General features: G+C 73.1%; 44 protein-coding genes (1 of these 44 running past the window's edge). 31 read left to right on the top strand and 13 right to left on the bottom strand.

The genetic code is table 11. The features are described 5' to 3' along the window. From LV457_RS17135 to LV457_RS17105, 7 genes are all read left to right on the top strand, one after another. Positions 1–492 carry the 3' portion of a DUF58 domain-containing protein gene (locus LV457_RS17135; RefSeq protein ID WP_232172730.1) on the top strand. The gene continues 378 nt to the left of window position 1, outside the view, so the window shows 492 of its 870 coding nt (coding positions 379–870); its start codon lies off the left edge, out of view; the stop codon is at positions 490–492. Then, positions 482–955, top strand: a complete 474-nt coding sequence (locus tag LV457_RS17130; protein ID WP_232172729.1) for a hypothetical protein — start codon at positions 482–484, stop codon at positions 953–955. The genes LV457_RS17135 and LV457_RS17130 overlap by 11 nt, the downstream gene beginning before the upstream one ends. Then, complete coding sequence (locus LV457_RS17125; RefSeq protein ID WP_232172728.1) at positions 946–1,968, top strand: hypothetical protein; 1,023 nt, start codon at positions 946–948, stop codon at positions 1,966–1,968. The genes LV457_RS17130 and LV457_RS17125 overlap by 10 nt, the downstream gene beginning before the upstream one ends. After that, positions 1,965–2,948: a VWA domain-containing protein gene (locus LV457_RS17120; protein WP_232172727.1), complete on the top strand. Its 984-nt coding sequence runs from the start codon at positions 1,965–1,967 to the stop codon at positions 2,946–2,948. Before LV457_RS17125 ends, LV457_RS17120 begins: the two co-directional genes overlap by 4 nt. After that, positions 2,945–3,652 (top strand): hypothetical protein, encoded by a 708-nt coding sequence (locus LV457_RS17115; protein WP_232172726.1) that lies wholly within the window; start codon positions 2,945–2,947, stop codon positions 3,650–3,652. The genes LV457_RS17120 and LV457_RS17115 overlap by 4 nt, the downstream gene beginning before the upstream one ends. A gap of 82 nt (positions 3,653–3,734) precedes the next feature. Continuing rightward, positions 3,735–6,236 carry an ABC transporter ATP-binding protein/permease gene (locus LV457_RS17110; RefSeq protein ID WP_232172725.1) on the top strand — a complete coding sequence of 834 codons (2,502 nt, stop codon included), beginning with the start codon at positions 3,735–3,737 and terminating at the stop codon, positions 6,234–6,236. Next, the gene (locus tag LV457_RS17105) at positions 6,233–7,978 is read left to right on the top strand and encodes an ABC transporter ATP-binding protein (RefSeq protein ID WP_232172724.1); all 1,746 of its coding nucleotides are present in this window, start codon (positions 6,233–6,235) and stop codon (positions 7,976–7,978) included. The genes LV457_RS17110 and LV457_RS17105 overlap by 4 nt, the downstream gene beginning before the upstream one ends. Here LV457_RS17105 and LV457_RS17100 read toward each other — a convergent pair. After that, a complete protein-coding gene (locus LV457_RS17100) occupies positions 7,957–8,556 on the bottom strand; it encodes a TetR/AcrR family transcriptional regulator (protein WP_232172723.1) in 600 nt (199 codons plus the stop codon). The two genes, LV457_RS17105 and LV457_RS17100, sit on opposite strands and share 22 nt — an antisense overlap. A 65-nt stretch (positions 8,557–8,621) precedes the next feature. Here LV457_RS17100 and LV457_RS17095 point away from each other — a divergent pair, with 65 nt between their 5' ends. Both LV457_RS17095 and LV457_RS17090 read left to right on the top strand, forming a co-directional pair. After that, positions 8,622–9,458, top strand: coding sequence for a mycofactocin-coupled SDR family oxidoreductase (locus LV457_RS17095; RefSeq protein WP_232172722.1), 837 nt, complete (start codon positions 8,622–8,624; stop codon positions 9,456–9,458). Between the two features lie 7 nt (positions 9,459–9,465). After that, positions 9,466–10,659, top strand: a complete 1,194-nt coding sequence (locus LV457_RS17090; RefSeq protein ID WP_232172721.1) for a cytochrome P450 — start codon at positions 9,466–9,468, stop codon at positions 10,657–10,659. Here LV457_RS17090 and LV457_RS17085 read toward each other — a convergent pair. Beyond that, positions 10,615–11,349 (bottom strand): TetR/AcrR family transcriptional regulator, encoded by a 735-nt coding sequence (locus LV457_RS17085; RefSeq protein WP_232172720.1) that lies wholly within the window; start codon positions 11,347–11,349, stop codon positions 10,615–10,617. The two genes, LV457_RS17090 and LV457_RS17085, sit on opposite strands and share 45 nt — an antisense overlap. A 112-nt stretch (positions 11,350–11,461) precedes the next feature. Between LV457_RS17085 and LV457_RS17080 the strand changes: the two genes are divergently transcribed. The 3 genes from LV457_RS17080 (at position 11,462) to LV457_RS17070 (ending at position 14,089) form a co-directional block, all read left to right on the top strand. Further along, positions 11,462–12,184, top strand: coding sequence for an SDR family NAD(P)-dependent oxidoreductase (locus tag LV457_RS17080; protein ID WP_232172719.1), 723 nt, complete (start codon positions 11,462–11,464; stop codon positions 12,182–12,184). Continuing rightward, the gene (locus LV457_RS17075) at positions 12,177–13,604 is read left to right on the top strand and encodes an MFS transporter (RefSeq protein ID WP_239030961.1); all 1,428 of its coding nucleotides are present in this window, start codon (positions 12,177–12,179) and stop codon (positions 13,602–13,604) included. Before LV457_RS17080 ends, LV457_RS17075 begins: the two co-directional genes overlap by 8 nt. Before the next feature lie 158 nt (positions 13,605–13,762). Continuing rightward, on the top strand, positions 13,763–14,089 hold the full coding sequence (locus LV457_RS17070; protein ID WP_232172717.1) for a hypothetical protein: 327 nt from the start codon (positions 13,763–13,765) through the stop codon (positions 14,087–14,089). Between the two features lie 51 nt (positions 14,090–14,140). Here LV457_RS17070 and LV457_RS17065 read toward each other — a convergent pair whose 3' ends face one another. The 5 genes from LV457_RS17065 to LV457_RS17045 are packed head-to-tail and all read right to left on the bottom strand — an operon-like array spanning position 14,141 to position 19,082. After that, on the bottom strand, positions 14,141–14,761 hold the full coding sequence (locus LV457_RS17065) for a maleylpyruvate isomerase family mycothiol-dependent enzyme (RefSeq protein ID WP_232172716.1): 621 nt from the start codon (positions 14,759–14,761) through the stop codon (positions 14,141–14,143). A 9-nt stretch (positions 14,762–14,770) separates the two neighbouring features. After that, positions 14,771–15,979: a DUF1214 domain-containing protein gene (locus tag LV457_RS17060; RefSeq protein WP_232172715.1), complete on the bottom strand. Its 1,209-nt coding sequence runs from the start codon at positions 15,977–15,979 to the stop codon at positions 14,771–14,773. Further along, complete coding sequence (locus tag LV457_RS17055) at positions 15,966–16,778, bottom strand: sugar phosphate isomerase/epimerase (RefSeq protein ID WP_232172714.1); 813 nt, start codon at positions 16,776–16,778, stop codon at positions 15,966–15,968. The genes LV457_RS17060 and LV457_RS17055 overlap by 14 nt, the downstream gene beginning before the upstream one ends. Next, positions 16,771–17,940, bottom strand: coding sequence for a sulfotransferase (locus LV457_RS17050; protein WP_232172713.1), 1,170 nt, complete (start codon positions 17,938–17,940; stop codon positions 16,771–16,773). Before LV457_RS17050 ends, LV457_RS17055 begins: the two co-directional genes overlap by 8 nt. After that, positions 17,937–19,082: an LLM class flavin-dependent oxidoreductase gene (locus LV457_RS17045; protein ID WP_232172712.1), complete on the bottom strand. Its 1,146-nt coding sequence runs from the start codon at positions 19,080–19,082 to the stop codon at positions 17,937–17,939. Before LV457_RS17045 ends, LV457_RS17050 begins: the two co-directional genes overlap by 4 nt. 128 nt (positions 19,083–19,210) lie before the next feature. Here LV457_RS17045 and LV457_RS17040 point away from each other — a divergent pair, with 128 nt between their 5' ends. Beyond that, a complete protein-coding gene (locus LV457_RS17040; RefSeq protein WP_232172711.1) occupies positions 19,211–20,068 on the top strand; it encodes a rhomboid family intramembrane serine protease in 858 nt (285 codons plus the stop codon). A gap of 65 nt (positions 20,069–20,133) precedes the next feature. Further along, complete coding sequence (locus tag LV457_RS17035; protein WP_232172710.1) at positions 20,134–21,054, top strand: LLM class F420-dependent oxidoreductase; 921 nt, start codon at positions 20,134–20,136, stop codon at positions 21,052–21,054. A gap of 41 nt (positions 21,055–21,095) precedes the next feature. On the opposite strand, the gene LV457_RS17030 is transcribed toward LV457_RS17035, so the two are convergent. Beyond that, entirely contained in the window at positions 21,096–21,257 is a 162-nt protein-coding gene (locus tag LV457_RS17030; protein ID WP_232172709.1) for a hypothetical protein, read from the bottom strand. Here LV457_RS17030 and LV457_RS17025 point away from each other — a divergent pair. The 4 genes from LV457_RS17025 (at position 21,256) to LV457_RS17010 (ending at position 24,870) form a co-directional block, all read left to right on the top strand. Then, positions 21,256–22,113, top strand: a complete 858-nt coding sequence (locus LV457_RS17025; protein ID WP_232172707.1) for a hypothetical protein — start codon at positions 21,256–21,258, stop codon at positions 22,111–22,113. The two genes, LV457_RS17030 and LV457_RS17025, sit on opposite strands and share 2 nt — an antisense overlap. Before the next feature lie 210 nt (positions 22,114–22,323). Then, positions 22,324–22,710 carry an STAS domain-containing protein gene (locus tag LV457_RS17020; protein WP_232172704.1) on the top strand — a complete coding sequence of 129 codons (387 nt, stop codon included), beginning with the start codon at positions 22,324–22,326 and terminating at the stop codon, positions 22,708–22,710. Between the two features lie 69 nt (positions 22,711–22,779). Further along, a complete protein-coding gene (locus LV457_RS17015; protein ID WP_232172701.1) occupies positions 22,780–23,199 on the top strand; it encodes an ATP-binding protein in 420 nt (139 codons plus the stop codon). A gap of 93 nt (positions 23,200–23,292) precedes the next feature. Further along, a complete protein-coding gene (locus LV457_RS17010) occupies positions 23,293–24,870 on the top strand; it encodes a succinic semialdehyde dehydrogenase (RefSeq protein ID WP_232172698.1) in 1,578 nt (525 codons plus the stop codon). On the opposite strand, the gene LV457_RS17005 is transcribed toward LV457_RS17010, so the two are convergent. Both LV457_RS17005 and LV457_RS17000 read right to left on the bottom strand, forming a co-directional pair. Further along, positions 24,871–25,059 (bottom strand): ferredoxin, encoded by a 189-nt coding sequence (locus LV457_RS17005; RefSeq protein ID WP_232172695.1) that lies wholly within the window; start codon positions 25,057–25,059, stop codon positions 24,871–24,873. It abuts the gene before it with no gap. Between the two features lies 1 nt (position 25,060). Continuing rightward, entirely contained in the window at positions 25,061–26,371 is a 1,311-nt protein-coding gene (locus LV457_RS17000) for a cytochrome P450 (protein ID WP_232172692.1), read from the bottom strand. Positions 26,372–26,548: 177 nt separating this feature from the next. Between LV457_RS17000 and LV457_RS16995 the strand changes: the two genes are divergently transcribed. From LV457_RS16995 to LV457_RS16985, 3 genes are all read left to right on the top strand, one after another. Next, the gene (locus LV457_RS16995) at positions 26,549–27,133 is read left to right on the top strand and encodes a TetR/AcrR family transcriptional regulator (protein WP_232172689.1); all 585 of its coding nucleotides are present in this window, start codon (positions 26,549–26,551) and stop codon (positions 27,131–27,133) included. 82 nt (positions 27,134–27,215) lie between these two features. Then, complete coding sequence (locus LV457_RS16990) at positions 27,216–27,917, top strand: SDR family NAD(P)-dependent oxidoreductase (protein WP_232172686.1); 702 nt, start codon at positions 27,216–27,218, stop codon at positions 27,915–27,917. Between the two features lie 105 nt (positions 27,918–28,022). Beyond that, positions 28,023–28,904 (top strand): endonuclease domain-containing protein, encoded by an 882-nt coding sequence (locus LV457_RS16985; protein WP_232172684.1) that lies wholly within the window; start codon positions 28,023–28,025, stop codon positions 28,902–28,904. 42 nt (positions 28,905–28,946) lie between these two features. Here LV457_RS16985 and LV457_RS16980 read toward each other — a convergent pair whose 3' ends face one another. Continuing rightward, the gene (locus LV457_RS16980; RefSeq protein ID WP_232172683.1) at positions 28,947–30,125 is read right to left on the bottom strand and encodes an acyl-CoA dehydrogenase family protein; all 1,179 of its coding nucleotides are present in this window, start codon (positions 30,123–30,125) and stop codon (positions 28,947–28,949) included. A 251-nt stretch (positions 30,126–30,376) separates the two neighbouring features. On the opposite strand from LV457_RS16980, the gene LV457_RS16975 reads away from it, so the two are divergent. The 3 genes from LV457_RS16975 (at position 30,377) to LV457_RS16965 (ending at position 47,637) form a co-directional block, all read left to right on the top strand. Further along, positions 30,377–42,916 (top strand): type I polyketide synthase, encoded by a 12,540-nt coding sequence (locus LV457_RS16975; RefSeq protein ID WP_232172681.1) that lies wholly within the window; start codon positions 30,377–30,379, stop codon positions 42,914–42,916. Beyond that, positions 42,906–45,278, top strand: a complete 2,373-nt coding sequence (locus LV457_RS16970) for a PEP-utilizing enzyme (RefSeq protein WP_232172679.1) — start codon at positions 42,906–42,908, stop codon at positions 45,276–45,278. Before LV457_RS16975 ends, LV457_RS16970 begins: the two co-directional genes overlap by 11 nt. Before the next feature lie 112 nt (positions 45,279–45,390). Continuing rightward, entirely contained in the window at positions 45,391–47,637 is a 2,247-nt protein-coding gene (locus LV457_RS16965) for an MMPL family transporter (RefSeq protein WP_232172677.1), read from the top strand. Here the strand turns inward: LV457_RS16965 and LV457_RS16960 are convergent. Both LV457_RS16960 and LV457_RS16955 read right to left on the bottom strand, forming a co-directional pair. Then, positions 47,609–48,202, bottom strand: coding sequence for a helix-turn-helix domain-containing protein (locus tag LV457_RS16960; protein ID WP_232172676.1), 594 nt, complete (start codon positions 48,200–48,202; stop codon positions 47,609–47,611). The two genes, LV457_RS16965 and LV457_RS16960, sit on opposite strands and share 29 nt — an antisense overlap. Positions 48,203–48,207: 5 nt before the next feature. Continuing rightward, complete coding sequence (locus tag LV457_RS16955) at positions 48,208–49,695, bottom strand: pyruvate, phosphate dikinase (RefSeq protein WP_232172675.1); 1,488 nt, start codon at positions 49,693–49,695, stop codon at positions 48,208–48,210. 88 nt (positions 49,696–49,783) lie between these two features. Between LV457_RS16955 and fabG the strand changes: the two genes are divergently transcribed. The 7 genes from fabG to LV457_RS16920 form a co-directional block, all read left to right on the top strand. Then, positions 49,784–50,524, top strand: coding sequence for a 3-oxoacyl-ACP reductase FabG (gene fabG / locus LV457_RS16950; protein WP_232172673.1), 741 nt, complete (start codon positions 49,784–49,786; stop codon positions 50,522–50,524). Then, positions 50,521–51,735 (top strand): acetyl-CoA C-acetyltransferase, encoded by a 1,215-nt coding sequence (locus LV457_RS16945; protein ID WP_308192215.1) that lies wholly within the window; start codon positions 50,521–50,523, stop codon positions 51,733–51,735. The genes fabG and LV457_RS16945 overlap by 4 nt, the downstream gene beginning before the upstream one ends. Further along, entirely contained in the window at positions 51,732–52,925 is a 1,194-nt protein-coding gene (locus tag LV457_RS16940; RefSeq protein WP_232172670.1) for an acyl-CoA dehydrogenase family protein, read from the top strand. Before LV457_RS16945 ends, LV457_RS16940 begins: the two co-directional genes overlap by 4 nt. A gap of 116 nt (positions 52,926–53,041) precedes the next feature. Next, a complete protein-coding gene (locus LV457_RS16935; protein WP_232172668.1) occupies positions 53,042–54,217 on the top strand; it encodes a thiolase family protein in 1,176 nt (391 codons plus the stop codon). Positions 54,218–54,239: 22 nt separating this feature from the next. Continuing rightward, a complete protein-coding gene (locus LV457_RS16930) occupies positions 54,240–55,280 on the top strand; it encodes an acyl-CoA dehydrogenase (protein ID WP_232172666.1) in 1,041 nt (346 codons plus the stop codon). A 61-nt stretch (positions 55,281–55,341) separates the two neighbouring features. After that, positions 55,342–56,838, top strand: coding sequence for a carboxylesterase/lipase family protein (locus tag LV457_RS16925; protein WP_232172665.1), 1,497 nt, complete (start codon positions 55,342–55,344; stop codon positions 56,836–56,838). Between the two features lie 192 nt (positions 56,839–57,030). Beyond that, on the top strand, positions 57,031–57,671 hold a 641-nt coding region (locus LV457_RS16920; protein ID WP_232172663.1), incomplete at its 3' end, for an MCE family protein.

The raw sequence follows: 57,671 nt of genomic DNA, 5'->3' as shown, positions 1-57,671 counted from the left end.
GCGAACATCCGGCGCCGCCGCGGCGAGGTGCACATCGAGCACATGCTGCACCGCTTCTACGAGCACACCCTCGCCGCACCCGGACCCAGCGACATCGTCGGCCAGTTGGAGTATGTGGCCACCCACCATCGCGCGCCGATGCTGGTGTTCGTGGTGTCCGACGAACCCGATGTCGACGAGCGGCTCACCGAGGTGTTGACGGTGCTCGCCGGGCGCCACCAGGTGATGTGGGCGTTCGTGTCCGACATGCCGGCGGTTGGACCCGACGATGACGTCGACGGCTATGACGTCGGCACCGGTGCCTACGTGCTCAGCGCCGCCACGCTCGGCGCGAAAGTGGTGGCCGCCTACCGCAGGGCCGAGGAGGCGCGGGCCCGCCGGCTCACCGAACTGCTCACGACGCACGGCGTGCCGCACACCCGCATCGCCGGCAGCGACGAGCTGCGCACCAAGCTGATCGCACTGACCCAGGTGTTCAGCCGTGCCCGATGATCTGCTGCGCTTCGTCGGCGGGCCGCCGTCCTACGCCTCGCTGTGGCTGTGGCTCGGCATCGCGCTGCTCGTCGTCGTCGTGCTCTGGTACGCCGGGGTGCTGGTGTGGACCATGCCGTCGCGGCGGTTGCGCGCGCTGCCGGTGGTGCGGGACGCGCACGCGCGTGTGCTGCGGGAACGGTTCGCGCGCAGCGTCCGCGAGGCCGTCGAGCGCCACCGCGCCGGCGAGTGGTCGGCCGCGCGGGCGTCGGGCGCGATGAGCGCGGCCGTGCGGAACTTCCTGTACCAGCGCACCGGCGCCCCCGCGCCCTACCTGCAGCTCTCCGACCTGCCGCGAGCCGGTCTGGAAGCGGCGCAACCGGTGCTCAGCACGCTCGCCGACGGACAGTTCAACGACGCGTCGCGCATCAGCGTGGCCGACGCGGGCGCCGCGGCCGAGGAGTTGATCCGGACGTGGAACTGATCTGGTGGCCGGTCGCGCTCGTCGCGGCGCTCGTCCTCGCCGCGTGCATCGGCGTCGCGGGCTTCACCCGGCTGCGACGGGCCACGCAGCTGCGCCGGCTGGCGCACGCCGACCGGCTCACGACGCTGCCGGAGTACGCCCGGCTGGCGCTGCTGCGCTCGGTGGCGGCGATCGTCAGCATCGCGCTGCTGATCCTGGTGTTCGCCGCCGCGGCGGTGGTGGCAGCGCGGCCCGGGGGGCTGCCGGCCGGTGCGGGCGACGCACAGGCCGCGCCGCGCGAGGAGATCATGCTGTGCGTCGCCGAGCCCGCCACCGCACCCGTCACCGGCCGGTTCCTCGGCTACTTCGCCCGGCAGGCGACAACCCTGCGCTCCGAGGGGATCGGGCTGACCACCCCGACGCGCCGCGTCATCCCGCTCACCCGCGACTACCAGTTCGCGGGTAGCCGGCTCGGCGAGTACGCCGCGGTGGCCGACGATCCGGCGGCGCGCACGTCCCGGGAGCGGGCCGCCGCCTTCGCCCCCGACGTGCGCTACACCGACTACGCCGCCACCGTCGAGGACGTCGTCGCGATGTGCCTCACCGGATTCCCGCCCGCGGATCCCGCTGCGCCGCAACGCCGCTCGCTGGTCTACCTGGGCGCGGCCGCCCTGCGGGCGCCCGGCGACACCCGGCCCTCGCTGTTCACCACCGCCCAGGTCGCCGACCTCGCGACCCGCGCCGGCGTGCAGGTGAACGCGATCGCCCTCCCGTCGGCGGGCCGGTCCGACGCGCTGCAGAAGGTGGTCGACGACTCCGGGGGCCGGTTCGTGCGCTATCTGCCCGCCGATGACGCCGACGGCGCGCGGTTGACCGCGGAGCTCGACGCCGTACGGGCAGCCGCGCCCACGCCGGCCGGACCCGGCGCCGGGACGCTGTCGGGGACCCTGCGGGACGCCCCGGAACTTCCGCTGATCGTGGCGCTGGCGCTGGCCGGCGTGCTGAGCTTCGGGCTGGCGGTGATGCGCCGGTGACCTTCGCCCCCGTGATCCCGCCGATCGTGCTGCTGATGATCGGCGCGGCGCTGCTGCTGCTGCGGCTGCTGAGCCTGATGCGGGCGCGCCGCCGCACCCGCGCGACGCTGCTGCGGTGGGCCGCCCTGACGGCGGCGCTGCTGCTGCTCGTGCTCGCGGCGGCCCGGCCGGTGCTCGGCGCCGCGCCGCAGCAGGCGGCGGGTGGCGGCGAGACCAGCGACGTCAACGTGTTCCTCGTGGTCGACCGCTCGGTGGACACCACCGTCCCCGACGTCGACGGCGCGCCGCGGTTCGACGCCATCCGCGCCGACGTGGCCGCGCTGGTCCAGCGGTATCCGCGGGCGCGGATCGCGATCATCGGTTTCGCGTCCCGGCCGTCGCTGGACTGGCCGCTGTCGCAGGACGTCTGGAGCCTCGGCCCCGAGCTCGATGCGCTCGCGCCGTACCCGGCCGCACCCGACGCCGCCCAGCAGGTGAACGCCGCCGCGGCCGCCACCGTCCTGCGCTACCAGCTGATCGCCGCCGCCCAGCAGTACCCGGGCGCCCAGAACCTGGTGTTCTACCTGGGCTCGGGCGCGGGCGGCTCACAGGCACCGCAGGGCGAGTTCAGCGTCACCTCCGTCGACGGCGGGGCGGTGCTCGGCTACGGCACCGCGGCCGGGGCGCTCGTCGACCAGCCGGGCCCGTCGGTGGTGTCCGGGCGCAACGAACCGGCGCTGCGGGCGATCGCCGGCCAGCTCGGGGTGCCCTACGTGCAGCGCGACGGCGGCCCGCTGGCCGACGCGCTGCCGGGTGACGATCCGGGCGCGGCCGCGACGGGTCCGCAACAGCCCGCCGGCCTGGCACCCGAACCGGCCGAGTCCACCGAGCTGTACTGGCTGGCCGCGGCGCTGGCCGCGGCGCTGCTGCTCGTCGAGATCTTCCTGACCGTCCGCGAGTTCCGGCGCAGCCGGCTGGTGCGCAAGGAGGTCGAGCGGTGAGGCGGCGTGCGCTGCGGCGGAAACTGCTGCTGTACTCGGCGCCGATCGTGCTGCTGCTGGTGGTCGTCGCGGTGAAATTGCTGTCGGTGTCGGTCGTGGGCCGCTCGGCGCTCTCCGACGTCGCGGCCGGAAACGTCGCGGCGCTGCGCGAGGACGTCGACGTGTTGTCGACTCTCGACATCGTCGAGCCCGCGAAAACCGCGTTCGTCGCCGGCAACCTGGCGGTGTTGGAGAATCGGCTCGCCGACGCCGACGCCGCGTTCGGCGAGGCGCTGGCCGGCACCGACCCGGCGGCGAGCTGCCCGGTGCGCATCAACCTGGAGCTGGTCCGCGAGGTGCAGGGCGACGTGGCCGGCTGGGAGCGCGACGTCGAGGCCGCCCGCGAGCGCTACACCAGCGCGCTGACGATCGTCGGCGAGGCGCCGGCCGGCTGCTTTGCGGGCAACACCGACCCGGACCCGCAGCGCCGGGCCGTACGCGCCGACGCCGCCGAGCGGCTGCGCACCAAGCTCGCCGGGCTGGCCAATCCGCTGCCACCGCCACCGCCACCGCCCGCAGCCGTCCCGGCGGCACCGCCCCCGCCGCCGCCACCCGGCGCCGAGGCCGAGTCGCAGCCGCCGTCACCCGCGGAGCTCGGTCCCGGCGATCCGTTCGAGCGGCTCCGCAAGATCCTGCGCGACGGCGCCGCGGCCCGCGCGGGGTGACGGCCCAGCCGCCCGTCGGTAGGCCCACGACGCATTCCCGCGGCTAGTAAGGTCACCCTTAGTTGACGGGAAGGACCGCTGAATGGCGCGCGGAATCCAGGGCGCAATCCTCAAGGGCTACGGCGCCCGCGACCACCTCGCCACCGTGGTCGACAAGGTCCACGTCGCACCACACGTCGTGCGGGTGCGGATGCACTCGGACACCGTGTTCGACGACGTCGTCGCCGAGCCCGCCGCCTGGCTGCGCTTCTGGTTCCCCGACCCCGACGGGTTCACCACCGAGTTCCAGCGGGCTTACACGCTCACCGAAGCCGATCCCGCGACCGGCCGGTTCGCCGTCGACATGGTGCTGCACGAACCCGCCGGCCCGGCGTCGACCTGGGCAAAGACCGTCGAGCCGGGCGCCACGATCGCGGCGGTGTCGCTGATGGGTTCGGCCCGCTTCGACGCCCCCGACCCGCAGCCGGCCGGCTACCTGCTCATCGGCGACGCGGCGTCGGTACCGGGGATCAACGGCATCATCGGCGCCGTCCCGCCCGACGTGCCGATCGAGCTGTACCTCGAGCAGCACGACGAGCACGACCCGGCGATCCCCCTCGCCGAGCACCCGCGGCTCGCGGTGCACTGGGTCACCGGCGGCTCGCTGGCCGCGGCCCTCGAACAGCGCGACTGGTCGAACTGGTATGCCTGGGCGACGCCCGAAGCCCATGCGCTCAAACAGGTCCGCGCCCGGCTCAAGGAGTTCGGCTTCCCCAAGTCGGACGTCCACGCGCAGGCCTACTGGAACGCCGGCCGCGCGATGGGCACCGACCGCGAGCGGCCCACCGCCGAGCCCGAGCCCGCGGCCGTACCGCCGCGCGGCACCTGGCAATCGCAGGGTGCCAGCCGGCTGCTCGCGCCGCTGCGCCGGGCGCTGATCGTCGCCGGAGTGCTGCAGGCCGTCGTCACGCTGGTCCAGTTGGTGCCGTTCGTGCTGCTCGTCGAGCTGGCCCGGCGGATGCTCGCCGGCGCCCAGCAGCTCTGGCCGGTGGGCGTCGCGGCCGTCGTCGCGCTCGGCATCGGGACCACGCTGGCCGCGGCGCTGACGCTGTGGCTGCACGCCGTCGACGCCCGGTTCGCCGCCGACGTGCGGCGCCGGCTGCTCACCAAGCTGTCGCGGCTGCCGCTCGGCTGGTTCACCGCCCGCGGCTCGGGCTCGATCAAGCAGCTCGTCGGCGACGACACCCTGTCGCTGCACCACCTCATCACCCACGCGGTTCCCGACGCCGTCGCGGCCGTCGTCGCACCCGTCGCGGTGCTGGTCTACCTGTTCGCGGTCGACTGGCGGATCGCGCTCGTGCTGTTCCTGCCGGTGCTGTGCTGGCTCGTCGTGTCCTCGACCATGGCGGCGCAGTCCGGTCCGCGCATCCCGCAGGCCGCGCGCTGGGCAGCGCGGATGAACGACGAGGCCGCTGCCTACCTCGACGGGCAGCCGGTGATCCGGGTGTTCGGCGGCGCCGCGGCGTCCTCGTTCCGGCGGGCGCTCGATTCCTACGTCGGTTTCCTCGCCGCCTGGCAGCGCCCACTGGCCGGCAAGAAGGCGCTCACCGATCTGGTCACGCGGCCGGCCACCTTCCTGTGGCTCATCGCCGCCGCGGGCACGCTGCTGGTGGTCAACGGCGACCTCGATCCGGTCGACCTGCTGCCGTTCCTGTTCCTCGGCACCACCTTCGGCGCCCGGCTGCTCGGCATCGCCTACGGCATCGGCGGCGTCCGCACCGGCCTGCTCGCCGCCCGCCGCATCCAATCGGTGCTCGACGAGCCCGAACTCGACACCCAGCAGCACCCGCCGACCGGCGCCGCCCCCGGCACCGTTGAGTTCGACCGGGTGACCTTCGGGTACCGGCCCGGCGTACCCGTGGTCGACGACGTGTCGCTGACGCTGCGGCCCGGAACGGTCACCGCGCTGGTCGGCCCGTCCGGTTCGGGCAAGTCGACGCTCGCGTCGCTGCTGGCCCGCTTCCACGACGTCGGGTCCGGCGCCATCCGCGTCGACGGGCGTGACATCCGGTCGCTGTCCGCCGACGAGCTGTACCGGCGGGTCGGCTTCGTGCTGCAGGACGCGCAGCTCGTCGGTGGCACGGTGCGCGAGAACATCGCGCTCGCGGTGCCCGACGCCACCGACGAGCAGGTGCACGCCGCCGCCCGGGAGGCGCAACTCCACGACCGGATCCTGGCGCTGCCCGCCGGCTACGACACCGTGCTGGGCGCCGGCGGCGGGCTCTCCGGCGGCGAGCGGCAACGGCTCACCATCGCCCGTGCGCTCCTGGCCGACACGCCAGTGCTGATCCTCGACGAGGCCACCGCGTTCGCCGACCCGGAGTCGGAGTTCCTGGTGCAGCAGGCGATCAACCGGCTCACCCGGTGCAGGACGGTGCTCGTCATCGCCCACCGGCTCCACACCATCACCGCCGCCGACCAGATCGTCGTCCTCGACGGCGGACGCATCGCCGAACGCGGCACTCATGACGAACTGCTCGCCGCCGACGGGCGCTACCGCCGGCTCTGGGAGTCCGCCGGCACCGCAGCGCCGGTGACGCGGTGATCCGCACGCTGCGCGCGCTCATGCCGCGCGGCCAGCGCGTCGGGCGCTTCGTCGCGCTGGCCGTCGCATCGGTGATCCTGCGGGCGGTGGCGACGGTGCTGCTCGTGCCGCTCGTCGCGGCGCTGTTCAGCGGGGCGCCGGGCGACGCGCTCGGTTGGCTCGGCTGGCTGACGGCGGCGACCGCGGCCGGCTGGGCCGTCGACTGGTGCGTGTCGCGGCTCGGGTTCGAGCTCGGGTTCGCCCTGCTTGCGCGGGCGCAGCACGACGTCGCCGACCGGCTGCCCGGCATCGCGCTCACCTGGTTCACCGCGGAGCGCACCGCGACCGCGCGCCAAGCGATCGCCGCCACCGGCCCCGAGGTCGTCGGGCTGGTGGTCAACCTGCTGACACCGCTGCTCGGCGCGGTGCTGCTGCCCGCGGCGATCGGCGTCGCGCTGCTGTTCGTCTCCTGGCCGCTCGGGCTCGCCGCGCTCACCGGCGTCGTGGTGCTGGGCGGCGCGCTGTGGGCCGGCGGCCGGCTGACCCGCGCGGCGGATCAGGTTGCCGCGCAAACGAATTCGGCGTTCACCGAACGGCTGATCGAGTTCGCCCGCACCCAGCAGGCGCTGCGGGCCGCCCGCCGCGTCGAGCCCGCCCGCAGCGCGGTCGGCGAGGCGCTTGCCGCCCAGCACGGCGCCACGCTGCGGCTGCTGCGCCTGCAGGTGCCAGGCCAGATGTTGTTCGCGCTCGCCGGCCAGTTGGCGCTGATCCTGCTCGCCGGCGTCATCACGGCGCAGACGGTCAGCGGATCACTCGGGGTCGCCGAGGCCGTCGCGTTCATCGTGGTGACCGTCCGCTACCTCGAGCCCTTCACCACCGTCGCGGAGCTGTCGCCCGCCATCGAGAGCGCCCGCGCGACGCTCGACCGCATCTCGGCCGTACTCGCGGCGCCGAGCACCCCGGCCGGGACCGCGTCACTGCCGTCCGGCGCGCCGCCCCGCATCGCGTTCGAGGACGTCACGTTCCGCTACGGCCAGGACGGCCCTCCGGTGCTCGACGCCGTCAGCGTCGTCCTGGAACCCGGCACCACCACCGCGATCGTCGGGCCGTCGGGATCGGGCAAGAGCACCATCCTCGGGCTCATCGCGGGCCTGCACGAACCGACCGGCGGCCGCGTGCTGGTCGACGGCGTCGACACCGCCAGCCTCACCGCCGACGCTCGGCGGGGGCTGGCCGCCGTGGTGTTCCAGCATCCGTACCTGTTCGCCGGCAGCATCGCCGACAACATCCGCGCGGGCGATCCGGACGCGTCCGCCGAGCAGATCGCGGCGGTGATGCGCCTGGCCCGTGTCGACGAGCTCGTCGAACGGCTGCCCGACGGCGCCGCCACCGCGGTGGGCGAGGCCGGCGCGGCGCTCGCCGGCGGCGAGCGGCAGCGCATCAGCATCGCGCGGGCGCTGCTCAAGCCGGCGCCGATCCTGCTGGTCGACGAGGCGACCAGCGCGCTCGACAACGAGAACGAACGCGCGATCGTCGACGCGCTGACCGCCGACGTGCGCCCGCGGACCCGGATCATCGTGGCGCACCGGCTCGCGAGCATCGCCCGCGCCGACCGGGTGCTGTTCGTCGACGGCGGACGCATCGTCGAGGACGGCACCATCGGCGAGCTCCGCAGTGCCGGCGGCCGGTTCAGCGAATTCTGGCAGCAGCAGCACGACGCCGCGCGCTGGCGAGTGGGCGGCTACCGCTCCGGCAGCTCGTAGCGCCGCAGGAAGTCCTCGATGAACCGGTGCGCCTGGGCGTGCCCGCGGGCGATGCCGAGGTTCTCCTCCAGCACGAGGATGCGCGACAGGCTCGCGACGATCATCGACATCACCACCGGCGGGAAGGCGTCGACGTCGACGCCGTGGGCACGCAGCGCCAGCGCGACCGCTTCCTCCTCCAGCGCCCGGAACTGGTCGGCATACCGGGTGATCTCGGCGGCGATGGCCTTCCTGTGGTTGGCGAGCGCCATGAACTCCATCCACAACCGGGCTTCCCGCGCGGAGTTCAGCCGCCACAACGCGTGCAGGGGTTCGGGGCGGGCGAGCAGTTCGCGCTGCCGCTGCAGGTTGGCGTCGGCGCCCGCCCGCAGCACCGCCACGTACAGGTCGTCCATGCTGGGGAAGTAGTAGTGCACCAGCGCGGGTTTGACGCCGGCCTCGGCGGCCACCCGGCGCGAGGTCGCGGCCGCGTATCCCTCGGCCAGCATCAGCTTCGCGGTCGCCGTGATCAGCGCCTGCCGGGCCGGCGTATCCCGGCTGCCCGCCCTTGACCGGTCGGCGGACGGGCTGCTAGACATGCCGCAACAGTAGTGACTGGGCAGTCGCTCAGTCACGGGGCGTGAGCGGAACATCGGGGTTCGTCGTGAGTGGTCGCGTCGCCGGCAAGGTCGCCTTCATCACCGGCGCGGCGCGCGGCCAGGGCCGCAGCCACGCCGTCCGGCTCGCCCAGGAGGGCGCGGACATCATCGCCGTCGACATCTGTCGCGGCTTCGAAGGATCGCCCGCGCCGGCGGCCACGCCGGCGGATCTCGCCCAGACGGCGGACCTGGTCAAGAACCTCGACCGCCGCATCGTCACCGCCCAGGTCGACGTCCGTGACGCCGACGCGCTCAGCGCCGCCGTCGACGCCGGGGTCGAGGAGCTCGGCCGGCTCGACATCGTCGTCGCCAACGCCGGCATCGGCACCGTCGGGGTGAAGCTGCACAAGATGTCGGAAGCCAGCTGGGACGAGACGTTGAGCGTCAACCTCGGCGGCGTCTGGAAGACCATCAAGGCAGGCGTGCCACACCTCCTCGCGGGCGGCCGCGGCGGGTCCGTGGTCATCACCAGCTCCGTCGGCGGCCTCAAGGCCTACCCGCAGGTCGGTCACTACACAGCGGCCAAACACGGGGTCATCGGCCTGATGCGGACCTTCGCCGTCGAACTGGGAGCGCACTCGATCCGCGTCAACACCGTGTGCCCCACCCACGTGCGCACGCCGCTGCTGATGAACGAGCCCACCTACCGGCTGTTCCGGCCCGACCTGCAGCACCCCGGCCCCGACGACCTGGCGCCGATCTGCCAGTCGTTCCACTTCCTGCCGACCCCGTGGGTGGAGCCGGTCGACATCAGCAACGCGGTGTTGTTCCTCGCCTCCGACGAGGCGCGCTACGTCACCGGCGTGAGCCTGCCCGTCGACGCGGGCAGCATGTTGAAGTGAGGGAGCCATGACCGCCCCCGCGGTGTACTACGACCCGTACGACATCGGCATCGTCACCGACCCGTATCCGACGTACGCGCGGCTGCGGGAGGAGGCGCCGCTCTACTACAACGATCGCTACGACTTCTGGGCGCTGTCACGCCACGCCGATGTCGAACGGGCGCTGGCGGATTGGGAGACGTTCTCCAACAGCCGCAGCGACATCCTCGAGCTGGTGCAGTCGGACTACCCGATGCCCAAGGGCGTCATGATGATGGCGGACCCGCCGGTGCACACCATGCTGCGCGGGCTGATGGCGCGGGTGTTCACCCCGCGGCGCATGGCCGCCATCGAAGACCAGATCCGGGCGTACTGCGTGCGCTGCCTCGACCCGCTCGTCGGGTCCGGCGGCTTCGACATCATCGCCGAGCTGGCCTCGATGATGCCGATGCGGGTGATCGGCATGCTGCTGGGAATACCGGAGTCCGAGCAGGTTTCGGTGCGCGACGCCAACGACGCGAACCTGCGCACCAAGCCCGGCGCCCCGATGAAGGTGGCCGACCCGGACCGCATCGCCGACGGCCGCATCTACGCCGACTACGTCGAATGGCGGTCGCACCACCCGTCCGACGACCTGATGACCGCGCTGCTGAACGTCGAGTTCACCGACGAGCACGGCGTCGAGCGCAAGCTCACCCGCAAAGAGGTGCTGCACTACACGCAGGTCGTCGCCGGGGCGGGCAACGAGACGACGGGCCGGCTGATCGGCTGGCTGGCGAAGGTGCTGGCCGAGCATCCCGACCAGCGCCGCGAGGTGGAGCATGACCGCAGCCTGCTCGGCCGGGCGGTGGACGAGACGCTGCGCTTCGAGCCGACGGGTCCGCACGTCGCCCGTTGGGTGGCACGGGATTTCGAGGCGTACGGCACGACGGTGCCCGCCGGCAGCGCCATGCTGCTGCTGTTCGGCGCCGCCAACCGCGACCCCCGCCGCTACGCCGACCCCGACACGTTCGACATCCACCGCGACAACATCAGCCACCTCACCTTCGGCAAGGGCCTGCACTACTGCTTGGGCGCCAACCTCGCCCGACTCGAAGGCCGCGTGGCGCTCGACGAGCTGCTCAACCGGTTCCCCGAGTGGGAGATCGACTACGCGACGGCGCGACTCGCGCCGACATCAACGGTGCGCGGTTGGGAGCGGCTGCGCATCCTGCTGCCCTAGGTCGGTCGCCGGCGGAACGAGGTTGTCGACGATCAATCCGATGGTGAAGTCGAAGCGTTCGTGTCCGACCCCGGACGTGAGTTCCTCGGCGTAGCGGCGCGTGTGGGGAAAGTCGTTCTCGGGCAGCGCCTTCAGCCGGCCGACGAGGTCGGCGCGGCTCACCACCCACGGGGCGTCGGGGTCTTCTTGACGCTGGCGGACCATGGAACGTTCCAGCGCGTAGCCGGCGACGTAGAGCGTCAGCGCGTCGATCGTCCATGCTGCCACCTGCGGCCCGATTCCGCCGGCGAGCAGGATGCCGAGCATCGTCTCGCTGACCCGAGCGGTGTGGGTGTTGCCGGGCACCAACGCCAGTGCGGCGCGTGAGATGCCCGGGTAGGCCAGATACTGATCCCTGAGCTGCGCGCACACATCGCGGATCTGTTCACGCCAGCGTGCCGGATCGGGTGCGGGCAGTGTCAGCCGGGAACACAGGTGGCCGATCAGCAGGTCGTCGAGGTCGGCCTTGGTGGAGATGTGGGCATACAGCGACGACGGGCCGGTGTCGAGCACGCCGGCGACCCGCCGGATCGTCAAGGCGTCATAACCCTGACTGCCGACGACCTGCAGAGCGGCAGCGGTGATCCGCTCGCGGGTGATCGGCGGCTTTCGAGGCGCGGCGGCATCGGCCGCCCTGCCGCGGGATGGCATTCCGCCAGACTAGCTTGACACGAACTTAGTTCGTCGCGTACAACCGGCTGAGACAGGACGAACTAAGTTCGTCGACGTAGCGGGGAGTTGTGCATTGGCTGGGAAGGTTGCTGTGATCACCGGCGCGAGCCGTCCGCTCGGGCTCGGTTTCGCCGTGGCGGGCCAGCTCGCCGAACTGGGTTATCACGTCGTGCTGACGGCCCGCGACGCCGCCCGCGCGGAACCGTTGGCTCAACGGTTGCGCCAAGACGGGTACAGCGCCGAAGCGCTGGCCCTGGATCTGGCCGATCACGCCGGCATCCGCGAGGCCGCCGGCTATCTCACTGCGAGCTTCGACCGACTCGACGCGTTGATCAACAACGCGAGCGTCATGCCGGACTTCGCAACGCTTTCCGCGCTGGACGCCGACCTCGATGTCGTGCGCTGCGCGCTGGAGGTCGACGTGATCGGCCCGTGGGCGCTGGTGCAGGCGCTGCAGCCGTTGCTGGCCGCCGCGCCCGCGGCCCGGATCGTCAATGTGTCCAGTGTTTCTGCGCTGCAGCTCGCGACCGGACTGGATCTGGGGGCCAGCCTCCGGGCGCCGGCCTATTCGATGGCCAAACACCTGCTCAACGCGTTGACCGTTGCCCTGTCCCGTGCTTTCGCCGACACCCCGATCCTGGTCAACGCCGTCGACCCCGGTGAGACCGCCACCCATCCCGAACGCGGCGGCGACGCCGACCGGCCCGCGGCCGAGAGCGCCCGCGGCGTCGTCTGGGCTGCCACGCTGGGCGCCGGCGGACCATCCGGACAGCTGTTTCGCGACCGGCGGCCCCTTCTGGAACACCATGGCTGAGAAGGAGCGCGCCGCGCGCCGCTGGTGGATCCTGGGCGTCATCTGCCTGGCTCAGCTGCTCGACGTGGTCGACGTCACGATCGTCACCATCGCACTGCCCGACGCGCAGCACGACCTCGGCTTTTCCGTCGGTGACCGGCAGTGGATCGTCACGGCCTACTCATTGGCCTTCGGCGCCCTGCTGCTGCCTTTCGGCCGGGTCGGCGACCTCATCGGGCGCCGAGCGATGCTGCTGATCGGCCTGTCCGTCTTCGCCGGGGCGTCGGCACTGGGAGGTGCCGCGCCGGGGTTCGCGGTGCTCGTCGCTGAGCGCGCCGCCCAGGGCGTGGCCGCGGCGATGATCGCCCCGGCCGCACTCGCGCTGCTGTCGACAACCTTCACCCGTCCCACGGAGCGGGCGACCGCGTTCGCCGTGTTCGGTGGTGTATCGGGATCCGGAGCGGCCATCGGCATGCTGCTCGGCGGCGTGCTCACCAACTACTTCGGCTGGCGCTCGACCTTGTTCGTCAACGTCGCCATCAGCCTCATGGCACTCACCGGCACCGCCGCCCTGATCGCGCGCCCACCCAAACCCCTCCACCGACCCGGCGTCGACCTGCCCGACACGGGCATCGCCGCGGCGGGGCTGTTCGCCATCGGCTACGGCCTCGCCCATACCGAGTCACACTCCTGGACAGCGCCGAACAGCTGGGGCTTCCTGGCGGGCGGCGCGACCCTGATCGCGCTGTTCGCGTGGCGGCAGACCCGCGCCGCCCATCCGCTGTTGCCACCACATGTCGTCGTCGACCGCACCCGTGGCGGCGCCAACCTCGCCATCTTCATCGGCGGCATCGGCCTGTTCGGCACGTTCTTCCTCCTGAACTACTTCTGCCAGGAGACCCTGCACTATTCGCCCATCACCACCGGGTTCGTGTTCCTGCCGATGGTGGCCACCCTCGTGATCACCGGAGGTGTGTGCACCACAGCGCTCTACCCCCGCATCGGCGCGCGGGCCACCGTCGTCCTGGGCATGCTCACCGCCGCCGGTGCGATGGTGTGCCTCACCCGTATCAGCGCCGAAAGCACCTACAGTGCAGACCTTCTCGTTCCCCTGATGCTTCTCGGTGTCGGCATCGGCGCCATCATCGCCCCTGCGATGAACGCGGGCACCACCGGAATCGAATCGCGGGACGCCGGTATCGCCTCGGCCACGATGAACGTCGCCCAGCAGCTCGGCGGGTCCATGGGTACCGCACTCCTGAACTCGATCGCCGCTTCCGCACTCGCGCGTCACGCGGCCGGCACCGACGGCGTCATCCACAGCTACACCGTCGCGTTCTGGGGCGCCAGTGCCATCCTCGCCACCGGCGCCCTGGCCTGCGGCCTCATCATGCCAAGCGGCACACCCAGCCGTGAGCCGACCGTCACGACGGCGACGTGACGGCGGTTGTTCGACACTCGGGGCTCGGCGGCACGGGATCGGATACCGGGGACAGCGGTCGCCGTCGGCGCGGTGGTCCGAGCGGTGGTTCACCCGGTGCGGTCCTCGTCGGCTCAACCGTCGCTCGGTGGTGGTCGCGGACGCTACCGTCGACTCTCATGACGTCGGGGCAGCGGATCGGCAAGACCAATTTCTTCGCCTGGTTGCTGTACGCGTTGCTGTGGCCGGTCGGGCTTTACGAGTTCATCGGCGGCGGCCTGGTGTTCGGCATGTCGACTGACGGCTGTCACGACGCCGCCTGCGACGCGCGCTACCACCCGCAGGCGGCGATCACCACGCTCGTCGTCGGGATCGTCGTCGTCCTGGTCGCCGTCGCGGCCGCCATGGTGGCTACGAAAGGGCGGCTCGTGCTGGTGTGGCCGTTCGTCGGCCTGCTGGGGTTGGCGCTGGTGGGCGCCATCGCTTTCGCGGTTTCTGAATCGTAACTGCCTGGTGCCGTTGAGTTCTGAGTCATACGCGGGAGTCGGCCGCGGTGCTCACCGTTTCCGAAGGTGTTGCAGTCCGTCTCCCGCCAGTTCGCCGACGACCGTCGAGAGCCTCCCGGTCATCGTCAGCAGCAGCGCCTCAGCTTTTCCCCGCACTTCCGGACCCCGGCCGGCCGACCAATCCATGTCCGTGGCGGCCAACCGCACCCCGCGAGTCCGCCGCGCGCCGCCGATCACCGGGCTGATCCGGGCGTAGTTCATCGCGGCCCGAAGCCTGTCGGGTGGAATGGTCCGCGAACATCCGAGGGGCCGGCGAATATCCTGCTGGTGGACGAGACACTCGATGAGCGCCACGCGGCCGCCGTAGAGGGCGCCCGCTCCAGCCGGTTCCATGCCATCACGCATCAGGCGGACGAGGAGCTCCGATGTCCGGCCGGCGAACCTCTCCAGCGCAGCGGCGTTGAGGCGGTCGACGTCCCAACGGTGGCGAAGCATGTCGATCACCAAGCGGGTTTTGGACTGATCGAGGTAGGCGATCGTGTGCGCGGCCACGTCCCGCACCGTCCAGCCTTGGCACAGACTCGCGGCATCCCACTGCTGCGGTGTCAGCGCGGCCAGCAGATCGGCAAACTCCGCTCGCTCCTCGCGGGCCAGGATCCGGACGGTCGTCATGTCGGACAGCTAAACAGAGAACCGCTCGCGCACCGCCCGGAACCGCTCCCACAGCTGCGCGGTGCGCTCCTCGGGCAGGACGGTCGCGGTGTCCGGGGGCAGTGCGTCGGCGAGGTCGCGGCGCGCCACCAGCCGCGTGCCGAGCGGCACGGGCGATCCCTCGAGCATGTGGCGGTAGGTGAGGTTGCCGCGCGTGAAGCCCTGGGTGTCAAGCCAATTCGCGCAGCCCGGATCGTCGTGGGCGAGCACCAACCGGATGCGGCCGTCGCCGTCGACGGCGGTGCGGGCGGGTGTGTAGCTCACCGGCCGGTAGAGGTAGTCCATGCTGGTGAAGAAGACGCCCATGTTGGTGAGCATCCACAGCCCGTCGTGGGCGTCGAACTCGACGATCAGTGCCTCGTCGGCGCCGAGCACCCAGTGCATGTTGGTGGCGGCCCGGCCGCGCTTGGTGTCGGCGTCGGTCGTCATGGCGTGCGGAAAGACGTTCGGCCGCAGCGCATCCACCCCGCCGTAGGTGAACGGGAACTCCGGCCACTGGCTCATCAGCCCGGTGACGAACTCGCCGGCCCACGCCATCGCGTCGACCAGGGTATCCGGGGTGGGCACCGGTTTCGGGGCGGTCATGTCCACGCATTCGATGCGCAGTCGGCCCGGCCGTTCGTGCCAGCTGTCGAACCCCTGCCGGATGAACAGCTTTCGGGACTCCGGTGTGGTCGGCAGCCAATTCGGCCCGCGCTCTCGGCCGCCGACGTACAGCTCGAACGTCCCGTCCGCGGCCTGCTCGAGCTGGTGACCGAACACGTTGGCCTGCGGGATGTCGCCGAACGGTTCGTGGAGCACGCCGGGGCCCTCGGGCCGGGCGCCCTGCACGGTGATGTTGAAGAACCGCGCGGTGCCGCGGTCGCCGGTGATCCGGTAGCGCGAGGTGCCGTCGATCCACGCCTGCTGATAGGTGAAGTCCGCGCTGTCGCCGGCGAGCTTGCGGGTCGGCGTGCAGAACGGGTGGATCAGCGGATACCGCGGATCCCGGGTCTCCAGCGCGAGGTCGAACGCTTGCCCCAGATTCTGGGTCAGGAAGCGGAACGCGTCGGCGCGCTGCGCGCCGGACGGCTCGTTGGCGTCCTTGAACGCCTGGTCGCCGGCGTCTCGGAGCCGGTCGCAGAACCGCGTCCACGCCGCGCGCAGCGCCGCGTCGTCGGGGCCGTCACCGAACGCCATCGCCCACCGCCTCCAGCAGCGCCGTCGTCACGTCGCAAGCGCGACGGGCGGCCGCCGCCGCGCCCTCGGCGTCGATGCGGGGGCCGATCAGCTCCAGGTCGAAGCCGCCGCGGTAGCCCGCGGCGAGTGCGTCGGCGACGAACGGCGCGATCGGGATGGCGCCGTCACCGGGTACCGCGCGAGCGGGCAGGGCGCGGTCGCCGAGCACGTAGTCCGACAGCTGGATCAACGCCAGCCGGGGCAGCGCCCGGCGCAGCAGGCCGGCGAGGTCCGCCTCGGCCCAGCAGTGGAACAGGTCGATGCAGACCCCGACGCCGGCGGACTCGGCCAGCGTCACGGTGTCGCGCAGCGTGTGCGCGATGTGGATGTCGGCATAGAGGCCCGACGCGTTCTCGATCGCGAGCGGCACGCCCGCCGCGGCGGCGTGCTCAACGCCCGGCGCAAGCACCTCGGCGAAGCGGGAAGCGGCCTGCTCCCAGGACATCTCGCCGCGGCCGCCGGTCAGCAGGTACACGCAGCCGGCGCCCACCGCGGCGGCCGCATCGGCGACCCGGCGCAGGCGGTCGCGCGACGCCCGGCGCTGTGCGTCGTCGGCGGGCAGCCGGCCACCACCGAAGACGTGGCAGACGGCCTGGACGACGTATCCGTCGGCGACCAGCGCCGGCAGGTCCGGTTCGGCGAGCTGGTGATCGATGAGGCTGAGCCGCCGCACCCCGAAGTCCTGCCAGTGCGCGACGAGGTCGGGCCACGGCGTGTCCGGGAACGCGACGGTGTGCACCGAGAGCCGCGGATCAGTCACGGTTCTCGATCTCGACGCCGAAACGCTCACGGAACGGTCGGAATTCGGCGTGCAGCGCGTCGAGGTCCTCGCCGATGTCGGTGAGCAGCGACGTCGAGTAGCGGAACTTGCCGTAGCGGTCGCCGCGGTTGTTCGCCAGATAGTGCCGCATCGCCGCGGCCGCCTCGCTGCTCAGCGCCCGGCCGCTGAACGCGTAATAGGCGGCGACGGTCCCCACCGGATCGGCGACGAAATCGGTGTAGCGGACATGCAGGATCCGCGGATCATCGACCATCGGGTGGCTCATGGTGTTGGCGATGCTCGCGCGGGTGAGCTCGAGGTGGAGTTTCGCCGCCGCGTGCAGGTCGACCGGCCCGACGATGCCTTCGGAGATGTCGGCCATCATCATGGTGCGCGACGCCGCCACCTGCACCGGGTCGCGGTGCAGCCAGACCAGCGTCGCGTCGGGGTAGGCGTCGAACAGCTCCCGCAGTCGGAAACCGTGGAAACCCTTGAGCACCCAGTGCTTCCGCGGCCGGCCGTACTGGCAGTGCTGCAGCATCGCGCGGTGGATGCGGTACTGCGCAACTGCATCGGTGGGCAGGCCGCCGACCAGCGTCGGCATCGGAACCCGCCACCACGCGGTCGGCGTCATGACCCGGAAGTCGAAGGCCCAGGTGCGTTCGTCCTCGGGCAGCCCGTTGCCCAGCATGTCGTTGTAGGGGTGGCTGTGCAGCCACTTCGGCAGCCTCGCGTTGATCTCGCGCCAGTCGTCGTCCGCCTTGGCTCGGCGCGGGTCGTCGGCGTCGGAAAGGCCCGGTGGCGGTGAGGGATACATGACCTCCCAGAACCGCAGCGCCCGCGCGGCCGGGTCCACCGACATCAGCGCGTGCATCAGGGTGGTGCCCGACCGTGGCTCGCCGGTCGCGAACATCGGCCGGTCGATGACCTCGTCGGCCACCGGATAGCGGTTGCGGTCCTCGAAGAACTCCAGCCGCGACGTCAGCAGGTCGACGCACACCTTTTCGGCGGCGCGCCGGCCCGCGTCGTCGAGCCCGATGGCGTTGAGGTGGTCGACGGCGATCGAGAAGCGTTGCGGCAGGCTGGGATCGCCGTACTCGGAGAGCCCGGTGAGCGCCTCGGCGCGCGCCAGCAGCTGGGCCGCGTCGAGCCGGTCGGTCATTGCCCGCCTCCGCACAGCCGCAGCAGCTCGTCCTCGGCCGCTCGGACGTTCGCCGCCGAGGCAGCGGCGTGGCGCAGCCCGGCCATCGCGCTGTAGTCGAGGATCTTCGGCACCCGCAGCCCGGCGTCGACGTACTCCCGGACGCGGCGGGCGACCGCCGCCGGGGTGCCGTGCGGCACGACGGCGAGGATCGCCTCCGGTTCGACCCGCGACAGGAAGTCCACGATCCGGTCGCGGGTGAGCGTCGCGGGGTCGATGTCGTGGAAGCCCCGCCAGTCGTCGCCCATCGGATGGGCGAACCCGAACTGCCGCAACGTCGCCGCGGACACCTGCAGCAGGAACGCCTTGACCAGCGGTGCCTTCAGGATCTCCGCCAGCGCCGTGTCGTCCGCGGCGATCAGGCACACCTGGATGTAGGCCGGCGTGATCGCCATGGGGTCGCGTCCGGCGCGCTCCGCCGACCGGCGCACCGTCGCCAGCATGTCCGCGTAGTGCTCGGGTGTCCACGCGCCGGCCGGCCACCAGCCGTCGGCGTGGCGGCCGGTGATCTCGAGCATCCGCGGGCCGCTCGCGCCGATCCAGATGGGTGGCGGGCGGCCGTCGAACGGTTCGGTGTCCAGCCGCGCCCCGCGCAGCCGGTAGCACCGGCCGTCGAAGTCGACCGGCTTGTCGGCCGACCAGAGCAGCTCGATGACCTGCAGCGCCTCCTCGAACCGGGCGACCGGGCGGTCGAAGTCGAAGCCGTAGGGGACGATGTTCTCGCGCTCGCCGCTGCCGAGCCCGAGGATGAACCGGCCGCGGGCCACGTGGTCGATGGTCAGCGCGCTCTGCGCCAGCAGCGCCGGATGCCGCCGCACGGTGTCCACCACCGCGGTCACCAGGGGCACGGTGGTGGTCAGTGCCGCGGCCGCGGCGGCGACGGCCAGCGCGTCGAGGTGGCGGTGCGGCGAGGGCGATGCGGTCGCCAGGTCGGTGAACTCGGGCGTCCAGATCGAGTCGGGCCAGAAGCTGACCATGTGGTCGGGCAGCCACGCCGAGTGGTAGCGCCCGCTGTCCAACGCCGACAGCTGGGACAGGTCCAGCGGAAGCGTCGTCCGCAGGAAGGCGGCAGGCTGGACGGCGCTCACCGAGGTGCTGGGCACTCGCTCAGCTTAGGGATCCGCGCCGGGTTCGCGCCCCGAATCGGCGAAGCCGCGCCCACCGGTGCGAACCCACCTGCGGTTATCGTCGGGTGGAAACCAGGCGCGCCCGCCCGCGACGAGGAAGCACCATGACGATTCCCGGTACGCCGGAGTCCGCCGCCCCGGCTCCGACGTGTTTCCGCCACCCCGACAGAGCGACGTACCTGCGGTGCACCCGCTGCGGGCGCTACATCTGCCCCGAGTGCATGCGCTCCGCCGCCGTCGGCCACCAGTGCGTCGACTGCGTCCACGCGGGTGCGGCCAGCGTGCGCGAGGCCCGCACCCCGTTCGGCGGGCGCCTGCGCTCCGGTGCCCCGGTGGTCACCTACACGCTGATCGCGGCCAACGTGGTGGTGTTCCTGCTGCAGCGCGCGGGCGACGGGATGACGGCGGAACTGAGCCTGCAGCCGCTCTACGTCGCCGACGGCGAGCACTACCGGCTGCTCAGCTCGGCGTTCCTGCACTACGGGCTGCTGCACCTGCTGTTCAACATGTGGGCGCTGTACGTCCTCGGCGGGCCGTTGGAGAGCTGGTTCGGCCGGTTGCAGTTCGGCGCGCTCTACGGGCTCAGCGCCCTGGGCGGTTCGGCGGCGGTGTTCCTGCTGTCGCCGGTCGACAGCTGGACCGCCGGTGCGTCCGGGGCGGTCTTCGGGCTCTTCGGTGCGACGTTCGTCGTCGCCAAACGCATGCGGATGGACGTCCGCTCGGTCACCGTCCTCATCGTGCTGAACCTGGTGATCACCTTCGCCATGCCGTCCATCAGCTGGCAGGGGCACATCGGCGGCCTGGTCACCGGCGCGGCGATCGCGGCGGCCTTTGCGTTTGCGCCACGCGACCGCCGCAACCTGATCCAGGGCAGCACCGCGGCGATCGCGCTGCTGATCGTCGCCGCGCTCGTCTCGTGGCGCACTGCCGAACTCGCCCCGCTGACCGCCTACCTCGGCTGACGCCTCAGGCTCGCTGGCGACCGCGCGTTACAGTCGCAGCACGATTCGTCAACGTCAGGCGCAAGATGCAGTTCACGTTCACCCACCCGATGCACAGCCATCCGTACCACCCGGAGCTGGTGACCGGATCGGGCATCGCCGCGGTGGCCGCGGCCGCCGAGCGGGCGGGTTTCGGCGGGTTCGGGTTCACCGACCACCCGGCGCCCACCGAGAAGTGGCTGCGGGCCGGCGGCCACGACGCCGTGGACCCGTTCGTCGCGATGGGCTTCGCCGCGGCCCACACCCGCACGCTGCGGCTGATCCCGAACATCGTCGTGCTGCCGTACCGCAACCCGTTCGTCGTGGCCAAGGCGGGCGCCACGCTCGACCTGCTCTCGGAGGGCCGCTTCACGCTGGCCGTCGGCGTCGGTTACCTCAAACGCGAGTTCGCCGCGCTCGGCGTCGACTTCGACGAGCGCGCGGCCCTGTTCGACGAGGCGCTGGAAGTGATCCGCGCGATCTGGACCACCGACGACCTGTCCTACGCGGGAAGGCATTTCGACGCGTCCGGCATCACCGCCCATCCCCGCCCGGTGAGCCGGCCGCATCCGCCCATCTGGATCGGCGGCAACACCGCGGCGGCGCGGCGACGCGTCGCGCGGCACGGCGACGGCTGGTGTCCGTTCCCGGCGGCGGGCGGCCTGGCGCGCACGGCCCGCACCGCATCGCTCACGGTCGCCGAGCTGCCCGCCGCGATCGACCACCTGCGGCGCCTGCTCGACGAGGTGGGCCGCGACCCGGCGACCGTCGACATCTCGTTCACCAACGCCGCCGGCGGCACGCCGGGGGCCGACGACTTCGCCGCGGACGCCTATCTCGACGGCGTCGAACGGCTGGCCGCGCTCGGCGTCACCTGGTGCACCGTGCACCTGCCCGGCGACAGCCTGACCCGCGCGCTCGACGCCGTCGAACAGTTCGGCGCCGAAGTGCTGAGCCAGTTGCGATGACCCGCTGATGCGATGCGATCTCTTCGGCCCGCTGTAGCGCGCTAGGTGTCCTCGGCCTCGACCGGTTCCGCATCGCGGCGGTCGCGCAGCGCGACGAACAGCACCACGCCCACGACGGCCACGGCCGGGGCGACTGCCGGCAGCGCCATCCAGATGCCGACGTCGGTGGCCACCACGGTCGCGTCCGATCTGCCCACCGCCATGGTTGCGGACTGTAACCCAAGCCGTCGCGGCCGCTACATTCGTCGCATCAGCGACATCGACGACTCGCTGGACGAGCTGTACCGCGCCGAGCTGTCCGATTTCATGGCGGTGCGGACCCGGCTCGCCGCAGCGGCCAAGAAGCGGGGCGACCCCGACGGCGCGCGGCGCATCCGGTCGGTGCGCAAACCGACGGTGCCGGCCTGGGTGGTCAACCGGCTGGCGCTCGACGAGCCCGGCGCCGTCACCCGCCTCACCGAGCTCGGCGACCGGCTGCGGCAGGCCCACACGGCGCGCGACGGCGAGGCCATCCGCGAGCTGTCGGCGCAGCAGCGCCGGGTGATCGCCGAGCTCGGCAAGGCGGCGCTGCGGGCAGCCGGCCAGGACACGGCGTCGGCCGCGGTCCGCGACGAGGTCACCGCGACGCTGCAGGCCGCGGTGGCCGACCCCGAGGTGGCCGGCCGGCTGGGCCGGCTGTCGCGCCCCGAGCAGTGGTCCGGGTTCGGGTTCGCTGCGGCGACCGACGAACCGGCTGCGACGAAGCCGGCTGCCACGAAGCCGGCCCGGACGACGGAGCCGCCGGACCGGGCCGCGAAGCGTGAACGCATGCGGGCCGCTCACGAAGCCGCCCTGGCCGCCGCGCGCCGCGCCCAGGCCGAGGCCGATGCGGTGCTGGCGGAGCGCCGGTCGGCGCGCGCCGCCGCGCGGGAGCGGGTCGAGCAGGCCCGTGCGGATCTCGCCGACGCCGAGGCGGCGCGCAGCCGGGCCGAGCGCGACCACGACGAGGCCGCGACGGCCGCAGCCCAGCGGGCCGACCTGGTCGAGCGGGCCGCCGCCGCGCTGCGGGAGCTGCGCTGACCTCGGCTTCCCGGCCGATCCGTGTTCGGTTCGAGGACTGCGATAATCTGTTGCGGTTGCGTGAGGTGGCCGCAGTGTCACTGCGTGACGCGGCGTCGTCGTCAACCCGACGTCACACCACAGGTCCGTCGGGTTCAGACAGCAGCCTCGCGTTCGTGAGATGCGCCCTGGCGCGTCGCGCGAGTTGCGAACCGTCAATAAAGGGGAACATTGGACGAGCGCGAAGCCACCACGCAGAATTCGGCCGCCGAGGCGGCCAACTGTGTGCTGTGCGAAGAGTGGGACGGTCAGATCGTCGTCGTGTCCGCCGCCGGTGTCGTGGACATGCTGAGCGCGCCGCAGCTGCAGGAAGCCATCCGCGCCGCGCTGGCCAAGGATCCGACCGGGGTGGTCGTCGACTTCACCGACGTCGAGTTCCTGGCGTCCGCGGGGATGGGGGTCCTCGTCGCCGCCCACGATGAAAAGCCCGAATCCGTGACCCTGTCGGTCGTCGCGGACGGACCGGCCACCAGTCGGCCGCTGAAGCTCGTCGGTATCGCCGACATCATCGAGTTGTATCCGACACGTGACGAGGCGCTTGCCGCCCTGAAGGCATAGGTTCCCGGCTCAGCGGGTAGCCGATTTCCTGCCATGATCGAGTCGCCATCACCCACCGAAGTCGCCAACATGGGGACCTTTGCCCACGTCGGCGCCGTCGCTGACGCGGAGACGGCGGCAGGTATCCGCGACGACCTCAGCCGTTGGCTGCAGGAGCAGTTCGACCTGGACCCGGTGCGGCACAGCGACATCGTGCTGGCGGCCAACGAGGCGCTGGCCAACGTGGCAGAGTTCGCCTACCTGTCGTCGGATCGGCCCGGCACCATGGACGTCCAGGTTCGCTACGAGGCCCCGGCGCAGAAGCTCATCCTGGCCATCGCCGACAGCGGGGTGTGGCGGATCCCCGAGCGGCGACCGGAGAACCGGTCCCGCGGGCGGGGCATCCCGCTGATGCGGGCGCTGTCCGACCGCACCGCCATCGAGACCACCCCCGACGGCACCCGCGTCTGCCTGGAATGGCACGGCGTGGCGCCGCGCTCGGCAACCTGAACTCCGGCAACCTGAACTCCTGGGCCCCGGCGCCCGCCCGCAACAATCACCGCAAACGAGTTTCCGTCGCGCGCGTGCGGCTATAGCTCATCCATGACTCAGCTCGACACCCGCAACAGTTCTGCCGGCTCCCCGCGCGTGACATCACTGCTGACCCGATTGGCGCAGCGTGTGCAGGCGACTGACCCCGCGCGCAAGCGCCGCGTCGTCAACGCCATGACCGGGGACGACCTCGGCGAGGTGCCGCACTGCACGGCCGAGGACGTGCGGGCCGCGGCGGCGCGCGCGCGGGAGGCGCAGCGGGCCTGGGCCGCCCGCCCCGTCGCCGAACGCGCGGCCGTGCTGGCGCGCTTCCACGACCTGGTGCTCGAGCGCCAGGACGAGGTGCTCGACCTCATCCAGCTCGAGAACGGCAAGGCCCGCCGCCACGCGTTCGAAGAGGTCATCGACGTGGCGCTGACGTCGCGCTACTACGCCAACACCGCCGAGTCGCTGCTCGCCCCGAAACGCCGCCAGGGCGTGCAGCTGCTGCTGACCCAGGTCTGGGAGCACCACCACCCCAAAGGCCTGATCGGCGTCATCTCGCCGTGGAACTATCCGCTGACGCTCGGCATCAGCGATGCGCTGCCCGCGCTGGTGGCCGGCAACGCGGTGCTGGCCAAACCCGACGACCGCACGCCGTTCTCGGCGCTGTGGGCCGCCGAGCTGCTCGAGGAGGCCGGCCTGCCGAAAGGGTTGCTGCAGCAGGTCACCGGGCCCGGATCCGAGCTCGGCACACCGATCATCGAGCAGTCGGACTACCTGATGTTCACCGGCAGCACGGCGACCGGCCGCACGGTGGCGAAACAGGCGGCCGAGCGGCTGATCGACTACTCGATGGAGCTCGGCGGCAAGAACGCGCTGCTGGTGCTCGACGACGCCGACGTCAAGAAGGCGGTGTCCGGCGCGGTGCGGGCCGCTTTCTCCAACGCCGGCCAGCTGTGCATCTCCATCGAGCGGATCTACGTGCACCGCAGCCTTTGGGACGATTTCGTCACCCGCTTCGTCGCCGCCACCAAGGCGCTGAAGCTGACGCCCGGCCTCGACTACTCCGCCGACATGGGCACGCTGATCAACCAGACGCAGCTCGACACCGTCATCGACCACGTCGACGACGCGGTCGCCCACGGCGCCACGGTGCTGGCCGGCGGTAAGCCCCGGCCCGACATCGGGCCGTTCTTCTACGAGCCGACCATCCTCACCGGCGTCAAGGAGGGCATGCGGGCCTACGCCGACGAGACCTTCGGACCCGTCGTCTCGCTGTACCCCGTCGAGAGTGAGGACGAAGCGGTCCGCAAGGCCAACGACAGCGACTACGGCCTGAACTTCAGCGTCTGGACCTCGGACCCGGAGCGGGGCCGGCGGGTGGCGGCACGGCTGCAGGCCGGCACGGTCAACGTCAACGAGGCGTACGCCGCCGCGTGGGCCTCGGTCGACGCCCCGATGGGCGGCATGAAGGACTCCGGCGTCGGCCGACGCCACGGCGAGTCCGGGCTGCTCAAGTACACCGAGTCGCAGACCATCGCCGTCGAGCGGGTGCTGCCGGTCGGCGCGTTCATCCGCCCCGACCGCTACGCCAAGGTAATGACGCTGGCGCTGCGGGGGCTGAAGAAGGTGCCAGGCATCAAGTAGTCAGCCGACGGTGATGGCGTGCTCGGGGCACGCCTCGGCCGCTTCGACGGCCGAGGCCTGCAGCGACTCCGGGACGTCGCCGTCGGCGGCGACGGCGTATCCGTCGTCGGTGAGGGTGAAGATCTCCGGGCACACCGCCACGCAGATGCCGTGACCGCGGCAGCGGTCGTCGTCCACGGACGCGCGCATGTCAGGCCGTCTCGACGGTGAGGTACAGCTCCGTCAGGCCGCGCAGGATGAACGTCGGCACGTAGGTGAACCGCCGTGCGCCGGCCGGCCCGTGGTGTCGCTCGTCGATGCGGATGTCGGTGGTGCGCGCCAGCAGCCGCTCGATGCACACGCGGGCCTCCGCGCGGGCCAGCGGAGCGCCCGGGCAGGTGTGCACGCCGCGGCCGAAGGCGATGTGGCGGCGGGCGTTCGGGCGGCTGAGGTCGAAGGTGTTGGGGTTCTCGAACTGGCGCGGATCGCGGTTGGCGCCGCCGTTCATCACCATGACGGTGGTGCCGGCCGGGATCTCCACACCGCCGACCTCGGTGCGCACCTTCGCCAGCCGGAAGTCGCCCTTGACCGGGCTCTCGTAGCGCAGCGCCTCCTCGATGAAGTTGCCGATCTTCGCCGGCTCGGCGCGCAGCAGCTGCTGCAGTTCGGGGTTCTCCGCGAGGATCAGCAGCGCCGAGCTGAGCAGCCGGACGGTGGTCTCCTGCCCGGCGGAGTACAGGTTGGCGGCGAGCCGGACGACGTCCATCACCTCGGGAGTCGAGCCGTCGGGGAAGTTCGCCGCGGCCATCTCCGAAAGCGTGTCGCCGCGCGGCTCCCGGCGGCGGTCCTCGATGTAGGCCGAGAACTTGTCGTAGAGGTACTGCAGCGGGGCGTGCGGCATCTCCGCGCTGTTGCTGCCCACGCCACCGCTGCGGGCCTGCCGGCCCATCTTGCGCGAGAACTCGTTGCGGTCGTCCTCCGGCACGCCGAGCAGGTCGGCGATCACCAGCAGCGTGAACGGGCCGGCGAAGTCGGCGATGTAGTCACCGCCGCCCGCCGCCAGGTACGGCTCCAGCACCTGGTCGACGCGGCGCCACATGAACTCCTCGTTCTCCTTGAGGCGCTTGGGCGTGATGAGGCCCATCAGCAGGGCGCGGTGCTGGGTGTGCTTCGGCGGGTCCATGACCGTCACCTGGTCGGAGAACGGCAGCTCGTCGCGGTGCTGCTCGATGAGCTCGGTGACGTCGTCGCCTTCCAGCGGCACCGGGAACCCCGGGAACGGCCCGGTCACCGCGGTGCACGACGAGAACCTCTCGGCGTCGCCGAACACCGCGAGCGCCTCGTCGTAGCCGGTCACCATCATCACGTCGTGGTGCGGCTCGCGGACCACCGGGCACCTGCTGCGCAGCGCGTCCATGTAGGGGTACGGGTCGTCGACCGGCGCCGGGTCCCGGAAGAAGTCGACGGCGTCGGGATCGGGCACCGTGCCGGTGCGCCCGGCGTCGGAGGCGGCGGTCGTCATGAAGTTCCTCCTGGCTGATGGAATTGCGATTCTTCACTGTAGATAGCGGGATTCTCGCACGGGACGCATTGCCCGAGGTGGACGGTTGCGCCGGCGGCCGGCACCGAGGTAGCGCCTAGCCGATCGTATGGTAGGTTACTAGTCGATCGGCAAGTCTACAAGCGGTAGGGAGGGCTGATGGACGCGTCGCTCCTCGCGCCCGGCGGGGCTCCGGACACCCGGCAGGACACCCGGCAGCGGCTGATCGCCGTGGCGGTCGACCTCTTCACCCGCCACAGCTTCGCCGGCACGTCGCTGCAGATGATCGCCGACGAGATGGGGCTCACCAAGGCGGCCATCTACCACCACTTCCGCACCCGCGAACAGCTGCTCAACGCCGTGCTCGAGCCGGTGTTCGCCGAGCTGCGCGAGATCGTCGACGCCGCGGCGGGCCGCCGCACCGCCGGTGCCCGCGCCGAGGCCGTGCTGCGCGGTTACGTCGAGCTGGCGGTGCGCCACCGCGCGCTGGTGGCGGTGCTGGCCGGCGACCCCAGCGTGGCCGATGCGCTGGGCGCCCAGGCCGACCGCCGCGCGCTCATCGAGCGCCAGCTGTGCCTGCTCGCGGGCGCCGACCCGGCGGGGATGGTCAAGGCGAGCTTCGTGCTGGCCGGCATCTCCGGCGCCTGCCGCCCGCGCTTCGGAGCACCCGACGACGACGAGCTGCGCGCCCAGCTGCTGGACGCCGGCCGCCGGGCGCTGGGCCTGCGGAGCCCCCGGCGCTGACCATGTCCCCGCGCCGGTCAGTCCGCCGGCGCGCAGCAACCGAGGAAGGAACACCCATGCGGATGGACACCGAGGTCCGGTCATGAGCACCGCCATCGTCACCGGCGGCGGCTCCGGCATCGGGCAGGCGATCGTCGAGCGACTCACCCGCGACGGGCACCAGGTCGCGGTGTTCGACCTGAGTCCGCCCGACACCGAGCTCGGCTTCCGGGTCGACGTCACCGACCGCGGCCAGATCGACGCCGCGCTGGCGCAGGTGCACGAGCGGTCCGGGCCCGTCGGCATCCTGGTCAACGCCGCCGGCCTCGACGGTTTCAAGCGGTTCCTCGACATCGACTTCGACACCTGGCAGCGCGTGGTGAATGTGAACCTGCACGGCGTATTCCACATGACCCAGGCGGTGTTGCCGGACATGATCGAGGCGGGCTGGGGCCGGATCGTCAACATCTCGTCGTCGAGCACGCACTCGGGCACGCCGTACATGTCGCACTACGTGGCGGCGAAATCGGGCGTCAACGGCCTCACCAAATCGCTTGCGCTGGAGTACGGCCCGGCCGGGATCACGGTCAACGCCGTGCCGCCCGGCTTCATCGACACCCCGATGCTGCGCAAGGCCGCCGACCGCGGGTTCCTCGGCGACATCGACAAGACCATCGAGGCGACCCCGGTGCGGCGCATCGGTAAGCCCGAGGACATCGCCGCCGCGTGTGCGTTCCTGGTGTCCGAGGAGGCCGGCTACATCACCGGCCAGATCCTCGGCGTCAACGGCGGCCGCAACACCTAGGCCCGCTTCTCCGCGAACGTTCATTACCGGTCGACTATGCGGCCGCTTGTGGACAACTTCTCGACGTTCGGCGGATCTGTCGGTGGCCATCGCGAGCGTGTGAGCATGACGACTCCAGCATGGCCGTTCATCGGCACCGAAGCGCTGGCCACAGGTTCGGTCCGACGGACTGACCTACGGCGGCACCGCATGGTCTTCCGCAACGTCTACGTCCCGAACGGTGTCGATCTGTCGCCCGCGACCAAGGGCTACGCCGCGTGGTTGTGGTCGGGGCGGCGCGCCACGCTGGCCGGGCTGTCCGCGGCGGCGTGGCACGGCGCCCGGTGGATCGACGCCGACGCACCCGCCGAGCTGAACCGCCCGGGCCGCAACCGGGTCGACGGCATGCTGTTCCACAGCGACGTCCTGCACCCCGACGAGGTCTGCGTCGTGCGCGGCGTGCCCGTCACCACGCCGGCCAGGACGGCCTTCGATCTCGGGCGTCGGTCCGGACTCACGCTCGCGGTGATGCGCATCGACGCATTGCTGCGTGCCACCGGAACCACTGTCGCCGAGGTGCTTCCCGTCGTCGACCGGCACAAGGGCGCACGCGGCATCGTCGCGCTCCGCGAAGCATTGGCGCTCGCGGACCCGGGCGCCGAGTCGCCGCAGGAGACACGAACCCGGCTGGTCCTGCTGCGCGGTGGCTTGCCGACGCCGGCGACGCAGGTCGAGGTGTTCGACGACGGCCGCTTCGTCGCCCGCGTCGACCTGGGGTACGACGAGTGGAAGGTGGCGATCGAATTCGACGGCGCTCAGCATTGGCTGGACCCCGTGCAGCGAACCCGGGACATCGACCGCATCGCCGACCTCGAGGCGGCGCAGTGGCGGGTCATCCGCGTCAGCGCCGAACTGCTGCGGCTGCGGCCGCACGTCGTGATCGCCCGCGTGGAAGCGGCGCTGCGGGCAGCCGGCTGGCGCGGCGAGCGTCGAATGAATGTCGCCTAGCGGCGGAAATGTCGACCGGTAATGAACGTTCGGCGGGAAGGGTCACCGGGTTTCGGCCTCGGCCGCCTTGACCAGTGCGTTGCCGATGATGAGGCGCTGGATCTCGCTGGTGCCCTCGTAGAGCCGCAGCAGCCGCACCTCGCGGTAGATGCGCTCCACCGGCACGCCGCGCATGTAGCCGGCGCCGCCGTGGACCTGCACCGCCAGATCGGCGACGCGCCCGGCCATCTCGGTGCAGAACAGCTTGGCCGCCGACGGCGCGATGCGGCGATCGGTGTTGTCGACCCACTGCCGCGCCGCGTCCCGCACCAGGGCGCGCCCGGCCATGACCTCGGTCTGCTGGTCGGCCAGCATCGCCTGCACGAGCTGGAACTTGCCGATCGGCGTGCCGCCCTGCGTGGCCGTGGCGGCGTAGGAAGTCGACTCGTCGAGCGCGCGCTGCGCGGCGCCGACCGCAAGCGCGGCGATGTGCACCCGGCCGCGGGCCAGCGAGATCATCGCCGCGCGGTAGCCGATGTCCTCGCTGCCGCCGACCAGCGCCGAGTGGGGCACCCGGACGTCGGTGAACGCGACGTCGGCGGTCCAGGCGCCCTCCTGACCCATCTTCGCGTCCTTGACACCGACCTGCACCCCGGGCGCGTCGGCCGGCACGAGGAAGACCGCGATGCCGGCGCCGCTGTCGTCGGCGGGGCGGGTGCGGGCGAACACCACGAACAGATCGGCGGTTGGGGCGTTGGTGATGTAGCGCTTCTCGCCGTTGAGCACCCAGTCGGCGTCAGCTCCCGCACCGGCGCGCACCGCCTTGGTGCGCAGCCCCGACGGATTCGATCCGGCGCCGGGCTCGGTGAGCGCGAACGACGCCACGACGTCGCCGGACGCGATGCCTTCCAGCCACTGCGCGCGCTGCTCGTCGGTGCCGAAGCCGACGAGCACCTGCCCGGCGATGCCGTTGTTGGTGCCGAACATCGAGCGCAGCGCCAGCGAGGTGTAGCCGAACTCCATCGCCAGCTCGACGTCCTGCACCAGGTCCAGGCCCAGGCCACCCCACTGCTGCGGGATGGCATAGCCGAACAGGCCCATCTTCTTGGCCTGGTCACGCAGGTCGTCGGGCACCCGGTCCTCGGCCAAGATCTCCGCTTCGCGCGGGACGACCGCGGTCCGGATGAAGTGCTTCGTCTGGGCGAGGATGTCGGCGAAATCCTCGTCGCTGACCTCGGACATGCGGGCTCCTTCCGGCCGCCGCGGCGAATGCGGCCAGGCTACTGCCGTGAGCTGGTGACGGAAATGTTGCCCAATCACGCAAAGGCGGTCCGCGGGCGTCGGCCGCTGTCTAGGGTTCGGCAAAGACGTGCCAGAGCAACCGGCGACGTTCTGCGACCTCGGGGGCCTGCGTCGCAGTGTGCCCCGCCGACCGACCCGAACACCGGCGACTTCGCCGTTGACGGGCGAGTCGCCTTCGATGGGAACGACAGATGGCTGATCAACTCACTTCCGCGACCGAAGCGCTGCGCAAGGCGCTCGGGCAGGTCGAACGGCTGAAGGCGAAGAACCGGGCGCTGCTCGAGCGGTCGGGTGAGCCGGTGGCGGTGGTCGCGATGTCGTGCCGCTATCCGGGGGCGGTCGACTCGCCGGAGGCGCTGTGGGACCTGGTGGCCGAGGGCCGCGACGTGGTGACCGAGTTCCCGCCGGACCGCGGCTGGGACCTCGCCGGCCTGTTCGACCCGGACCCCGACACGCCCGGCACCTGCTACGCCCGCACCGGCGGCTTCGTCGACGACGTGGCCGGGTTCGACGCCGCGTTCTTCGGGGTGGCGCCCGCCGAGGCGTTGGCGATGGACCCGCAGCAGCGGATGCTGCTCGAACTGTCCTGGGAGGCGCTGGAGCGCGGCGGGTTCGATCCGTTGTCGCTGCGCGGCAGCGCGACGGGCGTGTTCGCCGGGGTGATCGCGCAGGGCTACGGCATGACCGCGGAGTCCATCGAGGGCTACCGCCTCACCGGGATGACGTCGAGCGTGACGTCGGGGCGCGTCGCCTACGTGCTCGGCCTGGAGGGGCCGGCCGTCTCGATCGACACCGCCTGCTCGTCGTCGCTGGTGGCGCTGCACATGGCGGTGCAGGCGCTGCGGCTCGGCGAGTGCGACCTGGCGCTCGCCGGCGGCGTCACCGTCAACGCGACGCCGACGATCTTCGTCGAGTTCAGCCGGCACCGCGGCCTGTCGGTCGACGGCCGGTGCAAGCCCTACGCGCAGGCCGCCGACGGTGTCGGCTGGGCCGAGGGCGGCGGTGTGCTGGTGGTGGAGCGGCTCTCCGACGCCCAGCGGCTCGGCCATCCCGTGCTGGCGGTGATCCGCGGGTCGGCGGTCAACCAGGACGGCGCGTCCAACGGTCTCACCGCGCCCAACGGCCCGTCGCAGCAGCGGGTGGTGCGCGCGGCGCTGGCCAACGGCGGGCTGGGCACCGACGACGTCGACGTCGTCGAAGGGCACGGCACCGGCACCCCGCTCGGCGACCCCATCGAGGCCCAGGCGCTGCTGGCGTCCTACGGCCAGGGCCGCAGCCGCCCGCTGTGGCTGGGTTCGGTGAAGTCGAACATGGGCCACACGCAGGCGGCCGCCGGGGTGGCGGGCGTCATCAAGATGATCGAGGCGCTGCGGCACGAGAGCCTGCCCGCCACGCTGCACGTCGACGCGCCCAGCCGCCACGTCGACTGGTCGGCCGGGGCGGTGTCCCTGCTGACCGAGACCACGCCGTGGCCGGTGAACGGGCGGACCCGGCGGGCGGGCGTGTCGTCGTTCGGCATCAGCGGCACCAACGCCCACGTGATCGTCGAGGAGGCCGGGCCGGCGCCCGCCGGCCGCGACGACACGTCGCGGCCGCCGGTGGTGCCGTGGGTGCTGTCGGCGAAGACCGCGGCGGCGCTGCAGGACCAGGCCGCCCGGCTCGACGCCTACCTCGGCGCGCATCCGCAGACCGACGCCGTGGACGTCGGCTGGACGCTCGCCGGCCGGTCGCGCTTCGACCACCGCGCCGTGGTCCTCGGCCGCGACGGCGCCGAGCTCGCGGCCGCGCTGCCCGCGGTGTCGGCCGAGACGGCCGATCCCCGGGTGATCACCGGGCTGGCGCGGCCCGCCGGCAAGGTCGCGTTCGTCTTTCCCGGCCAGGGCTCGCAGTGGCTCGGCATGGCCGCCGATCTGCTCGAGACATCGGAGGTGTTCGCCGCGAGCATGGCGGCCTGCGACGCCGCGCTGGCGGAATGGGTGGACTGGTCGCTGCTCGACGTCCTGCGCGCGTCGGATCCCGCTGCGCTGGACCGGGTCGACGTCGTGCAGCCGGCGCTGTTCGCCGTCATGGTGTCGCTGGCCGAGCTGTGGCGCTCGGTCGGCGTGGTTCCCGACGCGGTGATCGGGCACTCGCAGGGCGAGATCGCGGCCGCCTACGTGGCGGGGGCGCTGTCGCTGGCCGACGCGGCGCGGGTGGTCGCCGTGCGCAGCCGGCTGCTGACCGGCCTCACCGGCGGCTGCGGCATGGTGTCGCTGGCGTGCGGCGCCGAGCGCGCGGCCGAGCTGCTGGCGCCGCTGGGCGCCGAGGTGGGCATTGCCGCGGTCAACGGCCCGGGCACCGTGGTGGTCTCCGGCGCCGGCAGCGCGCTGGACCGGCTCGTCGCGCAGTGCGCCGCGCTGGACATCCGCACCCGCCGCATCGACGTCGACTACGCGTCGCACTCGCCGCAGGTGGATGCGATCGGCGAGGCGCTGCGGGCCGAATTGGCCGGCCTGGCGCCCACCGCTGCGCGCACCGCGTTCTACTCGACGGTCACCGGCGATCAGGTCGACACCGCGACGCTCGACGCCGACTACTGGTTCCGCAACCTCCGCCAGACCGTCCGGTTCGACGACGCAGTCCGGTCCGCGGCGCGCCGCGGCGTGCGGACCTTCGTCGAGAGCAGCCCGCACCCGGCGCTCATCGCCGGTGTCGAGGCGAGCGCCCGCGAGGAGACCGGCGCCGACCCGATCGTGGTGCCCACCCTGGGCCGCGACGACGGCGGCCTCGACCGCTTCCTCGCCTCCGCCGCGCAGGCCTTCGTCTCCGGCGTCGACGTGCAGTGGCGCGCCGCGTGCCCCGGCGGCCGCCTCGTCGACCTGCCCACCTACGCCTTCCAGCGCAAGCGGTTCTGGCTGTCGGGCGGCGGCTCCGGCGTCACCGACACGACCGGGCTGGGGCTGGCGGGCGCCGCGCACGCGCTGCTCGGCGCGGTGGTCGAGTCCCCGGACTCGCAGGTGACGCTGACCGGCCGGTTGTCCACCTCGTCGCAGGCCTGGCTCGCCGACCACGCCGTCGCCGATTCGGTGCTGCTGCCGGCGGCGGCGTTCGTCGAGCTCGCCGTCCGCGCCGGGGACGAGGTCGGCTGCGGAGGCGTCGAGGAGCTGCTGCTCGCCGCGCCGCTGGTGCTCACGCCCGCCGGGGTGCCCATCCGGGTGATCGTCGAGGCCCCCGATGACACCGACGGCGCGCAGACCCGCGCCGTGTCGATCCTGTCGCAGCCGGGCGAACGCGGGACGCCGTGGGTGCTGCACGCCCAGGGGCGGTTGCGCGGCGACCAGCAGGACCGGGCCGGCGCCGACCTGACGGCGTGGCCGCCGCCGGGGGCCACGCCGGTCGACGTGACCGACGCTTACGGCGCCATGGCGGCCCGCGGCTACCGCTACGGGCCGGCCTTCCGCGGGCTGCGGGCGATGTGGCGCCGCGGCGAGGAGCTGTTCGCCGAGGTCGCGACACCCGACGGCGTGGTGGTCGACGGGTTCGGCATCCATCCCGCGCTGCTCGACGCCGCACTGCACCCGCTGCTGCTGGCCGCCGACGACGACCGGCTCGCGCTGCCGTTCGCGTGGCAGGACGTCACGCTGCACGCGGCGGGCGCCGCGGCCGCGCGGGTGCGGCTGGCGCCGGCGGGCCGTGACGCCGTGTCGGTCGAGCTGGCCGACGCGGTCGGCATCCCGGTGCTGTCGGTGGGCGCCATGACGGTGCGCCACGTCGACGCCGCCACCCTCACCGCGCCGGCGGCCGGCCCGGCCGGCGAACTGTTCGAGCTGGCGTGGTCCCCGGCCGCCGCCGAGGTGGGCGAGCCGGTGACGGTGACGTCGTGGGACACCTTCGTCGAGTCCGGGGTCGGGGACGGCGCCGCGGTGGTGTACGACGTCCGCACCGCGGTGGCCGACGACGGCGCCGCGGTGGCCGACGCGACGCACGCGGTGACCGCGCGCGCGCTGGCGGTGCTGCAGACCTGGCTCGCCGGTGACGCCGCGGTACCCCTGGTGGTCGTCACCCACGGCGCGATGACGCTGCCGGGTGAGCCGGTCACCGACCTGGCGGCCGCGGCGGTGTGGGGGTTGGTGCGCGCGGCGCAGAACGAACATCCCGGACGCCTGCTGATCGCCGACATCGGTGCCCGCGACGCGGACGCCGCATCGATCGCCGCGGTGCTCGCGGTCGCCGAGCCGCAGGTGATCCTGCGCGACGACGCCGCCTACACCGCGCGGGTGGTCGCGAGCCGGGCCGCCGACGCCACCCTGGAGCCGCCGCCCGGACCGGACCCGTACCGCCTCGGCATCGACGAGGCCGGCACCTTCGACAACCTGGTCCTGCAGCCGGTGCCGGACGCGCACCTGCCGCTGGCGCCCGGGCAGGCCCGCGTGGCCGTCAAAGCGATCGCCGCGAACTTCCGCGACGTGATGATCACCCTCGGCATGTTCACCCACGACGCGCTGCTGGGCAGCGAGGCGGCGGGCATCGTCACCGAGGTGGGCGCCGACGTCACCCACGTGGCGGTCGGCGACCGGGTGATGGGCCTGTTCCCCGACGGCACCGGCACGCTGGTCGCCGCCGACGCCCGCGGCCTGATTCCCGTCCCCGCCGGGTGGTCGGACGCGCAGGCGGCCGCCGTCTCGGTCGTCTACAACACCGCCTTCTACGGTTTCCGCGATCTGGCGAACGTCCAGCCCGGCCAGTCGGTGCTCATCCACGCCGCGACCGGCGGGGTGGGGCTGGCGGCGATCCAGCTCGCCCGGCACTGGGGCCTGGAGGTGTTCGCGACGGCGAGCCGGCCCAAGTGGCACGTGTTGCGGAAGTTGGGTTTCGACGACGACCACATCGGCGATTCCCGCAGCCTCGAGTTCGAGCAGCGGTTCCTCGCGACCACCGGCGGCCGCGGCGTCGACGTCGTGCTCAACTCGCTGGCCGGTGACTTCGTCGACGCGTCGCTGCGGCTCTTGGCGCGCGGCGGGGTGTTCCTGGAGATGGGCAAGACCGACATCCGCGACGCCGCCACGGTGGCCGCGGCGCACCCCGGCGTCCGGTACCGGGCGTTCGACCTCTTCGAACCCGGCCGCGACCGCATGCACGGCTACCTCGCCGAGCTGTCGGAGCTGTTCGAGGCGGGCGTGCTGACGCCGCTGCCGGTCACCACCTTCGACCTGCGGCGCGCGCCGGCGGCGCTGCGTCACCTGAGCCAGGCCCGCCATGTCGGCAAGGTCGTCCTCACCACACCCGGCGCGTGGGCGGCGGGCACCGTGCTGATCACCGGCGGTACCGGCATGGCCGGATCGTTGCTCGCCCGCCACGTCGTCGCCCACCACGGCGTGCGACGGCTGGTGCTGGTGAGCAGGCGCGGGCCTGACGCCCCGGACGCCGCCGAGCTCGCCGACGACCTGCGCGCCGCCGGTGCCCGCGTCGACGTGGTGGCCGCCGACGCCGCCGACCGCGACGCGCTGCGCGGTGTGCTGGACGCGGTCGACGGCCCGCTCACCGGCGTCATCCACGCCGGCGGCGTGCTCGACGACGCCGTCGTCGGGTCGCTGACCCCCGAGCGACTCGCCACCGTGCTGCGGGCGAAGGTCGACGCCGCGTGGAACCTGCACGAGCTCACCCGCGACCGGGCGGTGTCGGCCTTCGTGGTGTTCTCGTCGCTCGCGGGCATCGTCGGCTCGGCCGGACAGGCCAACTACGCCGCCGCCAACACCTTCCTCGACGCGCTCTGCGCGCAGCGGCGGGCGGCGGGGCTGCCGGCCACCTCGCTGGCGTGGGGGCTGTGGGACCAGGCGAGCGGGATGACCGGGCACCTCGGCCGGTCCGACCTGGCGCGGCTGGGCCGCGACGGGGTGCAGGCGATGACCGCGACGGACGCCATGGCGCTGTTCGACGCCGCCATCGTGCTCGAACTACCGATGATCGCGCCGGCCCGGCTCGACCGCAACGCGCTGCGGGCCCGCCGCGAGAAGATCGGTGCGCTGCCGCCGCTGTACGCCGAGCTGCTCACCGGCCCCACCCGCCGGCGCGTCGACGACACCCTGGCGGCCGCGAAGTCGAAATCGGCACTCGCCCAACGGCTCGCGACGCTGCCCGAAGCCCAGCAGACCGAGCTGGTGCTGGAGCTGGTGCGCTCCCACATGGCCACCGTGCTCGGCCGGACCGGCACCGCCGACATCGCGCCCGACGTCGCGTTCTCCGACCACGGATTCGACTCGCTGACCGCCGTCGAGCTGCGCAACCGGCTCAAGGCCGCCACCGGCCTGGCGCTGTCGCCGACGCTGATCTTCGACTACCCGAACCCCGCGGCGCTGGCCGGCTACATTCGCGGCGAGCTCGCCGGCGCGCCGGCCGAGGCCGCGCCGGCACCGGTGAGCGCGACCACGCTCGACGAGCCGGTCGCCATCGTGGGCATGGCCTGCCGCTATCCCGGCGGCGTCGCCACCCCCGAGCAGCTGTGGGAGCTCGTCGCGTCCGGCCGCGACGCCCTGACGGACTTCCCGGCCGACCGCGGCTGGGATCTCGCCGGCCTCTACGACCCCGATCCCGACACCCCCGGAACGTGCTACACCCGCACCGGCGGCTTCGTCGACGACGTCGCGGCCTTCGACCCGGCGTTCTTCGGCGTGTCACCGAGCGAGGCGCTCGCGATGGACCCGCAGCAGCGGATGCTGCTCGAGATCTCGTGGGAAGCGTTGGAGCGCACCGGGATCGACCCGCTTGACCTGCGCGGCAGCGCGACCGGCGTGTTCGCCGGCGTCATCCCGCAGGGCTACGGGCTGAGCTCGCCCGCGGGCGCGGAGGGCTACCGGTTGACCGGCCAGGCCACCAGCGTGGCGTCCGGGCGGGTGGCCTACGTGCTCGGGCTGGAGGGTCCGGCGGTGTCGGTGGACACCGCGTGCTCGTCGTCGCTGGTCGCCCTGCACATGGCGGCGCAGTCGCTGCGGCTCGGCGAATGTGACCTGGCGCTCGCCGGCGGCGTCACGGTCAACGCGACCGCCGACATCTTCGTCGAGTTCAGCCGGCAGCGCGGGCTGGCCGCGGACGGGCGCTGCAAGGCGTTCGCCGCCGCCGCCGACGGCACCGGCTTCGCCGACGGCGGCGGGGTGCTGGTGGTCGAACGCCTCAGCGACGCGCAGCGGCTCGGGCATCCGGTGCTGGCGGTGGTGCGCGGTTCGGCGATGAACTCCGACGGGGCGTCCAACGGCCTGACGGCGCCGAACGGGCCGTCGCAGCAGCGGGTGGTGCGTGCGGCGCTGGCCAACGCGGGCCTGACGCCGGCCGACGTCGACGCCGTCGAGGCGCACGGCACCGGCACCATGCTCGGCGACCCCATCGAGGCCCAGGCGCTGCTCGCCAGCTACGGCCAGCACCGGTCCACGCCGCTGTGGCTGGGTTCGATCAAGTCGAACCTCGGCCACTCGCAGGCCGGCGCCGGTGTCGCCGGGGTGATCAAGGTCGTCGAGTCCCTGCGGCACGAGACGCTGCCCGCCACCCTGCACGTCGACGCGCCGACCCCGCACGTCGACTGGTCGGCCGGTGCGGTGTCGTTGCTCACCGAGGCGCAGCCGTGGCCCGCGGGCGGCCGGGTGCGCCGCGCCGGCGTGTCGTCGTTCGGCATCAGCGGCACCAACGCCCACGTCATCATCGAGGAGGCGCCGCCCCGCCCGCCGGACGCGCCGCGCGACCCGGTGGCCACGCCCGCGCCGTGGGTGCTGTCGGCCCGCTCACCCGCGGCGCTCACCGCGCAGGCCGGCCGGCTGGCCGCGCACCTGGCCGATCATCCCGAGCTCGACGCCCGCGACGTCGCGTACACGCTGGCCGGCCGCTCGGCCTTCGACCACCGCGCGGTGCTCCTCGGCGACGACCGCGCCGAACTGCTCGACGCCCTCGCCGCCGAGCTCCCGCACCCGCGGGTAATCAGCGGCACGGTTCGCACCGGCGGCGGCAAGACCGCGTTCGTGTTCCCGGGCCAGGGCAGCCAGACCCTCGGCATGGGCCGCGACCTCCACGCGCACCACCCGGTGTTCGCCGCGGCCTTCGACGCCGCGCTCACCGAGCTCGACCGGCACCTGCTGCGCCCGCTGCGCGACGTCATGTGGGGCGCCGACCAGTCGGTGCTCGACACCACCGAGTTCGCCCAGCCGGCGCTGTTCGCGGTCGAGGTGGCGCTTCACCGGTTGCTCGAGTCGTGGGGCGTGCGGCCCGACTACCTGATCGGGCATTCGGTGGGCGAGCTGACCGCCGCCCACGTGTCCGGGGTGCTGTCGCTGGAGAACGCCGCCGCGCTGGTGGTGGCCCGGGGCCGGCTGATGCAGTCGCTGCCCGCGGGCGGCGCGATGGTGGCGGTCTCGGTGTCCGAGGACGTCATCCGCCCGCTGCTGGGCGACGGCGTGTCCGTCGCGGCGGTCAACGCGCCCGGCTCGGTGGTGATCTCGGGTGTCGAGGACCGCGTGCTGGAGCTGGCCGAGCGGCTGCGCGCCGACGGTCACCGGGTGCGCCGCCTCACGGTGTCCCATGCGTTCCACTCGCCGCTCATGGAGCCGATGCTCGACGACTTCGCCCGGCTCGCCGGCGGCATGACAGTCGGCGAGGCGGCGATCCCGATCGTGTCGAACGTGACCGGCGCCCTGACGAGTGATCCGGCGGCCGGCGCCGACTTCGCGTCGGCGGCGTACTGGACCCGGCACATCCGCGGCACCGTCCGGTTCGCCGACAGCGTCGCGGCGCTGCGCCGGGCCGGTGTGACCACCTTCCTCGAGGTCGGCCCCGCCGGCGGGTTGGCGGCCGCCGTCGAGCAGACGTCGGCGCGAGACGGCGGCGAGGTGCTCGCGGTGGCGACGGCGGCGGCCGGCCGGCCCGAATCGGCCACGCTGGTCGAGGCGGTCGCCGCCGCGTGGGTCGCCGGCACCGACGTGACGTGGCGCGCGCTGGCAGCCGGCCGGCTGGTGGACCTGCCGACCTACGCCTTCGACCGCCGCCGCTTCTGGTTGGCGGCGGGCGGGGCGGGCGCGGTCGACGCCGCCGGACTGGGCCTCGACGCCGCCGAGCACGCGCTGCTCGGCGCGGTGGTGGAATCCCCGGACAGCGGCGGGGTGGTGCTCAGCGGGCGGCTGTCGACGGCCTCGCAGCCGTGGCTGGCCGACCACACCGTCGGCGACGTGGTGCTGTTCCCGGGCGCCGGGTTCGTCGAGCTGGCGATCCGCGCCGGCGACGAGGTCGGCTGCGCCGTGGTCGACGAGCTGACGCTGCACGCCCCGCTGCCGCTGTCGGCGGCCGGGGTGTCGGTGCGCGTGGTGGTCGGCGGTTCGCCGACGGACGGTGGCGGGCGGGCGGTCGCGGTGTACTCCCGGCAGGACGGCTCCGGGGCGGCGTGGGTGCTGCACGCCGACGGTGTGCTGAGCTCCGGTGAGCCGGCGGCGGGCGCCGACCTCTCGGTCTGGCCGCCGGCGGGGGCGGTGCCCGTCGCGGACTTCGATCCGGCCGCCGCGTACGCGGACATGGCGGAGCGCGGCTACGCCTACGGCCCGGCGTTCCGCGGGCTGACAGCGCTGTGGCGCCGCGGCGAGGAGGTGTTCGCCGAGGTGGCGCTGCCGCCGGGGGTGGCGGCCGCCGGGTTCGGTGTCCATCCGGCGCTGCTGGACGCGGCCCTGCACGCCGCCGTGGTCACCGCGGCCGACGGGCAGCTCGCGCTGCCGTTCTCGTGGCAGCGGATCAGCCTGCACGCCTCCGGGGCGACGACCGCGCGGGTGCGGCTGTCGCCGTCGGGCGCCAGCGGGCTGACCATCGATCTCGCCGACGGGCTCGGGCTGCCGATCCTGTCGGTCGGCGCCATGGTGGCGCGACCGGTGACGGCCAAACAGCTGGCCGCGGCGCTCGGCGCGCCCGGGCAGGGCGAGCTGTTCGACATCACCTGGTCGCCGGCCGACCTCACCGACGTTCCGCCGGTCACCAAGACGGTCGACTGGGCGCGGTCGCAGGACAGCGCGCCCGACGCGGTCGTCGTCTACGAGTGCGCGGGGCTGCGCGGCAGAAACGTCGACCAGGTCGACGCGGTGTACGACGCGGTCCACGAGGCGCTCGAGGTGGTGCAGACCTGGTTGGCGCGCCCCACCCAGTCGGTGCTGCTGGTGGTCACCCGTGGGGCGGTTGCGCTCTCCGGCGCGGCGGTCACCGATCTGGCCGCGGCGGCGGTGTGGGGGCTGGTGCGCTCGGCGCAGACCGAGCATCCCGGCCGCATCGTGCTCGCCGACGTCGACGACCTGGTGGACAACGCGCTGGTCGCGGCCGCGCTGGCCGCCAAGGAGCCGCAGGTGGTGTGGCGCGCCGGCGTGCTGCACACCGCGCGGGTGCACCCGGTGCGCGCGGGCGCCGCCGCCCTGACCCCGCCCGACGGGGCGTGGCGGCTCGGCCTCACCGAACCCGGCACCTTCGACAACCTGGTGCTCGAGCCCACCGACGCCGCGGAGCGGCCGCTCGGTCCGGACCACGTCCGCGTCGAGGTCACCGCGATCGCGGCGAACTTCCGGGACGTGATGATCGCGCTCGGCATGTACCCCGGGGCGAGCGGAGCGACGGGGGATGGGACCGGCGGGGCGGTGCTGGGGATCGAGGCCGCGGGCGTGATCCTCGAAACCGGTTCTGCCGTCACGGGTCTGGCGCCGGGTGACGCGGTCATGGGGTTGTTCCCCGAGGGCAGCGGCTCCGTGGCGGTCACCGACCGGCGGCTGCTGACCCGCGCGCCGGTGAACTGGACGGCCACCGAAGCGGCCGGTGCCACCGTCGCGTTCGCGACCGCGTACTACGCGCTGCGCCACCTCGCCGACGTCCGGCCCGGCCAGTCGGTGCTGATCCACGCCGCCACCGGCGGGGTGGGGTCGGCGGCCGTGCAGCTGGCGCGGCTCTGGGGGCTGGAGGTGTTCGCCACCGCCAGCCGCGGCAAGTGGGATGTGTTGCGCGCCCAGGGTTTCGACGACGACCACATCGGCGATTCGCGCAGCCTCGAGTTCGAGGCCCGCTTCGCCGCCGCCACCGGCGGTCGCGGGGTGGACGTCGTGCTCGATTCGCTGGCCGGCGACTTCGTCGACGCGTCGCTGCGGCTGCTGCCGCGCGGCGGCATGTTCCTGGAGATGGGCAAGACCGACATCCGGGACGCCGCCACGGTCGCGGCCGAGCATCCCGGCGTGCGGTACTCGGCGTTCGACCTGCTGGAGGCCGGGCCGGACGGTATCGCGGCGATCCTCGCGGGCCTCGACGGCTGGTTCGCCGCGCAGTCGCTGAACCCGTTGCCCGTCACCACGTTCGACGTGCGCCGCGCGGCCGCCGCGCTGCGCCACCTCAGCCAGGCCCGCCACGTCGGCAAGGTGGTGATGACCATGCCGGACGCCTGGACCTCGGGCACCGTGCTCATCACCGGCGGCACGGGCATGGCCGGCACCGCGGTCGCCCGGCACGTGGTGGCCGAACACGCCGCCCGCCACCTGCTCCTGGTGTCTCGCCGCGGCGCGGACACGCCGGGCGCGGCGGACCTGGCCGCGGACCTGGAAGCGGCGGGCGCCGAGGTCCGGATCGCGGCGGCCGACATCGCCGACCGGGCGGCGCTGCAGAAGGTGCTCGACGGGATACCGGCCGCGCATCCGCTGACCGGTGTCGTGCACGCCGCCGGCGTCACCGACGACATGGTCGTCACGTCGCTCACCCCGGAGCGGGTCGACGGCGTGCTGCGCGCCAAGGTCGACGCGGCCTGGCATCTGCACGAGCTCACCCGCGACCTCGCGCCTGCCGCGTTCGTGCTGTTCTCGTCGATGGCGGCGGCGGTCGGGGCGTCGGGGCAGGCGAACTACTGCGCCGCGAACGCGTTCCTCGACGGGCTCGCCGCGCACCGGCGCGCCGCGGGGCTGCCGGCGCTGTCGCTGGCGTGGGGCCTGTGGGACGCCGAGAGCGCGATGACCGGCAAGCTCTCCGCGGTCGACATCACCCGGCTGGGCCGCGACGGCATCCTCGCGATGCCCGTCACCGAGGCGCTGCGGCTCTTCGACGAGGCCACCGTGGTCGACGAGCCCTACCTGATGGGCGCCCGCATCGACCGGGTGGCGCTGCGGGCCAAGGCCGTCGATCAGACGCTGCCGCCGATGTTCTCCGATCTCGTCAGCGGGCCCACCCGCCGACACGTCGACGACGCGATGGTGGCCGCGCGGTCGAGGTCGGCGCTGGCCCAACGGCTTTCGGGCCTCGACGCCGACGAGCAGACGGCGGTGATCCTCGACCTGCTGCGCGGCCACATCGCGACGGTGCTCGGGCGTTCGGAGGCCGAGGTCATCCCCGCCGACGTCGCGTTCTCCGACCACGGCTTCGATTCGCTGACCGCCGTCGAGCTCCGCAACCGCCTCAAGGCGGCGACGGGGCTGACGCTCTCGCCGACGCTGATCTTCGACTACCCGAACCCCGCCGCGCTCGCCGCCCACTTCCGCGACGAACTGGTGGGTTCCGCGCCGGCCGCCGAGCCCGCGCCGGAACCGGGGGAGGCCGAGCTGGCGCAGGTGGTGGCGTCGATCCCGATCAAGCGGCTGCGGCAGGCGGGCATCCTCGACGTGCTGCTGGACCTGGCGCAGGCGCCGGACGCCGCTACCGCCGACGATCGCGCCCGCGACATCGACGACATGGACCTGCAGCAGCTGCTGACCGCCTTCGACGACGACGATGACCGGTAGGGCCGGCCAGCCGATCGTCGTCAGCGGTGTCGACACCCCGGTCGGCCGGGCGGTCGCCGATCGCCTGGTCGCGGCCGGTCACCGCGTCGTGGGCGTCGCGCCCCGCCGCCCGGTGGGCTGGCCCGGCGCACTCGGGTACGTCCGCAGCGGCGAGCCGCTGCCGCCCGGCGCCGCCACGGTGGTGTCCTGCGGTGCGCACGTCGAGATCCGCGCGGCGGCCGAGTCGCCGCCGCGCGTCGTGCTGCGCTACGGGCTGGTGCTGGGCCGCGACGTCGACGACGACGTGCTGGCCGCGTTCACCGCGCCGGTGGTCCGCAGCCGCGCCGCCGACCGGCCGCTGCCCGTCGTGCACCCCCACGACGTTGCCGCCTACGCGGTGCGGTGCGTCGCCGACCCGGAACTGACCGGGCGGTTCGAGCTGTCCGCCGGGCACACCACCGTCCGCGCGATCGCCACGGCGACGGGTCGGCCGGTGGTGCCCGGACCGGACCGGCCGGCCTCGACCGTCCGGGGCGGCGAGCGGGTCGAGCCGGCGCCCGGCTTCGGGCCGGCGTGGTCCGCGGCCGGCTGCGTCGCCGACTTCGCGCTGACCGCGCGCGGCCGGATCAGTCTGCGCGGCAGGATCTTCGCGCTGCCGTGGCGGCTGGCGCGGGTGCGGGACGTGCGCGCGGTGGACACCCCTGCGTCAGACGGCGTCGCGCCGGTGGTCGCCGGGCCGCCCGAGGTCGCCGGCGAGTTCGACACCCCGATCGACCCGCGGTTTCCCGCCTTCGTCGCGACCAACCTCTCCGAGGCGCTGCCCGGCCCCTTCACCCCCAGTTCGGCGTCGGTGTCGGTGCGCGGCACCCGCGCGGCGGGCATGGTGATCGCCGAGCGGCTGCGCCCCGGCGGGGTGGTGCAACAGGAGATGGCGACCCGCACCACCGGGGTGTTCGGCCACCGGCTCTACGCCGGGATGACGTCGGCGGTGTTCATGGCCGGCACCGTGCCGTTCGTGCGACCCGAGCTCATCACCGACGCGTTCTTCGGCCGCACCGCGCGCAACGTGGACGTCTTCGGCGCCGACCTGCCCGCGCCACAGCGGACCGGCGTGGCGCGGCAACTGCGCAGCCTGGCCGTCTTCGGCGTCAACCTGGTCGGGCTCTCGCTGGGGTCGCGCCGCGAGACCCGGGACTACGTCGCCGACGTCGCCGCCCTCGAAGCGCAGGCGCAGCCCGCGGCGTCCCTCGATGACACGCGGCTGCACGCGCTGATCCTCGCCGCCCGCGACGCCGTGGTGGCGGGCTGGGTGGTGTCGTCGGCGTCGATCCTGGTCTGCACCGCCTACGGCGTCGTGCTGCGGGTGCTGTGCGGCCGCGACACCGTGCCGTTCGCGGGCCGCGAGGTGGTGAGCGCGCAGTCGCTCGGCGCCGTGCACCGGCTCGCCGGCCTCGCCCGCGGCGACGACGCCGTGATGCGCGTGCTGCGGCGCCCGGACTGCGCCGACCGGACGCGGGGAGGACACCTGGCCGACCTCGCCGACGCCGCGCCGGAGTTCCACCGCCGGCTGCTGGCGGAGCTGACGGTCATCGGCCACCGCGGGCCCGCCGAGGTCGAGATGAGTTCGCCCAGCTACGCCGACCGACCCGACCGGCTGGTGCGGGCCGTCGCCAAGGCCGCCGTGCTGCCCGCCGCCGACCCGGCCGCCGCATCGGCCGGCATCCCCGCCTGGGTGCGCCCGGTGGCGGCGGTGGCGGCGGCCCAGCTGCGCGACCGCGAGGTGCGCCGCGACCGGATGGTGCGGGCGATCTGGGTGCTGCGCGGGCTGCTGCGCGACGCCGGCGCCCGCCTGGCCGGCGCCGGGATCCTGGCGCAGGCCGAGGACATCTTCTTCCTGCAGGTCGACGAGGTCGTCGCCCTCCCGGGCGACGTCGCGGGCCTGGTCGCGCGGCGGCGCGCCGAGCAGCGCCGGCTGGCCGATGTGCGGCTGCCGGAAGCGTTCAGCGGGCACTGGGAGCCCACCCCGGCGCCCGCCGCCGCGCTGGAGGCGGGGGACCGGATGCAGGGGACGGGCGTGTGCGGCGGGCGCGTGCGCGGCCGGGTGCGGGTGGTCACCGCCGACACGGTCGACGACCTGCAGCCCGGCGAGGTGCTGGTCGCCCGGGTCACCGACGTCGGCTACACGCCGGCGTTCGCCTACGCGGCGGCGGTGCTCACCGAGCTCGGCGGCCCCATCTCCCACGCCGCGATCGTCGCCCGCGAGTTCGGGGTCACGTGCGTGGTGAACGCCCGCGACGCGACGACGCGGCTGCCCGACGGTGCGCTCGTCGAGGTCGACGGGGCGACGGGCGAGGTGGAGGTGCTCGATCTCGCCGCGCGGTGACGGCGGTTGACCCGCTGTCGCGGCGGGTACGCAGATTTCCGACGAGACGGGAGGGACGGCTCTGCAGCGCATCGCTCGCCTGGCGCTCGCAGCGCCGGGCCTCGTCCTGACGGTGGCCGTACTGGTGATGGTCGGGGCCGGCTACTTCGGCGCGCACGTCACGAAAATGCTGTCGGCCGCCGGCTTCCGGGATCCCGCCGCGGAGTCCTCGCGGGCGTCCGACCTCATGTCGCAGCAGTTCGGCCAGGGCGATCTCGGCATTGTGTTCGCGATCCGCGGCGGCGGCGGCGTCGCGGATCCGCAGGTGCGCGCGGTGGCGCAGGACGTCGCCGGGCAGCTCGCCGCCTCCCCCGACGTCGACGGCGTCGTCTCGGCGTGGAGCGCCCCGCCGGCCGCGGCCCGGGAGCTCACCAGTTCCGACGGCCGGACCGGCCTGGTCGCGGCGGGCATCACCGGCGGGGGCAGCGACGCCCAACGGCACGCCAAGGAGCTGGCCGACCGGATCGCCGGGCCACGCGGCGACGTCGAGGTCGTCGCGGGCGGCCCCGCCATGGCGTACGTGCAGATCAACAGCCAGTCCGAGCGCGACCTGATCGTCATGGAGGCGGTCGCGTTCCCGCTCAGCTTCGCGGTGCTGGTGTGGGTGTTCGGCGGGCTGCTGGCGGCCGCGATCCCGCTGGCCGTGGGCATCTGGTCGGTGGTGGGGACCATGGCGCTGCTGCGCCTGCTGACCTTCGTCACCGACGTCTCGACGTTCGCCCTCAACCTCACCGTCGCGATGGCGCTCTGCCTGGCGATCGACTACACGCTGCTGATCCTCAGCCGGTACCGCGACGAGCGGTCCGCCGGCGCGCCGGCCGAGGACGCGCTCACCGTCACGATGGCCACCGCGGGCCGCACCGTGCTGTTCTCCGCGACGACGGTCGGGTGCTCGATGCTGGCGTTGACGCTGTTCCCGATGTACTTCCTGCGGTCCTTCGGACTCGCCGGCTGCACCGTGGTGGTGCTGACCGCGCTGGCGGCCCTGCTGATCGGGCCCGCCGCCATCGCGCTGCTGGGCGACCGGATCGACGCCCTCGACGTGCGACCCCTCGCGCGCCGGCTGCTGCGCCGACCGCCGCGGGAGCACAAGCGCCCGGAGGAGACGCTGTGGTACCGCAGCGCCCGCTTCGCCACCCGGCGGGCGGTGCCGGTCGCGCTGGCCGGCGCCACACTCCTGCTGGTGCTCGGTGCGCCGTTCCTCGGGGTGCGGTGGGGGTTCCCCGACGAGCGGATGCTGCCGGCGTCGGCGTCGGCGCGGCAGGTCGGTGACCTGCTCCGCGAGGACTTCCCGCACGACCCGGGCACCGCGATCACCGTTGTCGTGCCGGACATCACCGGCGTGGACGCCCGCGAGATCGGACGGTTCACCCGCGATCTGTCGACCACGCCGGAGGTCTCGTCGGCGTCGGGTCCGACCGGAACCTATGTCGGCGGGGTGATGGTCGGTCCGCCGGGGAGTCCCGCCGGGGTGGCCGACGGCGGCGCCTACTTCACCGTCAACAGCACCGCGCCCACCGCCGACGACGCGGAGCCCAGTCAACTCGACTGGCTGCACGGCGTGATCGGACCGGCCGGCCGCCCCTACGTCGTGGGCGGCGCCGCGCAGGTGAACGCGGACAACGCCGCCGCCATCAATGCGCGCCTGCCGCTGGTGCTGCTGGTGATCGCCGCCGTCACCGTCACGCTGCTGTTCCTGCTGACCGGCAGCGTGCTGCTGCCGATCAAGGCGGTGCTGCTCAACATGCTGTCGCTGACCGCCACGTTCGGCGCGCTGGTATGGATCTTCCAGGACGGCCACCTCGGCGCGCTGGGCACCACCGCGACCGGCACGCTGGTGGCCCACGTCCCGGTGCTGCTGTTCTGCGTCGCGTTCGGGCTGTCGATGGACTACGAGGTGTTCCTCATCTCGCGCATCCGGGAGTACTGGCTGGCGTCGCGCCGGTCCACCGCCGCCGACAACGACGAGGCGATCGCGCGGGGACTCGCCGGCACCGGGCGCATCGTCACCGCCGCGGCGCTCTTGATGTCCATCTCGTTCGCCGCGCTGACGGCCTCCGACGTGTCGATCATGCGGATGTTCGGGCTCGGTCTGACGCTGGCGGTGCTGATGGACGCGACGCTGGTGCGGATGCTGCTGGTGCCCGCCGTGATGCACCTGCTCGGCCGGGCCAACTGGTGGGCGCCGCTGCCGATGATGCGCTGGCACAGCCGCATCGGGCTCAGCGACATCCCGCTGGAGCTGCGACCCGCGGTGCGTGAACCCGCCCGGCCCGGCGGCCGGCACCGGGTCAGCCGGCGGATTCGTCCTCGCGGGTGAGGCCGGCGGCGCCGAGCAGTTCCTCGTGCAGCTCGAACCAGACCGTGTGGTAGCTGTCGACGAGCGGGCGGGCGAGCCAGGACGTGTCGCCGCCGCGGATCCTCGCGTGGGCGGCGGCGAGCTTCGTCGCGTAGCCGCCGAGCCGGGGCAGCGCGGCGGCGACGTCGGCGACGATCGGCATCACCCGGGCGTGGACGCCGTCGAGGCGGGCGAGCAGCCGGCCTTCGTCGTTGGCAGCGTCCGGGTCGGCCGCAGCGTCCGGGCGCAGCTGCCACGCCGACACCAGCGCCCGCAGCTCCTCGTTGACCGCCCGGAACCGGTCGTAGGCGGCCCGGACCGCGTCGGCATCGGCGCCGGCGCGTTCCTGCGCCAGCAGTTCCCCGAGCCGCGCCCGGCCGGCCGGCGACAGCCGCACCGACGCGCCCGACACCAGATAGCCCGCCGCCGTGAGGGATTCGACCAGCCGCTCGACCGTCGCCGGGTCGGCGCCGACCGTGGCGGCGAGCTCGGTCGGCCGGATGCGGCCCTTGAGCCGGACGGCCTGCAGCACCTGGAGCTCGCACATCGCGGTCAGCCGGCCGCAGCGAGTTCGGCCAGCAGGTCGCGCACCGCGTCGTCGCCGTCGCGCGCGGCGACCGTCCGCGCCAGCTGCGCCAGCGCCCGCAGCGCCGCGGCGTCGCCGGGCGATCCCGGCCCCGGATCGGCGGCGCCGTCGCGGACCTCACCCCGGGTGCCGTCGACGGTGACCAGCCGGCCGGCCAGGGCGGCCGCGGCACCCGTTCCGCAGCCGACGACCGCGGGGCGCCCCAGCTCGCGGCTGACCACGGCGGCGTGGGAGGTCGCACCGCCGACTTCGGTCACCAGGCCGCGCGCCGCCAGCATGCCCTGGACGTCCTGCGGGCTGGTGTGCCGGCGCACCAGGATCACGTCCTCGCCGTCGTCGGCGGCGTCGATCGCGGCGTCGACGTCGGTGTAGGCGCGGCCGGAGACGACGCCCGGACAGGCCGGCAGCCCGGATGCCAGCAGCGGTGCCGCAGTGCAGCGCGGCGACGACGCCGCCGCCGGCAGCAGGGCGCGGACGTGCTCCGGCGTGACCCGTCGCAGCGCTTCGGCGTCGCCGATGATGCCCTCGGCGTGCAGCGCGAGCGCCAGCCGGACGGCGGCGCGGGCGGAGCGCCGGGCGCGGCGGGTCTGCAGCAGCCAGAGCCGGCCGTCCTCGACCGTGAACTCGATGTCCGCCACGTCGCGCTCGCGCCGCTCCACCGCGGCCGCGGCGGTGAGCAGCTGCCGGTGCACCTCGGGCTGCGCTGCCGCGAGCGCGCCGATCGGCTCGCCGTCGGTGGTGCCCGACACCAGGTCCTCGCCCTGGCCGCCGCGCAGCCACTCGCCGTACGGAGTGTTGTCGCCGGTGATGGGGTTGCGGGTGAACAGCACCCCGGCACCCGACCGGCCGTTGAGGTTGCCGAACACCATCGCCTGCACCACGACGGCCGTCCCGCCGCCGTCGTCGATGCCGTGGTGGCGGCGGTACGCCGCAGCCCGGGGGGAGTGCCACGACGCGAAGACGGCCGCGATGGCGTCGCGCAGCTGCACCTCCGGCGGCCCGCCCGCGGCGCCCACCGGGTGGCGCATCGCCCGCGCCCGGACGTCGTCGGCGAACTCCCGGCCGGCCGTCGCGGTCAGGGCGGCGTGCACGGCGTCGTCGACACCGACGTTGAGCACCGTGTCGAGCATCCCCGGCATGGAGTGCGCGGCGCCGCTGCGGACGCTGACCAGCAGCGGCCGGGGGCCCGAGCCGAACGTGCGGCCGGTGCGGTGCTCCAGCCAACCCAGCGCGGCCCGCACGTCGGCCCACAGGGCGTCGAGCGTCCGCCGCGGGTCGGCGAAGAACCGGCGGCACACCTCGGTGGTGAGGCAGAACGCGGGCGGCACCGGCAGACCGTGGTGCGCCATGACGTCGATCCCGTAGGCCTTGCCGCCCACCAGCTCGCGGTCCAGCGCGCCGTGACCCGAGAGCAGCACGACGGCCGACGCGACGGGGGTGACGTCCGGCTCCACGGTTCACATATAGCAGCGTGCGGGCGCCGCGACGCAGCCGCTGCCGCGGCGGCTTCCCAAATGAGCGGCGAAATGCCACGCTCCACCGATGTCGCTGTTGCAGGGTCAGGTCGCCGTCGTCACCGGCGGAGCGCAAGGTCTCGGGTACGCCATCGCCGAACGCTTCATCGCCGAAGGCGCCCGGGTGGTGCTCGGCGACGTCAACCTGCAGGCCACCGAACAGGCCGCGGCGAAGCTCGGCGGCGCCGAGGTCGCGACGGCCGTGCGCTGCGACGTCACGAACAGCGCGGAGGTCGAGACGCTGGTGCGGACGGCGGTCGAGCGGTTCGGCGACCTGGACATCATGGTGAACAACGCCGGCATCACCCGCGACGCCACGCTGCGGAAGATGACCGAAGAACAGTTCGACCAGGTCATCGCCGTGCACCTGAAGGGCACCTGGAACGGGCTGAAGTCGGCGGCGGCGATCATGCGGGAGAACAAGCGCGGCGTCATCGTCAACATGTCGTCGATCTCCGGCAAGGTCGGCATGATCGGGCAGACCAACTATTCCGCCGCCAAGGCCGGCATCGTCGGCATGACGAAGGCCGCCGCCAAGGAGCTGGCGCATCTGGGGGTGCGGGTCAACGCCATTCAGCCGGGGCTCATCCGCTCGGCCATGACCGAGGCCATGCCGCAGCACATCTGGGACGCCAAGCTCGCCGAGGTGCCGATGGGCCGCGCCGGCGAACCCGACGAGGTCGCCAAGGTCGCGCTGTTCCTCGCCAGCGACCTGTCGTCGTACATGACCGGGACGACGCTCGAGGTGACGGGCGGCCGCCACCTGTGACCCGCGATGCGGTGATCTGCGAGCCGGTCCGCACGCCGATCGGGCGCTACGGCGGCATGTTCAAGCCGCTCTCCGCTGTCGACCTCGGCGTCGCCGCGCTGCAGGGGCTGCTGGCCCGCACCGGCCTCGCGCCCGACGCCGTCGAGGACGTCATCCTCGGGCACTGCTATCCCAGCAGCGAGGCGCCGGCGATCGGCCGCGTCGTCGCGCTCGACGCGGGCCTGCCGGTCACCGTGCCGGGCCTGCAGCTCGACCGCCGGTGCGGGTCGGGGCTGCAGGCGGTGATTCAGGCCTGCCTGCAGGTCGGCACCGGCGCCAACGACCTGGTGGTCGCCGGCGGCACCGAGTCCATGAGCAACGCGGCCTTCTACGCCACCGACATGCGGTGGGGACCCCCACGCCACGGCGTCATGCTGCACGATGCGCTGGCCCGCGGCCGCACCACTGCCGGCGGGCGCCACCACCCGGTGCCGGGCGGCATGCTCGAGACCGCCGAGAACCTGCGGCGGGAGTACGGCATCTCACGGCAGGAGCAGGACGAGCTGGCCGTCGAATCGCACCGCCGCGCCGTGGCCGCGCAGCGCGACGGTGTGCTGGCCGACGAGATCGTTCCGGTCACCGTGACGAGCCGCCGCGGCGAGCAGGTGCTCGACACCGACGAGCATCCGCGCGCCGACACCACCCTCGAATCGCTGGCGAAGCTGAAACCCATTCTGGGCAATGACGATCCGGAGGCGACCGTCACCGCAGGGAACGCCAGCGGCCAGAACGACGCGGCCGCCATGTGCGTGGTGACCACGCCCGAGCGGGCCGCCGACCTCGGACTGCGGCCGCTGGTGCGGTTGGCGTCCTGGGCGGTCGCCGGCGTGCCGCCCGACGTGATGGGCATCGGCCCGGTGCCCGCCACCGACGCGGCGCTCACCAAGGCCGGGCTGAAACTCGCCGACATCGACCTCATCGAGCTCAACGAGGCGTTCGCCGCCCAAGCGCTCGCGGTGATGGCGGAGTGGGGGTTCACCGAGCGCGACCGCGAGCGCACCAACGTCCGCGGCTCGGGCATCTCGCTCGGCCATCCGGTCGGGGCGACCGGCGGCCGCATGCTCGCCACGCTGGCGCGCGAACTCGACCGCCGGCAGGCCCGCTACGGGCTGGAGACGATGTGCATCGGCGGCGGGCAGGGCCTGGCCGCGGTGTTCGAGCGGGTGACATGACCCGCCTGGCGCAGACCCTCGGCCTCACCGAGGTGCAGACCGAGATCCTGGCCACCGTGCGGCAATTCGTCGACAAAGAGGTCATCCCCGCCGCCGCAGAACTGGAGCGCACCGACACCTATCCGCAGGCCATCGTCGACGCGATGAAGGACATGGGCCTGTTCGGGCTGATGATCCCGGAGTCCTACGGCGGGCTCGGCGAATCGCTGCTCACCTATGCGCTGTGCGTCGAGGAGCTGGCCCGCGGCTGGATGAGCGTCTCCGGGGTGCTCAACACCCACTTCATCGTCGCCTACCTGCTGCGTCAGCACGGCACCGACGAGCAGCGGCAGCGGTTCCTGCCGCGGATGGCCACCGGCGAGACCCGCGGCGCGTTCTCGATGTCCGAACCGGAGCTGGGCTCCGACGTCGCCGCCATCCGCACCCGTGCGAAGCGCACCGACGACGGCGGCTACATCATCGACGGGCAGAAGATGTGGCTGACCAACGGCGGCAGCTCCACGCTGGTCGCGGTGCTGGTGCGCACCGACGAGGGCGCCGAGCGGCCGCACCGCAACCTGACGGCGTTCCTCGTCGAAAAGCCCACCGGCTTCGGGGACGTCAAGCCGGGGCTCACCATTCCGGGCAAGCTCGACAAGCTCGGCTACAAGGGCATCGACACCACCGAGCTGATCTTCGCCGGCTACCGCGCCGCGGCCGACGACGTGCTCGGCGGCGTGCCGGGCCGCGGGTTCGCGCAGATGATGGACGGCGTCGAGGTCGGCCGGGTCAACGTGGCGGCGCGGGCCTGCGGCGTCGGCATCCGGGCCTTCGAGCTCGCCGCGCGCTACGCCCAGCAGCGCACCACGTTCGGCAAGCCCATCGCGCAGCACCAGGCCATCGCCTTCCAGCTCGCCGAGATGGCGACGAAGATCGAAGCCGCGCACCTGATGATGGTGAACGCCGCCCGCCTCAAGGACTCCGGCGACCGCAACGACGTCGCGGCCGGCATGGCGAAATACCTCGCCAGCGAACTGTGCTCGGAGGTCACGCAGCAGAGCTTCCGCATCCACGGCGGCTACGGCTACTCCACGGAGTACGAGATCGAGCGGCTGATGCGCGACGCGCCGTTCCTGCTCATCGGCGAGGGCACCAGCGAAATCCAGAAGCAGATCATCAGCAGGCGGCTGCTCGAGGAGTACCGGATCTAACGCCGCGTGCGAGGTGGCCGACGCCCGGGGCTGGCAACCCGAGCATTACAGCTGCTACCGTTTTTGTAAGTTTCCCGCTGCCGGCTGGGGCAGCCCGACACCCGGAGTCTTCAGATATGGGTACACCCGTCATCGTCGGTGCGGCCAGGACAGCCATCGGCCGGTCCTTCAAGGGCACGCTGGTGAACACTCCGCCCGAGACGCTCATCACCACGGTGCTCCCGGAGGTGGTCCGTCGCTCCGGTGTCGACCCGGCGGACATCGACGACATCATCGTCGCCGAATCCCACTACGGCGGCGGCGATCTCGCGCGCTACGCGGCCACGGCGACGGGCATGGACCACGTACCCGGCCAGTCGGTGAACCGCCACTGCGCGGGCAGCCTCACCGCGATCGGCAACGCATCGGCGCAGATCGGCTCGGGCATGGAGCGCGCGCTGGTCGCCGGCGGCGTGCAGTCGCTGTCGATGACCCCGCTGGTGAACTGGCGCATCCCCGGCCCGGAGCTGAAGTTCGAGGAGCGGTGGATGCCGCCCACCCACGTCGAGACCCCTGACGCACCGGCCAAGGACATGTCGATCACCGTCGGCTGGAACACCGCTAAGGCCATGGGCATCAGCCGCGAGGAGATGGACGCCTGGGCGGCCCGGTCGCATCAGCGCGCGGTCGCCGCGATCGACGCCGGGTCCTTCGTCGACGAGATCGTGCCGCTCAAGGTCGACCAGTTCGACGGCTCGGTCACCGAGTTCAGCGTCGACGAGCACCCGCGCCGCGACACCACGGTGGAGAAGCTCGCCGGGCTGAAAGTGCTGCACCCGGAGATCGAGGGCTTCTCGATCACGGCCGGCAACAGCAGCGGCACCAACGACGCCGCGGCCGCGGTCGCGCTCGTCGACGCCGACTACGCGGCGGCGAACAACCTCGGCGTGCTGGCGACCGTCAAGGCGTGGGCCGCCGCCGGTATCGCCCCGCGCGACTGCGGGCTCGGTGCGCTGCGGGCGATCTCGAAGGTGCTCGACCGCGCCGGCCTGCAGGCGTCCGACGTCGCGCTGTGGGAGATCAACGAGGCGTTCGCGTCGGTGCCCATCGCGGCGTGCCGCGAGTTCGGGCTGGATGAGGAGCTCGTCAACGTCTCCGGCAGCGGCTGCAGCCTGGGCCATCCGATCGCCGCGTCGGGTGCGCGCATGGTCACCACGCTCGTCTACGAACTGCAGCGCCGCGGCGGCGGCATCGGGGTCGCCGCGATGTGCGCCGGCGGCGGCCAGGGCGGCGCGGTCGTCGTCGAGGTCTGATCCGGCCGGGGCGCGACGCGCGATGGACCGCTACGAGCTGCGCCGGCTCGATTACAGCCTGAGCGAAGACCATCGCGCCGTGCAGGCGGCCTACCGCGACTTCTTCGCAACCCGGTCACCGATCGAGACCGTGCGCGCCGCCGAGGCGACCGGCTTCGACGCCCGCCTCTGGGAGCAACTGTGCGCGATGGGCGCCACCACGATGGCGCTTCCCGAGGCCGCCGGCGGTGACGGCGCGACGCTCGTCGACCTCGCGCTGGTCGCCGAGGAACTGGGCCGCCACCTCGCGCCGGTGCCGTGGATCGACCACGTGTGCGCCACCCGGCTGCTCGCCGCGCTCGGCGCGCTCGACGAGGCCTTCGTCACCGGCGGCCGGCTCGCCGGGCTCGACCCGCAGTACGACAGCGCCGGTGTGCGGCTCGTCCCGGCCGGTGCGGTGGCCGACCAGATCGTCGTCCGCAACGGCGACGACGTCGAGCGGCTGACGTTCGCCACCCGCCCGGCGCGGGTGGACAACATCGGCCGGCTGCCGATGGCGTGGGTCGACCCGGCGGCCGCCGAGGGCCGGGAGGTGATCGCGTCCGGCGCCGGTGCGGTCGCGGCATACCAACGGGCGCTCGACGAATGGCGGCTGTTGACGGCCGCCGCGCTGGTTGGCCTGGTCGAGCAGACCATGACCATCGCCGTCGAGTTCGCCAAGACCCGCCACACCCTCGGCGTGCCGATCGGCACGCTGCAGGGCATCTCCCACCCACTCGCCGACGTCGCGATCGCCGTGCAGAGCGGCCGCGGGCTGGTGCACCGCGCGGCGTGGTTCTGCGACCACGAGCCCGACGAACGGCCCGAGCTGCCCGCAGCGGCGTTCGTGTTCCTGGCCGAGGAGGCGCCCAGGGCCGCCACGGTGGCCGCGCACGTGCAGGGCGGGCTCGGGGTCTCGGCCGAAGCAGCGTCGGCGGCCTATTTGCTGCGAGCCCGCGGCTGGTCGCTGGCCGGCGGCGACCCGGGGGCGTGCGCCCGGCGGATCGGCGCGCTGGTGGCGGCGCGGGAGGCCGTCGGCGGGTGACCTGTCCGCCGCACCGCCCACCGCGGGGCGCCCGCGGGCGGCGGTTGCTACGGTCCACCACATGACGTCGTGGGCCACGCAAGTCTCGACCACCGCCGGCACCGTGGAGGGGTTCGTGCGCTCCGGGGTGCGTCGCTGGCGGGCCATTCCGTACGCGAAGCCGCCGGTCGGGCCGCTGCGGTTCCGAGCACCGGAGCCCGCCGCCCCGTGGCGCGGAGTGCGCTACTGCCGTGAGTGGGGGCACTGCGCCCCGCAGGATCCGCGCTACACGCTGCTCGGGCCGAACACCCGGCAGTCGATGAGCGAGGACTGCCTGACGCTCAACGTGGTGTCGCCCGAACGGGCGGAGAACCTGCCGGTGATGGTGTTCATCCACGGCGGCGGCTACATGTTCGGCAGCTCAGCCACCCCGCTCTACGACGGCGCCGCGTTGGCGCGACGCGGCTGCGTGTACGTGTCGGTCAACTACCGCCTCGGCCCGCTCGGCTGCCTGGACCTGACGTCGTTGTCGCCGGAGCGGTTCGAGTCGAACCTGTTCCTGCGCGATCTGGTGCTCGCCCTGCAGTGGGTGCGCGACAACATCGGCGGCTTTGGCGGCGACCCCGCCAACGTCACCATCTTCGGCGAGAGCGCCGGCGCGCACGCGGTCACCTCGTTGCTGGCGGTACCCGCCGCCGACGGGCTCTTCCGCCAGGCCATAGCCCAGAGCCCACCGGGCGGGATGATCCGGCCGAGCGACGAGGCCGCCGAGACCGCGCAGCGCTTCGTCGAGACGTTGCAGCTCGGCGGCGAAGATCCGGTCGAGGCGGTGCTGACCGCCCGGCCGTCGCGGCTGGTGCGCGCGCTCGAACGGCTCATGGTGCGCACGGTCCGCGAGCGGCCGTGGTCCTTCACCGTCGGCCCGACCATCGACGGCGACTACCTGCCCGCGCACCCGGTCGACGCCATGCTCGCCGGCACCGCCGCGCGGGTACCGCTGATCGTCGGCCACAACGCCGAGGAGAGCCGGCTCTTCAGCCGGTTCACGAGCTACCTGCCCACCAACGAACCGGTGATCGAGCGGCTGCTCGCCGCCGACCCGCAGCTGCGCGAGCGGGTGGCCCGCGCGTATCCGGGCTATCCGCGCACCGCCGCGTGCCGCCAGTTCGGTGACGACTTCACCTTCGGCGCGGTGGCGTGGCGGCTGGCCGACGCCCACAGCCGCCACGCGCCCGCCTACCTGTACCGCTACGACTTCGCGCCGCGCACGCTGCGGTGGGCCGGCCTCGGCGCCACCCACGCCACCGAGTTGCTGGCCGTCTTCGACACCTACCGCAGCCGGATCGGGCCGCTGCTCACGGTGGCCGGCGACCGGCGGGCGGCGCTGCGGGTCAGCGAGGACATGCAGCGGCGGTGGCTGGAATTCGCCCGCGCCGGCGTGCCCGGGCGCCACTGGCCGCAACACCGGGCCGACCAGCGGGCGGTGCGGATCTTCGACCGCCGGTCGCGCGTCGAGGTCGACCCGACGGCCGACCGCCGCGAGCTGTGGGAGGCGCTCGACTTCAGCCGGTCGCGATGAGCCGGTAGCGGTCGCCTAAGTTGGTCACGCATGTGACCAAGATGACGCCGCGCGAGTTGCGCGGCCGTGCACCGGTTGAGAAGGTGAGACCCGCGCAACGGGTCGGCGTGTCGGGTTCAGTAGCGGCGAAAGGGTTTACGTGATCGTCGGGGAAGCACTCGCTGCCGTGTCGGCGCCGCCGGCTTGGCGCGGATGGTGAACAGCGAGGGGTGGCGCAAACGATTCCGGCACTGGCAGTACAGCCCACCGGTCAAGACGTCCGCCGTCGTCCTGCTGACCATCGCGGCCGTCGTCCTGACGCTGGTGTACTTCCAGTTCCGCGGGGCGTTCAGGCCGACCACCGACCTGACGCTGGTGACCGACCGGACCGGACTGGCCATGGACGAGGGTTCCAAGGTCACCTACAACGGCGTGCAGATCGGCCGCGTCGGCAAGATCGACGAGCGGACGGTCGGTGAGGCGCCGCAGGCCGAGCTCACGCTGGAGATCGAACCGAAGTACATCGACCTGATCCCCGCCAACGTCGCCGCGGACATCAAGGCCAGCACGGTCTTCGGCAACAAGTACGTGTCGTTCAGCTCGCCGCCGAACCCCGACCCGCGCCGGATCAGCAGCTCCGACCAGATCCGGGTGCAGCGGGTCACCACCGAGTTCAACACGCTGTTCGAGACCATCACCGAGATCTCGCAGAAGGTCGATCCGGTCGAGCTGAACGCGACGCTGAGCGCGGCGGCCGAGGCGCTGACCGGGCTCGGTGACCGGTTCGGCGAGTCCGTCGTCGAGGGCAACGACATCCTGTCGCAGGTCAACCCGCGGTTGCCGCGGTTCCGCTA

Source organism: Mycobacterium sp. MYCO198283 (assembly GCF_021213805.1).
Taxonomy (GTDB): domain Bacteria; phylum Actinomycetota; class Actinomycetes; order Mycobacteriales; family Mycobacteriaceae; genus Mycobacterium.
This window is presented reverse-complemented; position numbering and strand designations above follow the sequence as displayed.

Coding starts and splice junctions, on each gene's coding strand:
- LV457_RS17025 (WP_232172707.1), top strand. CDS start 21,256: ATGGTTGCGGACTGTAACCCAAGCCGTCGCGGCCGCTACATTCGTCGC.
- LV457_RS16975 (WP_232172681.1), top strand. CDS start 30,377: ATGGCTGATCAACTCACTTCCGCGACCGAAGCGCTGCGCAAGGCGCTC.
- LV457_RS17060 (WP_232172715.1), bottom strand. CDS start 15,979: ATGGCGTTCGGTGACGGCCCCGACGACGCGGCGCTGCGCGCGGCGTGG.
- LV457_RS17075 (WP_239030961.1), top strand. CDS start 12,177: ATGGCTGAGAAGGAGCGCGCCGCGCGCCGCTGGTGGATCCTGGGCGTC.
- LV457_RS17110 (WP_232172725.1), top strand. CDS start 3,735: ATGGCGCGCGGAATCCAGGGCGCAATCCTCAAGGGCTACGGCGCCCGC.
- LV457_RS17035 (WP_232172710.1), top strand. CDS start 20,134: ATGCAGTTCACGTTCACCCACCCGATGCACAGCCATCCGTACCACCCG.
- LV457_RS17100 (WP_232172723.1), bottom strand. CDS start 8,556: ATGTCTAGCAGCCCGTCCGCCGACCGGTCAAGGGCGGGCAGCCGGGAT.
- LV457_RS16935 (WP_232172668.1), top strand. CDS start 53,042: ATGGGTACACCCGTCATCGTCGGTGCGGCCAGGACAGCCATCGGCCGG.
- LV457_RS17010 (WP_232172698.1), top strand. CDS start 23,293: ATGACTCAGCTCGACACCCGCAACAGTTCTGCCGGCTCCCCGCGCGTG.
- LV457_RS17005 (WP_232172695.1), bottom strand. CDS start 25,059: ATGCGCGCGTCCGTGGACGACGACCGCTGCCGCGGTCACGGCATCTGC.
- LV457_RS16940 (WP_232172670.1), top strand. CDS start 51,732: ATGACCCGCCTGGCGCAGACCCTCGGCCTCACCGAGGTGCAGACCGAG.
- fabG (WP_232172673.1), top strand. CDS start 49,784: ATGTCGCTGTTGCAGGGTCAGGTCGCCGTCGTCACCGGCGGAGCGCAA.
- LV457_RS16980 (WP_232172683.1), bottom strand. CDS start 30,125: ATGTCCGAGGTCAGCGACGAGGATTTCGCCGACATCCTCGCCCAGACG.
- LV457_RS16995 (WP_232172689.1), top strand. CDS start 26,549: ATGGACGCGTCGCTCCTCGCGCCCGGCGGGGCTCCGGACACCCGGCAG.
- LV457_RS17070 (WP_232172717.1), top strand. CDS start 13,763: ATGACGTCGGGGCAGCGGATCGGCAAGACCAATTTCTTCGCCTGGTTG.
- LV457_RS17015 (WP_232172701.1), top strand. CDS start 22,780: ATGGGGACCTTTGCCCACGTCGGCGCCGTCGCTGACGCGGAGACGGCG.
- LV457_RS16985 (WP_232172684.1), top strand. CDS start 28,023: ATGACGACTCCAGCATGGCCGTTCATCGGCACCGAAGCGCTGGCCACA.
- LV457_RS17040 (WP_232172711.1), top strand. CDS start 19,211: ATGACGATTCCCGGTACGCCGGAGTCCGCCGCCCCGGCTCCGACGTGT.
- LV457_RS16970 (WP_232172679.1), top strand. CDS start 42,906: ATGACCGGTAGGGCCGGCCAGCCGATCGTCGTCAGCGGTGTCGACACC.
- LV457_RS17000 (WP_232172692.1), bottom strand. CDS start 26,371: ATGACGACCGCCGCCTCCGACGCCGGGCGCACCGGCACGGTGCCCGAT.
- LV457_RS16990 (WP_232172686.1), top strand. CDS start 27,216: ATGAGCACCGCCATCGTCACCGGCGGCGGCTCCGGCATCGGGCAGGCG.
- LV457_RS16925 (WP_232172665.1), top strand. CDS start 55,342: ATGACGTCGTGGGCCACGCAAGTCTCGACCACCGCCGGCACCGTGGAG.
- LV457_RS16960 (WP_232172676.1), bottom strand. CDS start 48,202: ATGTGCGAGCTCCAGGTGCTGCAGGCCGTCCGGCTCAAGGGCCGCATC.
- LV457_RS17090 (WP_232172721.1), top strand. CDS start 9,466: ATGACCGCCCCCGCGGTGTACTACGACCCGTACGACATCGGCATCGTC.
- LV457_RS17050 (WP_232172713.1), bottom strand. CDS start 17,940: ATGACCGACCGGCTCGACGCGGCCCAGCTGCTGGCGCGCGCCGAGGCG.
- LV457_RS17085 (WP_232172720.1), bottom strand. CDS start 11,349: ATGCCATCCCGCGGCAGGGCGGCCGATGCCGCCGCGCCTCGAAAGCCG.
- LV457_RS17065 (WP_232172716.1), bottom strand. CDS start 14,761: ATGACGACCGTCCGGATCCTGGCCCGCGAGGAGCGAGCGGAGTTTGCC.
- LV457_RS16930 (WP_232172666.1), top strand. CDS start 54,240: ATGGACCGCTACGAGCTGCGCCGGCTCGATTACAGCCTGAGCGAAGAC.
- LV457_RS17030 (WP_232172709.1), bottom strand. CDS start 21,257: ATGGCGGTGGGCAGATCGGACGCGACCGTGGTGGCCACCGACGTCGGC.